The following is a 53,866-nucleotide window of genomic DNA, read 5'->3' on the forward strand; positions in this document are numbered from 1 at the left end:
TCGGGGCACCGGCCGGAGTGTTCCTGCCGGTGACGACCGCCAACGGCGTCACGCTGGACTTCCTCACCATCGACGCCGACATTCCCATGCAGCACTACGCGTTCCTCGTCTCCGAGGAAGAGTTCGACGAGGCCCTCGCCCGTCTCGTCGCGGCGCGGATCCCCATCCAGGCCGACCCGCACGGCAATCAGCCGCGCCGCATCAACCGCCACGACGGCGGCCGAGGCGTCTACTTCCTCGACCCGGCGGGCCACGGCCTGGAAATCATCACCCGCCCGTACGGCACCGACCCGGCCTCCCCGCTGAACGGCGTCACGGAGGACGTGCCCGGGGCGGTCTGAGCCGGCCCGGAAACCACCCTGTCGGCCCCGGTCAGCCGCCGTCCGCCTTGAGCGGCAGGCGCGGCGCACCGGGGCCGGCGTCCGGTGCGTGGTCTCGGCGGGGAAGCAGGAACGGGGTGGTGAGGAGGAGGGCCCCGGCGAGGGCGAGGGCCGTGCGGGGGCCGGTCAGGCCGGCCAGCAGGCCCCACAGCGCGGTCACGGCCGCGAGGGTGGCCTTACCGGTGGCCGACCAGGCGGACAGGGTGCGGCTGACCCGGCCCGCGGGGGTCCGCTCGAGGCGGTACGTGGCGAACACCGGGTTGAACACGGCGCAGCAGGTGATCAGCCCGAACTCGACCACCATGACCAGCGCCAGCCCGGCCGCGCCGGGGCCGACGAAGGCCAGTCCCAGCGACCAGCCCGCCCGCAGCACCCCGGCCGTGCGAAGAACCCGGTGCCGGCCGAATCGTTCGACGAGCCGTGGCGCCAGCCGGGAGCCGAGCAGGCCGCCGGCGCAGGGCACCGCGAAGGCGAGGGCGTACTGCCAAGGGGCGAAGCGCAGGTGATCGACCATCAGGACCAGGAGCGGTGGCGAGGCCGCCATGACCAGGGCGTTGAACAGGACCGTGTTGAAGAACAACGGGCGCAGGCCCGGATCGGCCAGGATGTATCGCCAGCCGTCGAGCAGGTCGCCCGCCCGGGGCCGGGTCCCGGCGGACAGTGACGGGGCAGGGGGTTTCTCGCCACCGCCCATCGCCCCGATCCCGAACGCCGAGAGCAGGTAGCTCACCGCGTTCGCCACCACGCTCGTCACCGGGCCGAACAGCCCGATCGCGGCCCCGCCCAGCGGCGGCCCGACCATGCTCGCGGTCCAGTTCGTCGCCTCGAACCGGCCGTTCGCGACCAGCAGGTCCCGCCGGGGCACCAAGTCCTTCAGAAACGCCCCGGCCGCCGCGTTGAAGGTGATGTCGGCCGCCGCGACGGCCACCGACACCAGCAGCAACTGACCGAAGCTCAGCCGGCCCAGCGCGAACGCCACGGGGATGCTCAGCAGCACCACGCACCGGACCAGGTCCGTCGCGATCATCACCGGCCGTTTCCGGCGGACCTCCACCCACGGCCCGAGCGGCACCGACACCACCGCGCCTACCGCCGGTCCCGCCGCGGCCAGCAGCGCCACCTGCGTCGGCCCCGCGTGCAGCACGAGGACCGCGATCAGGGCGAACGCGTCGAACGCGAGCCACGTACCGGCCGTGCTGACCGCGTAGGCCCCCCACAACCACCCGAACCGCCGCCCCAGCGACCGCCTGCCCGCCATGCCCGGCGCACACTCCCAGCTCCCGCGGACAACCCGGTGTTGACCGGGAGCCATCCAAGCGAGGACCGGGCCGGGCAAGCAAACAACCGTCCGTCACCCGAGCCACAACCAACCGTTGTGCCTCGACGGTGCGGATGCGTGGCCCGTGTCAGCGCTGGTACAGCCCCACCAGCGTCCCGTCCGCGATCCGGTGCTGCTCGACCTCCCGGTGCACCTGCTCCGCGCCGGGCGCGTCGGGCAGGACGCACGGTTCGGACAGGGCGTAGAGCCGGAAGAAGTAGTGATGGGCGTCGTCACCCGGCGGGGGATGCGGGCCGCCCCAGCCCTGCTGCCCGTAGCTGTTGACGAGCTCCGTGCCGCCCGGCGGGCAGTGCCCGGCCTCGACGCCGTCGCTGTGCGGGTCGATGCCGACCACGACCCAGTGCGCGAAGGTGCCCGACGGGGCGTCGGGATCCTCGCAGAGCAGGAGCAGCTCCGCCGCGTCGTCCGGTACGCCGCTCCAGGCCAGCGGCGGGGAGACGTTCGGTCCCTCGTACGAGTACCGGCGCGCGATGAAGGAGTGGTCGTTGAACGCGTTACTGCTGAGTTCGATGCCGGTCATATGGCCCGGGGTACCCCCGCGGGACCCGGACATGCGGTGGAGGGCGATCGTCCGGCCGGCCGATCGGCCACCGGATCATCAGCCCGCCAGCGCCAGCGAGCCGTCGGGTTCCAGCCTCACGCCCACTCCGCGGCTGATCCGGTCGAGCGTCGTCCGCAGCCAGGCACGGTCCGCCCCGGTCGCCGGCTCCAGCCGCATCCGCCGCGCCCGCAGCGGCACCATACGCAGCCCGGCCAGCCGTCCACTGTCCGCCTCGACCGAGACGAGGAACGCGAGCCGCAGGTCGTCGCGGTACTCCTCGTAGCCGGAGATGCCCTCGTAGTCGTCGACGAAGTCGCCGCAGCCGTAGAGGATCAGCCGGTCCCGGTACACCTCCAGCGGGCGCGGGTGGTGCGAGGAGTGCCCGTGGACGACGTCGACACCGCCGTCCACCAGGGAGCGCGCGAAACGGACCTGCTCCCGGGGCACGTGAAAGCCCCAGTTCGAGCCCCAGTGCACGGACACGACAGTGACATCACCGGCCCGTCCGGCCCGCCGGACGTGCCGCACCACGGCGTCGGCAGCGGCGGGCGAGAGCGCGGGCAGGTGAGCGACCCCCGGCAGCTCCGCCGTCGCCGCCCAGCCGGACGGGATCCCGCTGGACCGCGCCCCGAGGGCGAACACCCGCAGCCGGCGGCCACCCGGGAGGGGGACCACGGCGGGTGCGTACGCCTCGTGCGCGGCACGTCCCGCACCCGCCGTCCGCAGCCCCGCCCGGGCAGCCGCGTCCAGGGTCTCCAGCAGGCCCGGACGGCCGAAGTCCAGGACGTGGTTGTTGGCCAGGACGGTCACGTCGGGGCGGGCCACGGCCAGGGCGGGCAGGTTGGCCGGGTGCATCCGGTAGTGGATCTCCTTGTCCGGCGCGAACGTGTCGCCGCTCGTCACCGACGTCTCCAGGTTCACGATCCGGGCGTCCGGCGCGGACTCGTCCAGCACGCGCAGCGCCTCGCCCCACGGCCAGGACGGCGGGACGGGCGCGGGCACCGGGCCGTGCGCCGACTCCGCCAGCCGGACGTAGGAGCGGGCGTCGTCGACGTACGCCTCCCGCAGTGCCGGATCGCAGGGATGCGCCAGGATCTGGTCCACGCCGCGCCCGAGCATCACGTCACCGCACAGGAACAGCGTCACGACGCCGCCGCCCACACCTCCACGGTAGGACAACCGCTCAGGCGTCGACCCTCACCGCGCACGACCACCCGTACGGATCCGGCCCGATCCGCAGCTCCTCCCACGCCACCGCCGTCGGGACCGACCCGGTGATCTCCACGTCCGCGAGCCCGGTGACCGCCAACCGCACGTCCAGGCCGCCGTCGGCCTCGTCGGCTTCCACGTCCACGGGCACCTGGCCGTACTCCTCCAGCCGGAAGATGACCTCGTCCAGCAGCGTCGCCAGCAGGTCGTCGTCGCTGGCCTCGAACAGCCGCACCCGGTCCACGGCCGTGGGCCGCACCCCGGTGACGTTCGCGAAGCACTCCACCATCGCCAAAACGGCCTCCGCCAGACAGTGCTCCCGGCACGCCGCCCACGCCTCGATCCGGATGTCACCCGGATGCGGCACCGCCCGGTGCCCGCACTCGCCCGGCTGCCGCGCCTGCCCGCCGTCGTCCGTGTCACCGCCCATGAACATCGCTTGCCCGACACCGGGCCACCCATGCAGCGCGGGCCGCCGCATCGCTCAGAGGGGCTCGTCCGCGAGGTACGGCGGAGCCGGGTCGTACTGGATGTAGCGGCGTACGGCCCGCGCGTGGTCACGGCCGTGCAGCCGGCCCACGAGCCACAGCGCGCTGTCGATGCCGGCCGAGACGCCCTGGCTGGTGACCAGGTTGCCGTCCACGACATAGCGGACGTCCCGGACGACCGTCACCTCGCCACGCGCCTCGAGGGTGTCCTCCTGGCTCCAGTGGGTGGCCACCCGGCGTCCGCGGGCGGGACCCGCCTCATGCAGCAGGAAGGTGCCGGTGCACACGCCGTGCACCCAGGCGGCCCGCTTCGCCGTCCTCCCGATCCAGTCGGTGACCACCGGGTTGTGCAACTGGACCTCACGCGCGCCCCGCCCGCCCGGTACGTGCAGCACGTCCAGGGGCGGATGGTCGTCCAGGGTGTGATCGGGCAGCACGCGCAGGCCCTTGTTGCAGCGCACCGGGCCGGGATGCTCGGCGATCAGCACGGCCGTGTCGGCGCCCTCGCGCAGCCGGGCGGAGACGTTGAAGACCTCCCAGGGCCCCACGAAGTCGAGTTCCTCGGCTTCCTCGAAAACAAGCAGTCCGTAAGTCGTCATACGGTTTCCCCTTCCTCTGAGACTTGTCCCTCTGAGACGTGGTGGGCGCCGGCGGTGCCCGTGGTGGAGCGGAACCGGGCGCGGTAGTCCGACGGCGCGACGCCGAGCCGGCGGTGGAACGTGCGGCGCAGGGTCTCCGCCGTGGCGAAGCCGCAGCGGCGGGCGATCGCCTCGACCGGTTCGTCGCCCTCGGTGAGCGCGCGCCGGGCGGCCTCGACACGTACGCGCTCGACATATGTGGCGGGCGGCACGCCCAGCTCGGCGGTGAAGCGGCGCTGGAGGTGACGCGGGCTCAGCCCGGCGTGCGAGGCGAGGGCGGCGATGTCGTGCCGGGCGCCCGGATCGGCGTGGATCGCTCCGACGGCGGCCCGCACCGGGTCCGTCGCCGGCTGCCGCGACCAGAGCGCCACGCTGAACTGCGACTGGCCGCCCGGGCGGCGCAGGAACAGCACCAGCCGGCGGGCCACCGCGTGCGCGACGTCCCGGCCCAGGTCGTCCTCCACCAGGGCGAGCGCCAGATCCATGCCGGACGTCACCCCGGCCGAGGTCCACACCCGCCCGTCCCGCACGAAGATCGGGTCGCAGTCCACGCGCGCCTCGGGATGCTCCCGGGCCAGCTGCTCCTCCCGGGCCCAGTGCGTGGTGACCCGCCGCCCGTCCAGCAGCCCCGCGGCCGCCAGCAGGAACACCCCGCTGCACACCGAGGCGACCCGCCGGGCACCGGCCGCGGCGGCGGCGATCCAGGAGACCAGCGCCGTGTCCTCCCGGGCCCGGTCGACCCCCTGGCCGCCGACCACCACCAGGGTGTCCGTCGCGGCCGGGTCGAGGTCCGCCACACCGTGCGCGGCGTGCACGAGCAGCCCGCTGACCGACCTGACCGGCCCCGGCCGGGACGCCACGATCTCGCAGGCGTAGTCGCCCGCGCTGTGGAACACCTCGTGCGGGCCGGTGAGATCGAGCGGCTGGAAGCCGTCGAAGACGACGAAGACGATACGGCGTGGAGTCGCTCGCGGAGTCACGCTTCTACGCTCCGTCCGCCCGGGTCATGGCGTCAACGACACGCATCCCACAGATCGCGCCATGCCGCTCGCGGGACGCCCGCCGCAGCGTGGGTAGGCGGACGGCAGGACCCACGGGGGGACCGGGGGAGAGGAGGCCTCCGATGATCACCCAGACGGTCACCGTGCCGGCCGGCGGCGCCGCGCTCACCGGTGATCTGAACCTGCCGCCGGACGCCCGCGCGGTCGTGCTGTTCGCGCACGGCAGCGGCAGCTCCCGGCACAGCCCCCGCAACCGCGAGGTCGCCGCCGGCCTGCGCACCGCCGGGCTCGGCACCCTGCTGATCGACCTGCTCACCGAGGAGGAGGAACGGCTGGACCTGCGCACCGCCGAACTCCGCTTCGACATCCCCCTGCTGGGACGCCGGCTGGTGGCCGCCATCGACTGGCTGGAGCAGTGGTACGGCACCCAGGGCCTGCCCGTCGTCCTGTTCGGCGCCAGCACCGGCGCGGGCGCGGCCCTGGTCGCCGCCGCCGAACGGCCCGGCCGGGTGCCGGCGGTCGTCTCGCGCGGTGGCCGGCCCGACCTGGCGGGCGACGCGCTGGCCGCCGTCCGGGCCCCGGTGCTGCTCATCGTGGGCGGCCGGGACCAGCACGTGCTGCGGCTCAACGAGAAAGCGGCCCGGCGGCTGCGGTCCCCGCACACCCTCCTCGTGGTGCCCGGCGCCACCCATCTGTTCGAGGAGCCCGGCACGCTGGATCGCGTCACCGAGGCGGCCCGGCAGTGGTGCGACGAGCGACTGACCACCACGGCGGGCTGACACCGGACGTACCCGGCGCCGGTGCGTTGTCCACCGGGCGGTGGGTACGCGGAGGCCGGGCCGGCCGAGGGCCCTCTCCGTGCGGGAAGCAGAGGTGACCGTCATGCGGTTCCACGATCGCCGGCAGGCAGGCCGGGAACTGGCCGAGAAGCTGCGCGCCCGGCAACACGAGGGGGCCCTGCCCCGTCCGCTCGTTCTCGCCCTGCCCCGCGGCGGGGTCGCCGTGGCGAGCGAGGTCGCGGCGGCGCTGGACGCCCCGCTCGACGTACTGGTCGTACGGAAGATCGGGGCGCCCTACCAGGAGGAGTTCGGCGTCGGCGCGATGGCGGGGGACGAGGTGCCGCTCCTCGACGAGGACGCCCTGCGCCACCTGGGCCTGCGCGAGGAGGCCCTCGCGCCCGTCATCGAGCGGGAGCGCCAGGAACTGCGCCGCCGCGAGCGGCTGTACCGTCAGGGCCGCCCCGCTCCCGACCTGCGCGGACGGACGGTGATCGTCGTCGACGACGGCCTGGCGACCGGCTCCACGGCCCGCGCCGCGCTGCGCTCCGTACGCCGCCAGGAGCCGGCACGGGTGGTGCTGGCGGCGCCGGTGTGCTCGCCGGAGGCGGCCGAACTGATGCGCGCCGAGGCCGACGAGGTGATCTGCCTCCACCGGCCGGCCGCGTTCATGGCCGTGGGCCTCTGGTACGAGAACTTCGACCAGCTGACGGACCAGGACGTCCTGGAAGCGCTCCACGTGCAGCTTTGACCAATTGTTCACCTGGCAGATGTGGCGGAAACCGGCCACCGCGGACAACGATGTCCCATCCCCACACCTGCACCAGGAGCAACAGTGAACGTCTCGCTATCCGTGTGGCTGCTGACCGTGGCGGCCCTGTGCGTGCTCGTCGCCGTCGACTTCTTCGTCGGCCGCAAGCCCCACGATGTGTCGATCAAGGAAGCCGGGACGTGGACGGTGGTGTGGATCGTCCTGGCGGTGCTGTTCGGGCTGGGGCTCTGGTACTTCGGTGGGAGCGGGCCCACCGGTGAGTTCTTCGCCGGGTACATCACCGAGAAGTCGCTCAGCGTGGACAACCTCTTCGTGTTCGTCCTGATCATGGGGAAGTTCGCGGTGCCCTCGCAGTACCAGCAGCGGGTGCTGATGGTCGGTGTACTGATGGCCCTGGTGCTGAGGGCCGTCTTCATCGCGGCCGGCGCGGCGATCATCTCCGCCTTCTCCTGGGTGTTCTACATCTTCGGCGCCTTCCTGATCTGGACTGCCTGGAAGCTGGTCCAGGACGCGCGCAAGGACCAGCACGAGGAGGAGTACCAGGAGAACAAGCTGCTGAAGATGGCGGAGCAGCGTTTCGGGGTGGCCGACCGCTACCACGGCACGAAGCTGTTCATCACCGAGAACGGCAAGCGGATCATGACCCCGATGCTGGTCGTGATGCTCGCGATCGGCTCCACCGACGTGCTGTTCGCCCTCGACTCCATCCCCGCGATCTACGGCCTCACCCAGGACCCGTACATCGTGTTCACCGCGAACGCCTTCGCCCTGATGGGCCTGCGTCAGCTGTACTTCCTCATCGGCGGCCTGCTGAAGAAGCTGGTGCACCTCTCGTACGGGCTGTCGATCATCCTCGGCTTCATCGGCGTGAAGCTGGTGCTGCACGCGCTGCACGAGTCGGGCGTCCATGTGCCCGAGATCAGCATCCCCTTCTCGCTGGGCTTCATCGTGCTGGTCCTGACCGTCACGACGATCACCAGCCTGCGGGCCTCGAAGAAGCAGGAGGCCGAGGGCGAGACACGGGCGGCCGAAACCCGCTGAGGGTTCAGACGACGCCGTCCGCGCGCAGCGCCGCCACCTCCTCGCCGGTGCGGCCGAGTTCGGCGAGGATCGCCTCGGTGTGCTCGCCGACCGCCGGGACGGGGTCCATACGCGCGGGCAGGCCCGCGAGGTCGGCCGGCGGGAGCAGGGCCTCGACGGTGGCACCCGGCACCGCTACCTCGGCCCAGCGGCCGCGGTCGGCCAGCACCGGGTGGTCCAGGAACGCGGCGACGTCGTTGACCCCGGCGCAGGCGATGCCGATGCGCTCCAGGTCCTTGAGGATCTCGCCGGAGCCGGAGCGGGCGAAGCGGCCGGCGACGACGGCGTCGAGTTCCTCGCGGTGGGCGACGCGGTCGGAGGCGGTGGCGAAGCGGGGGTCGTCGACCAGGTCCGGCCGGCCGAGGAACTCCCCGCACAGGGCCACCCACTCCCGCTCGTTCTGGATGGAGAACAGCACCTCCTTGCCGTCGGCGGCCGGGTACGTCCCGTACGGCGCGATGGTGGCGTGCCGGGTGCCCAGGCGCGGGGGCTGGGCGCCGCCGTGCCGGGTGTAGTAGGCGGGCTGGCCCATCCACTCCGCGAGGGCCTCGAACAGGGAGACCTCCACCGGGTGGGCCTCGCCGGTGGTGGCGCGGGTGTACGGGGCGGTGAGGACGCCGCTGTAGGCGTACATCCCGGCGGCGATGTCGGCCACGGAGATCCCGGTCCGGGCGGTCCCCTCAGGGGTTCCCGTCAGGGACACCAGCCCGGTCTGGCACTGCACGAGCAGGTCGTAGGCCTTGCGGTCGGCCCAGGGGCCGGTCGTGCCGTAACCGGAGATCGTGCACGGGATCAGACCGGGCCGGCGGCTCTGGACGGTGGCGGGGTCCAGGCCGAGCCGGCCGGCCGCGCCCGGGGCGAGGTTCTGCACGAACACGTCGGCGCCGTCGAGGAGGTCGTGCAGGATCTCGTGGCCGCGCGGGTCCTTGAGGTCCAGGGTGAGGGACTCCTTGGACCGGTTGAGCCACACGAAATAGCTGGAGTGCCCGTGCACGGTCGTGTCGTAACGGCGGGCGAAGTCGCCGTCGCCCGGCCGCTCCACCTTGATCACACGGGCGCCGAGGTCGGCGAGCTGCCGGGTGGCGTAGGGCGCGGCCACGGCCTGCTCCACACTGACCACGGTGACCCCGGACAGGGGATAGCGCTGCACGCTCATGCCTCATGCTCCTGAACCTCGTACGGACGGCGCCCGGACAGTCTCTCCCGGGCGACGGACCGTGGCACGGGCCATGGGCGCGATCTGGATCACGACGGGGCCTATCACAACGGGGTGTGACCCGCCTGGGTGGTCGGCTACGGGCGGGCCAAATGGCGCATGGCCAGGGCCAGTTGGAGCCGGAGGCGGCCCTGCGGGGTGCGCAGCGGCCAGCCGAGCAGGTGCTCCGCGTGTGTCAGCCGGTCCTGGAGCGTGGAGTGGTGGACGTTGATCTCGGCGGCGGCCGCCCGCAGGCTCGCTGTGGACGCGACCGCGTGCAGGGTGGCCGGCAACCAGGGCGTGATCGCCGCGGCCGTCTCCAGGGCACGAACGTCGGGCGGCGGCTCGGCGCCCGGGACGACGAGGTCGGCGAGCAGGGCGATCCCGCCCAGCTCATCGGCGTGCACGACCCGCGGTCCGGGGTCCTGCGGGGTGCCCTCGGCGGTGAACCGCAGGGCGGTACGGGCCGCCGCCCATGACCGGGGCAGCTCGAGCACGGGCACGGCGGGCCCGACCCCGAGGCGGGCGTCCGGAAGAGCCGGGCGGGACTCCGCGACGCCCGCGCTCCCCGTCCCGGCGGGTACGACCCGAGGCCGGCCGTTCAGCGGGGCGAGAACCCGCGCCGCCGCCGTGGGGTCGAGACCGAGCCGCCGTGCGCTGTAGAGGCGCGCCTGCTCCGGGGCCGAGGCATCGAGAAGAGTCTCGACCAGCGCCGGGTCATCGGCCGGGGCCCGACCCCGAGTACGGTCGAGCACGAGCCGCAGGGCAACGGAGGCGCGCTCGAGTATCACCGCGTCGACGACACTGGTCGCGGGCGCAGCGACATCCGCGACGACCGGGCCGGGTTGCACGTCTGCGTGCTCTGCGACGGCCAGGCCGGGCGGGTTCCCGGCCTGTTCTGCGCCGCCCGTGTCGGGTCGGGGCCGGGTCTGTCCGGCGATGCCCTGGCCGGGTGTCGCCTTGGCGTGCTCTGCGCCGGCCGCGCTGGGCGGGTTCCCGGCCTGTTCTGCGCCGCCCGTGTCGGGTCGGGGCCGGGTCTGTCCGGCGATGCCCTGGCCGGGTGTCGCCCCGGCGTGCTCTGCGCCGGCCGCGCTGGGCGGGTTCCCGGCCTGTTCTGCGCCGGCCGCGTCGGGTCGGGACCGGGCCTGTCCGGCGATGCCCTGGCCGGGTGTCGCCCCAACGTCTTCGGCGACAGCCACGCTGGGTGTGGCCCCGGCCTGTTGCGCGACGACCCGGCCGGGTGTCACCCCGGCGGCTTCCGCGACGAGCTGGCCGGGTGCTGCCCCGACCTGCTCCGCGACGACCCGCCTAGGCGTCGCCCCGGGGCGCTCTGCGCCGGCCGCCCCGGCCAGTTGGGCTTCGGCCCGGCTGGGTTCGCCCACGGCGCCCCCGCCCCCCTCCGCCCCGCCCCGTTCCAGCCACAGGATCGCCGGACCGTTCGGGGTCAGTCGGGCGGAAGGCCAGGTGGGGTTCGGTGGGGTGGTGGTGTCCTGGCGGGTGCCGTCGGGCTGGACCCGGACGTGGACGCGGCGCTCGGGGTCCACCAGGCGGGCCGGGCAGCCCGAGAGCACGGCGGCGCCGCGTACGAGTGCCTCGACACCGGCCCTGGACTCGGCCAGGCGGTCGAAGTAGGCGATGACCCGGACCGCCGCACCGGCGTCCGGGTCGAGCGCGGTCAGGCGTCCGGCCAGCTCTTTCATAGGCCTATGGTGCGCCATGCGGCTGTCTGGTCAGGAGAGAAGCCCGGCGTCACCCGTTCAAAAGCCTCCGCAGCCAGTTCACGTGCGCCGCCCTGGCCGACTGGGACAGCGCCGCCTGCGGTGCGAAACCGTCGAAGCCGTGGAAGCCGCCGGGCCATACGTGCAGTTCGGCCACACCACCGGCCTGCCAGATGCGCGAGGCGTAGGCGACGACCTCGTCGCGGAAGGTCTCCGCCGAGCCGACGTCGAGGAAGGCCGGGGGCAACCCGGTCAGATCCTCGGCACGGGCCGGCGCCGCGTACGCCGGCACGTCGGGCCCACCCCGCCGAGAACCGAGCAGCGCGGTCCAGCCGGTCTCGTTGGCGGTGCGGTCCCACACCCCGAGGCCCGCCATCTGGTACGTCGAGGGCGTGTCGTTGCGGTCGTCGAGCATCGGGCACATCAGGACCTGCCCGATCGGCTGCGGCCCCTTGCGGTCCCGGGTGAGCAGGGCCAGCGCCGCGCACAGCCCGCCGCCCGCGCTCGCACCCGCGATGACGATCCGCTCGGGGTCGGCGCCGAGCTCGGCGGCGTGGTCGGCCGTCCACAGCAGCCCGGCGTACACGTCCTCGACCGGCGCGGGATGCGGATGCTCCGGCGCCAGCCGGTACTCCACGGACACCACGACCGCGTCCAGCGCCTGCGCCCACGCCAGCGGCACGTCGACCCCGACCCGGTTGTTCCCGATGACCATGCCGCCGCCGTGCACGTGGTAGATCACGGGCCGTGGCCCTGAGGACGCCGGGGCGGCCGGGCGGCAGATCAGCAGCGAGATGTCGGGCTCGCCCTGCGGACCGGGCACCTGCCGGTCCTCCACCTCGAACGTCCCGCCCATCGTCAGGTCCAGCTCGGCAAGCAGCTCGATGCCCGGGCCCTGGCGCACCTCGGCGATCTGGTCCAGCGTGAGGCCCGGGCTGATCATGTCCTTGATCAACTCCAGGGCTCCGGCGAGTTCCGGGTCGAACGGCGGCGGAACATGCGTCATGGCGTCTCCTCACGCGAGGTCACGGCGGCTCGGGCTGCCATGGTCGGCCCCGCCGCCCCGGTCGCGGACGCCGCCGGGCGGCGGAACCTGCCCGCCGTACGGCGGGTGGCGCTCCGGCGTCCGGTGGGCCACAGGTGGCGGGCGAGGGCGACCGCGGTGAGCGCGGCGACCAGCACGCACACCCCCGGCCACCCGAAGCGGCCGTACGCACGCATGCCCAGCCACGAGCCGACGGCGCCACCAAGATACGCGCAGGTCATGTACGCGGTGGTGAGCCGGCTGCGCACCTCGGCCCGCAGCGTCTGGATCCGCACCTGGTTGGCCACCATCCCGGACTGCATGCCGACGTCGAGCAGCAGCGTGCCCACGACCAGGGCCGCCGCCCCCACCGCCCCGCCGAGACCGCCCAGCGCCAGCACCGCGGCCGAGCCCCCCACCACCAGGAAGCACACCCGGTTGACCGCGTCCGGCCCGTGCCGGTCGACCTGACGGCCCGCGACTGGCGTGCACACCATGGTCACCGCGTTGACCAGGGCGAGCAGCCCCACCGCCCCCGCACCCCTGTCGTACACCGGACCCGTGAGCAGCGGGGCCACCCCCGTCCACACGGCGGAGAAGCCGGCGAACACCAGGGCCTGGTAGAGGCAGGAGCGGCGCAGCAGGGCTTCCGTGCGCAGCAGACGCAGTGGCTCGGCCAGGAGCGCCGGGTAGCGCTGGGTGGAGGGCGGGACCGTCCGCGGCAGGAGGCGGGCCGACAGGGCGGCCACCGTCAGGGACAGCACGGCGGCCAGGACATACGGCGCCCGCCAGCCCAGCCAGTCGCCGAGGGCACCGCCGACGGTGCGCGACAGCAGCATGCCCGCGAGGGAGCCGCTCAGCAGCGTGCCGCCGGTGACCCCGAGCCGCTCCTTCGGCACCAGACGGGCGGCGAGCGGCCCGGTGAGCGGCGCCACCACCGTCGTCACACCCACCAGGGCACTGGCTCCGACCAGCGGCACCAGCCCCGGCGCGGCGCTCGCGGCGAGCAGCCCCAGCCCGGTGACCGTGAGGAGCGTGACCAGCAGCGGGCGGTGCGGGAGGCGGTCGCCGAGCGGGACGAGCAGCCAGATCCCGGCCGCGTAGCCGAACTGGGTCGCGGTGACGACGGCGGCGGCCGCGCCGGGCGAGACGTGCAGGCCGGACGCCACCAACGGGCTGACGGCCTGCGGGAAGTACACATTGCCCACGGCCGCGCCGCAGACCAGGGCCAGCACCAGGATCAGCCGGGGGCTCGCGCCCTGGTGCGCTGTAATCTGCCTGTGGTCGTGATCCGTCATGGGCCGAAGTCCACGCCACGGCGGGGAAGTTGCCAAAGGATTTAGCGGGGGCCTTGATGATCAGCTTCCGGCTCGGCGTCGAGGACCTCGCCGACACCCGCTTCGCGATCTCGCCGCTGCGCGAGGTGATGGGCAGCCTGCGTGCCCTGCGCGCACCCGCCCTCTATCCGCTGCATGTGCGGTGGCGCGCCGCCGTGCTCCAGGGGCTCGACCCGGCCGACGCCCGGCTGCTGGCCGCCCTGGTGGGGGACACCCTGGCCCTGCCCGACTTCCTGACCCCGAGGCCGACGTCCTTCGCGCCCACTCTCGACGAGCAGCTCACCGTCGTACGCGCCACACCCGCGGAGACGGTACGCCGCGATCTGCTCGCCGCCCATGCGCCCCGGCCCCTGCCGGACGTGCTGCGGGCGGTCTCCGCGCCCGGTGACGCGCCGGTCGCGGAGCTGCTGGAGGAGCTGTGCGCACTCCTGCGCCGCTACTGGGAGTCGGCGCTGCTGCCGTACTGGCCCCGGATGCGGCTCGTCCTGGAGGCCGACATCACCCACCGGGCACGGCAGCTGGCCACCGGCGGCGCCCGGTTGCTCTTCGTCGATCTGCACCGCAACCTGCGCTGGGACGACGGTGTCCTGCGCGTCGACCGGATGCGCGGACGCCACCACGTGGACGGCTCGGGGCGGGGCCTGCGCCTGGTCCCCTCCCTGTTCGCGCATCAGCCGGCGCCCCCGGTCAGTGCCGCGGAACCGCCGATGCTCGCCTACCCGAGCCGGGGCGCAGCGACCCTGTGGGAGCCGGAACCCGAGCCGGACGCCCCGGGCCTCGCGGCCCTGCTCGGCGCGCCCCGCACCACGCTGCTGCGGCTGCTGGCCGAACCGCTGCCGACGGTGGAGCTGGCCCGGCGCCTGGGCGTGACCCCGAGCGCCGTGTCCCAGCACCTGCGTGTCCTGCACGCGACGGGTCTGGTCACCCGGGCCCGCGACGGCCGCCGGGTGCTCTACCGGCGCAGCCCACTGGGGGAGCGGCTGGTGCGGCAAGGCGGGTCCTGAGCGCTCAGCGGCTCGCGCTGCCCGACCGGGCCGGAGCGGATCCGGAGGCCGGCCCGCTGCGGGAGACGACGCGCGTCCCGCAGCCGTCGACGACCCGGACCTGCAGGGAGCCGCACCCGCAGCGCGTCCACTCCGTGCGGCCCGTCGCGGTGGTGTGCCGCGACAGCACCCGGAACGGCTCGCCCCCGTCCGGCCAGCCGCAGTGCGGGCAGGCCGTGGCGTTGGTGCTGGTCATGACTGACTCCTCGTACCTCGTGGCTGGTTGACCGTCGCGACACAGCCAGGGTGCGTCGGGATCTCCTTACACGTCCAGGTTGACTTTGTGCACGGCATTGTGAAGCGTGGACTGCATGATTGACCTGCGCAGGCTGCACGTCCTCAGGGCCGTCTCCCACTACGGCACGGTCACCGCCGCCGCCCGGGCCCTGCACTTCACTCCGTCCGCCGCCTCCCAGCAGATCCGGCAGCTCGCCCGTGACCTGGACGTCGACCTGCTGGAGCCCCAGGGGCGCGGGGTGCGCCTCACCCCGGCCGCCGAGAGCCTGCTGGCGCACGCCGACGCCATCCAGGCCCGCTGGGACCTGGCCGAACTCGATCTACGGGCCGACCACGGAGCGCCCTCCGGGGTGCTGCGCGTGACCGGTTTCCCGGTGGCCATCTCGGTGCTGCTGGCCCCGATGGCGGCCCGGCTGGGCGAGCGGCATCCGCGGCTGTCCGTACGGATCGCCGAGGTGGGTGTCCCGGAGAGCTTCGATCTGCTCTTTGAGGGGGAGACCGACCTGGCGATTGTCGAGGCCACTCCGCTCAACCCGCCGCTGAGTGACACGAGGTTCGACCAGCAGCCGCTGCTGGACGACCCGTTCGACCTGGTCGTCCCCGAGGGACACCGGCTCGCCGGGCGGGCCCGGGTCGACCTCGCCGAGGCGGCGCGCGAGACATGGATCGCGCCGGTGGAGGAGAGCCCCTGCCGCCCGCACGTCCTGTCCGCCTGCGGCGCGGCGGGATTCACCCCCGACGTGGTCCACCACGCCCTGGACTGGAACGTCGCCGCCCATCTCGTCGCCCACCGGCTCGGCGTCGCCCTCGTCCCGCGCCTGGCCCACCTGACCCCGCACCTCCCGATCACGCGGGTCCGCTGCACAGGCAACCCCCACCGCAAGCTCCTGACCTGCACCCGCGGCGGCGGCCACGCCCGCCCGGCGGTCACGGCGGCCCTCCGGGAACTGCGCGACCTGGCCCCCACGGCGGTCGCCTGACCCCGCCGCCGGGAAGCCCGGCCGCCCGGCCGCCCGCCGCCGGACCGCCCGGCCGCCCGTCGCCCGCCGCCGGGCCGCCCGGCCGTCCGCCGCCCGCCGCCGGGCCGCCCGGCCGTCCGCCGCCCGTCGTCCGCCGCCGGGCCGCCCGGCCGTCCGCCGCCCGTCGCCGGGCCGCCCGGCCGTCCGCCGCCCGTCGCCGGGCCGCCCGGCCGTCCGCCGTCCGCCGCCGGGCCGCCCGGCCGTCCGCCGTCCGCCGCCGGGCCACCCGGCCGTCCGCCGCCCGCCGCCCGCCGCGCGGCAACGTCCTATCCCCTAGGCCATCGTCGTTACAACGACCCCATCCGCAGCCCATATCCCGCCCACGGCCCGGAAGCCGGCCCGTGCCCGGGTGCTCCTGCTGCGGCGCGCGTCCTCTTACGACGGCCCCACCCGTAGCGCATGTCCTGCCCGCGGCCCGGAAGCCGGCCCGTGCTCGGGTCCTCCGCTGGGGCGCCTCCACGGCGGTTGCGCGCGGACACCGCCGGCGCGCCCGGCCCGCGGCGCGGGCATCGGCTGCGGCCGGGAGCGTAGGTCGGGGCACAGGCCGGGGTTTCCCGCCGCGGCTCGCCCCTCGGCGGTCGCCTGCCGGTGCCACCCGCGCGCACCGCCCTCAGCTCATCCCCTGGCCGTCGTCCGGGGCCGAAGGCCTGCTCACCGCCCCGGCGCCCCCACCCGCAGCGCGTCCATGACGAGGTCCAGCAGTCGGGTGGCGCGCGGTTGCCAGTCGGTGTGGGGGTCGATCGTCCAGAGGCCGCCGATCGTGAGGAAGAGATCGTCCGCGGTGATCCCCGGGCGGATGGTGCCGGCCTGTTCGGCGGCGCGCAGCAGCAGTTCGGCCGCCTCCGTCACCGGGGTGTGTCCCGGCTTCGCGGGCTGCCCCGGTGCGCTGGTGGCCTGGCGGATGGCGTCGGCCAAGCCCGCCTTGGCCATGGCGAAGCGCGCGAGCCGGTCCATCCACTCGCGCAGCGCCCGGTCGGGCTCCCGGCTCTCGAGCAGCACTTCCGCGGAGTCGGCGACCTGCTGCATCTCGTGGCGGTAGATCTCCAGGACGAGTGCCTCACGGCTGGGGAAGTGGCGATAGAAGGTCCCCTGCCCGACGCACGCCTTCTTGGCAATCGAGCTCAGCGGCGCGTCCGCCGAACGCGTCAGTTCGGCCAGCGCCACTTCCAGGATGCGCTCGCGGTTGCGCTGCGCGTCCGAGCGCAGCGGAGCGTCCTTCTTCTGCCGCACTCGCCCTCCTACCGATCCCTTGGCCGAAACCCGGCCCTTGTTAAGCGGACAGTTGTCCGCTACGTTTCCGGGTAACGGACAACTGTCCGCTTGCTCCATCGTATCGGTGTGCCGTCCGCGCGGACAGCCCGCGTCCCCGCCTCCTGGCCTCGCGACATGAGAGAGAAGGCTTCCATGCCCCCGACATCGACGTCCAGCGACCTCACCCTGTCCGTCAACGGCGAGAAGTACACGCTGACCGTCGACCACCGCACCACGCTGCTCGACGCCCTGCGCGAAAGACTCGACATGACCGGCACCAAGAAAGGCTGCGATCAGGGCCAGTGCGGCGCGTGCACCGTCCTGGTCGACGGCCGCCGGAGCGTGGCCTGTCTGCAACTGGCCGTGGCGGCCGAAGGGCGCGAGATCACCACCATCGAAGGCGTGGCCGAGGGCGACCGACTGCACCCCGTGCAGCAGGCGTTCCTCGAACTCGACGGCTACCAGTGCGGCTACTGCACGCCGGGACAGATCTGTTCGGCCATTGCGATGATCGAGGAGCACGCGGCCGGCTGGCCGAGCGCCGCCACCGACGACGTACGGCCCGAGGCGGGACCACCGCCCCTGACGCCGGAGGAGATACGGGAGCGCATGAGCGGCAACCTCTGCCGCTGCGGCGCCTACGTCTCGATCGTCCAGGCCGTGGCCCGGGCCGCCGAGTCCGAGGGGGCGGCGGCATGAGGGAGTTCGGCTACCAGCGGGCGTACGACGTCTCCGGCGCCGTGGCGCTGCTCGACGGCGACCGGGAAGCCCGCTTCCTGGGCGGCGGCACCAACCTGGTCGACCTGATGAAGACCGGCGTCGAGCGGCCCGCCCTCCTCGTCGACGTACGCGAACTGCCCCTGAACCGCGTCGAGCCCACCGAGGACGGCGGGCTGCGCATCGGGGCGACCGTCACCAACAGCGACCTCGCCGCGCACCCCGAAGTCCGGCGCCGCTACCCGGCGTTGGCACAGGCCGTACTGGCCGGTGCCTCCGGGCAGCTGCGCAACATGGCCACCGTCGGCGGCAATCTGCTCCAGCGCACCCGCTGCGGCTACTTCGCCGACGTCACCGCCCCGTGCAACAAGCGCAGCCCGGGCAGCGGCTGCCCCGCGATCGAGGGCGAGCACCACAACCACGCCGTCCTCGGCGCCTCCGACCACTGCGTGGCCACCCACCCCTCCGACATGGGCGTGGCCCTGGCCGCCTTCGACGCGACCGTGTCGTACGAGACGGCGGACGGGCCGGGGGAGCTGCCGCTCGCCGACTTCTACCTGCCGGTGGGGGAGACCCCGCATCTGGAGACCGCCCTGCCGCCGGGCGCGCTGATCACCGGCGTCACCCTGCCGCCCACCGCCACAGCGGCCAACTCCCGCTACCGCAAGGTCCGCGAGCGCGCCTCGTACGCCTTCGCCATCGGCTCGATCGCCGCCGCGCTGGACGTCCGGGACGGCGTCGTGCACGACGTGCGCCTGGCCTTCGGGGCCGTCGCCTCCCGCCCCTGGCGGGCCCGCGCGGCCGAGGGCGTCCTGCTCGGCGCACCCGCCGACGCCGAGACCTTCGCGGCCGCCGCGGAGCTCGAACTGGCCGCCGCCAGGCCCCTGCCCCACAACGGATACAAGGTGACCCTGATGCGCAACCTCGTCGTGGCCGTGCTGAGCGAACTCGCCGAGGAGGCCACCCGATGACCACCGCCACCAGGGGTGCCGTCGGCTCCGCGCACACCCGCGTGGAAGGCCGCGACAAGGTCACCGGAGCCGCCCGCTACGCCGGCGAGATCCCGTTCGCCGACCTCGCCCACGGCTGGCTGGTGCTGTCCACCGTCGCCCGCGGCCGCATCCGCGCCCTGGACACCGACGCCGTGCTCGGGATGCCCGGCGTCCTCGCCGTGCTCCACCACGAGAACGCCCCGCGCGTCGACACCGACTACGCCGGGCTGATGGGCATGTCCCCGGACCCGAGCATCGCCCTCTTCCAGCACGACCGGGTGGCCCACCGGGGCTGGCCCGTGGCCCTCGTCGTCGCCGAGACGTCCGAGCAGGCCCGGGAAGCCGCCGAGTCCCTCCAGGTCCACTACGACCAGGAGCCGCACGACGTCGCGTTCTCCGCCGAGCGGGAGAGCGAGGCGTACGCGCTCGACGGGCACCTGCCGGGCGTCGTCGAGAAGGGCGACCTGGAGGCCGAGCTCGCGGCGTCCGCCGTCGTGCTGGACGCGGAGTACACCACTCCGGAGGAGCACCACAACCCGATGGAGCCGCACGCGGCGACGGCCCTGTGGGAGGGCGGCCGGCTCGAGGTCGTCGACTCCAACCAGGGCACCATCTGGGTCGCCGGCGAGCTCGCCAACCTGTTCTCCCTCGACCCGTCCTCCGTACGGGTGCGGTCCGAGCATGTCGGCGGCGGCTTCGGCAGCAAGGGTGTCCGTGCGCACCAGGTGGGCGCCGTGATGGCCGCGACCGTTCTGCAACGCCCCGTCAGGGTCGTCATGACCCGCCGGCAGATGTTCTCACTCGCCGGGTACCGCAGCCCCACGGCCCAGCGGGTCAGGCTCGGCGCGGACCCGGACGGGCGGCTGCGCGCGCTGGAGCACCGGTCCCTGAACCTCACCTCCACCGTGCACGAGTTCGTCGAGCCGAGCGCCGCGGCGGGCCGGTCGATGTACGCCGCCGACGCCCACCACACGGCCAGCCGGCTCGTGCGGCTCGACGTACCGACCCCGACGTGGATGCGCGCCCCGGGCGAGGCACCGGGCTCGTTCGCGCTGGAGTCGGCGCTCGACGAACTCGCCGAGCGGTGCGGCCTCGACCCGATCGAGCTGCGCATACGCAACGAGCCCGAGGTGGGCCCGGTGTCCGGGCTGCCGTTCGGCAGCCGCAATCTGATCGCCTGCTTCCGTGAGGGCGCCCGCCGGTTCGGCTGGGCGGAGCGGGACCCGCGGCCGGGAGTGCGCCGCGACGGCCGCTGGCTGCTCGGCACGGGCACCGCCGCCGCCTCCTTCCCCGCCGGAGCCATGCCCTCCACGGCCGCCGTCACCGCGGAGGCGGACGGCACCTTCACGGTGCGGATCAACGCCGCGGACATCGGCACCGGCGCCAGGACCGCGCTCACGCTGGTCGCCGCCGACGCCCTGGACGTGGCGACGGACCGCGTCCGGGTACGCGTCGGGGACAGCGACTTCGGCCCGGCGATGATCGCCGGCGGCTCGATGGGCACCCGCTCCTGGGCCTGGGCCGTCACGGCCGCCGCAGACGAGCTGCGCCGGAGTCTCGCGCCGGGCGCCGACATCCCTCCGGAGGGCATCACCGTACGGTCGGACACGACCGAGGCCATCGGCTCCCTCGCCCAGAAGGAGCGGCACTCCTTCGGGGCGCAATTCGCCGAGGTCGCCGTCGACCCGGCCACCGGCGAGGTCCGCGTCCGCCGCATGCTGGGCATCTTCGCGGCCGGCCGGATCGTCAACCCGCTCACCGCCCGCAACCAGTTCGTCGGCGGCATGACCTGGGGCATCTCCATGGCCCTGCACGAGGAGGCCGTACGGGACCGGGCCAGCGGCGGCCTCTACGGCGCCGACCTGGCGGGCTACCACGTCGCCGCGCACGCCGACGTGCCCCACATCGAGGCCGACTGGGTCGACGACCCCGACCCGGACGACCCGGTCGGCATCAAGGGCATCGGCGAGATCGGCATCGTGGGTGCCGCGGCGGCGGTCGCCAACGCCGTGTGGCACGCGACCGGGGTACGCCACCGGAACCTGCCGATCCGGCCCGACCGTGTCCTGCTGGCGGGCGGCGATGCTTGACCTGGCCAGGCAGCTGCACGAGTGGATCGAGGAGGGCCGGGAGTTCGCCGTCGCCACGGTCGTCGCCGTCGGCGGCAGCGCCCCGCGCCCTCCCGGCGCCGCCATGGCCGTCTGCGCCGACGGCACGGTCATCGGCTCGGTCTCCGGGGGCTGTGTGGAGGGAGCGGTGTACGACCTCTGCGTCCAGGCGCTCCAGGAGGGCGAGACGCTCGTCGAGCGGTTCGGCTACAGCGACGAGGACGCCTTCGCCGTCGGGCTGACCTGCGGCGGAACCATCGACGTCATGATCACCCCGTACGACGCCTCCAGGACACCCCAGGCGGCCGCGCTGTCGGCCGCCGCCCGTGGCGAGCCGGTGGCTCTCGCCCGGGTGGTCCGGGGGCCCGCCGGCCTCCTCGGCCGGGCGGTGCTCGTACGCCCCGACGGCTCGCACGAAGGCGGTCTCGGCGGCACTCCCGACCTGGACCGCACCGCGATAGGCCAGGCCCGTGCCCTGCTGGAGTCCGGCCGCACGGGCACGGTCGAGCTCTCCGAGGACGGCTCGCACTGCCCAGGCGGTCTCACCCTGCTCGTGGAGTCGGCCGTGCCGCCGCCCCGCATGATCGTCTTCGGTGCGATCGACTTCGCGGCGGCCCTGGTCCGGGCGGGCAAGCTCCTCGGCCATCACGTCACCGTGTGCGACGCCCGCCCCGTCTTCGCCACCCGGGCCCGCTTCCCCGAGGCCGACGAGGTCGTCGTGGACTGGCCCCACCGCTATCTGCGGTCGACGGAGACCGACGGGCGCACGGTGCTGTGTGTGCTCACCCACGACGCGAAGTTCGACGTGCCCCTGCTGACGGAGGCCCTGCGACTGCCGGTCGCCTACGTCGGTGCCATGGGGTCCCGCCGCACCCACCAGGACCGGAACCGGCGCCTGCGGGAAGCGGGCGTCGGGGAGCGCGAGCTGGCCCGGCTGAGGTCGCCGATCGGACTGGACCTGGGCGCCCGTACGCCCGAGGAGACCGCCGTGTCCATCGCGGCGGAGATCGTCGCGGCACGGCGCGGCGGGACGGGCCTGCCGCTCACCGGCTCGGGAACCCCGATCCACCGGGCCGAGCGGCTGCCCCGAGCGGTCTGACACGGTCGGGAACCCGCCGGAGGGGCCGCGGCCGCGGCCCCTCCCTGGTACCGGTCGTGTGACGCGTCAGGCGGCGGCGGGCTCCGTGGCCTGGCCGTGCAGCCGGGTGATGACCTCGGTCAGCTGCGCGGCGACCTCGGCGTCGTCGGCCGGGTGCGTCTCGGCGAAGCGGGTCAGCGAGCCGGGGATGGAGACCTTGACGTCCTCCAGCACCTTGGCGCCGGCGATACCGACGGACTTGCGGGTCTCGTCGTGCGCCCAGACACCGCCGAACTGGCCGAAGGCGGTGCCGACCACGGCGACCGGCAGGCCGCTGAGGGCACCGGCGCCGTACGGGCGGGACAACCAGTCGATGGCGTTCTTCAGGACGGCCGGGATGGTGCCGTTGTACTCGGGCGTGAACAGGATCAGGCCGTCGGCCGCCCCGGCGGCCTCGCGCAGCTTCACGGCGGCGGCCGGAACACTGCCCTCGACGTCGATGTCCTCGTTGTAGAAGGGGATCTCGGCGAGGCCCTCGAACAGGTTCACCTCGGCACCCTCGGGGGCGAGCTTGACGGCCGCCTCGGCGAGCTGGCGGTTGTGCGACCCGGCGCGAAGGCTGCCGACGAGCGCGAGGATGCGAACAGACATGCTGACTCCCACGTAGAGAAAGACTGCTGCGAAACACAGCCGTTACGATCCGGACCGAGGTCCGTTTAATGTTCTAGCATCCTAACCGGACCGCGGTCCAGTTTTGTTCCCGATGCTTTACGCTGGCTTCATGTCCACCGCCCCGCCGCCCTTCCCGACGCCCCAGGAGCCCGTCGCCCTTCCCGAGCTGCTCCAGCTCGAGGACGCCCCGGACGTCGACGAGCCGTGCCTGCGGGCCGACGCCGCGCGCAACCGGGCCCGGCTGCTGGAGGCCGCGGGGCGGCTGGTGGCGGAGCGCGGCGCGGACGCCGTCACGATGGAGGCGGTGGCCGCGGCGGCCTGCGTCGGCAAGGGCACGGTCTTCCGCCGGTTCGGCGACCGCACCGGTCTGCTGACGGCGCTGCTCGACCACTCCGAGAAGAAGTTCCAGGCCGCGTTCCTCAGCGGCCCGCCGCCGCTCGGACCCGGCGCGCCGCCCGTGGAGCGGCTACGGGCGTTCGGCCGCGCGATGCTGCGCCGGTCGGTCGACGAACTGGAGCTGCAACTGGCCGCTGAGCCGGGCGCGAACCGCCGCTTCGTCGTCCCGGCCCGCCGGGTGCTGCGCCACCACGTGGCCATGCTCCTGCGCCAGGCGGTCCCCGCAGCGGACTGCGAACTCCTCTCCCACACGCTGATGGGCCAGCTCGACCCGGCCCTGATCCACCACCTGACCAAACAGTGCGGGATACCCCTGGCCCGCCTCGAAGAGGCGTGGACCGACCTGGTCGACCGGCTGACTGGCGCGGAATCCACGCCCTAGAGGCGCCCGCCGCCCTCCGTGAACGCTCACGGCTTCGTCACAACTCCCCCGCCGGAAAAGCGCATTGAGGCTTCTGCCAAGATGCCGTACGTCATGGTGCAGATACCGAAAACGCCCGCGCCCCCGTCCCCCGCACCGATGCGCTCCGTGCCCACGAGCGCCGATGTGGCCCGCCTGGCCGGCGTCTCGCGCGCGACCGTCTCCTACGTCCTCAACAACACCAGCGCCGTACGGATCAGCGAGCCCACCCGCCGCCGGGTCCACCAGGCCGCGAAGGAACTCGGGTACGTGCCGCACGCGGCGGCCCGCTCCTTGCGCGCCGGGCACAGCCGTATGGTCCTCATCCCCGCGCCGACCTTCCCCGTCGGCCCGCTCTACAGCCGGTTCCTCACCGACCTCCAGGTCGCGCTCGGCGGCCTGGACTACACGGTCGTGCAGTACGGCACCGGCGGCCCGCACGGCGACGACGCCGCCCGCGCCTGGGCCGAACTGCGGCCCGTGGCCGTGCTGGTGCCCGGTTCCGGACTCGGGCCGCGCGGAGTGGCCGTGCTCAAACGCTCCGGGGCTCGGGCCGTCGTCACCCTCGGCCCCGAGACCATCGAGGGCGCGCACGCCCTGCTCATGGACCACGACGTCGTCGGCTACAGCGCCGGCGCCCACCTCTACGACCGCGGCCGCCGCCGGATCGGCGTCGTCGTACCACAGGAGCCCGGCCTCGAGGCGTTCTCCGCGCCCCGGCTCGACGGCGTACGCCAGTCCCTGCGGGGCACCGACGCCACGGTGACCGAACTGCCCCTCGCCCACGAGGAACAGGCCGCGGCGCGCCTCGCCGCGCGCTGGCGGAGCCTCGGCCTGGACGCCGTGTTCACCTACAACGACGAGTACGCGATGCTCCTGATGCGGGCCCTCCAGGACGAGGGCATCCGCATCCCGGAGGAGACGGCCGTGGTCGGCGCCGACGATCTGATGCTCGGCCGGCTGCTGCGGCCGCGACTGAGTACCGTCCACCTGGAACTGCCCTCCGGCCGTGAACTCGCCGAACTGGTCGACCGCGCGGTGCGCAAGCCCGGGACCGAGCCCGAGACGCACAAGGTGCTGGGCGCGACGGTGCTGCACCGCGACTCGAGTTGACCCGACGAGGGGGAACTCCTCGGCAGACGCCCGAAACTGTCGGGCCGACAGGCGGCGCCGGTCATCGCCCTGCGGCATGACTAGGATGTTGCATCATCAACAAAATGGGGGCGCGTGCGAACGCGGCCGCAGCCCACACGGCTGCCCCGGATCGCCGCGCCCCGCCCTGTGACCGCCGAACCGGCCACGTTCCAGCGGGAGTTCCCGGAGTTCCCTCCACCCCGTACGCCGGTGACCGATCGATCGGAGAGCCGTCATGCCGCTGCTCGACACCAGGACCTGGCAGCCCTACGCCCTGGCGGGGCCCGGGTACACCGTCACCGAGCCCGCCACCGGCGGTGCCCTCGGCACCCTCGCCCTCGCCACCCCCGAGGACGTCGGCGCCGCCGCCGGGCGCGCGGCCGCCGCCCAGCGCGAGTGGGCCCGCGCCCCGCACTTCGCCCGCGCCGCCGTGCTCCGCAAGGCCGGCGACCTGTTCACCGCGCACGCCACCGAACTGCGCGAATGGATCGTCCGCGAGTCCGGTTCCGTCCCAGGCAAGGCCGACTTCGAGCTGCACGTCGCCGCCCAGGAGTGCTACGAGGCCGCCGCGCTCGCCTCCCGCCCGGCCGGCCAGGTCCTGCCCAGCGAGGCGCCGCGCCTGTCGTACACGCGCCGCGTCCCGGCCGGGGTGGTGGGCGTCATCTCACCGTTCAACGCCCCGCTGATCCTGTCCATCCGCTCCGTCGCGCCCGCCCTGGCCCTGGGCAACGCCGTCCTCCTCAAGCCGGACCCGCGCACCGCCGTCTGCGGAGGGCTCTCCCTCGCGGCGGTCCTCGCCGCCGCGGGCCTGCCGCAGGACCTGCTGCACGTGCTCCCCGGCGGCCCGGACGCCGGACAGGCCCTGGTCTCCGACCCGCGCGTGCCGGTCGTCTCCTTCACCGGCTCCACCGCCGCCGGACGGGCCGTCGGCGAGGCCGCGGGCCGTCACCTCAAGCGGGCCCACCTGGAACTGGGCGGCAACTCGGCCATGATCGTGCTGGCCGACGCCGACCTCGACGCGGTGATCTCCACCGCCGCCTGGGGCTCGTTCTTCCACCAGGGCCAGATCTGCATGACCACCGGACGCCACCTGGTGCACGCGTCCCTGTACGACGAGTACGTCGAGCGGCTGGCCGCCAAGGCGGACTCCCTCGCCGTCGGCGACCCGTACCGCGACCAGGTCCACCTGGGCCCCATCATCGACTCCGGACAGCTCGCCAAGATCAGCGGCCTGGTCGAGTCCAGCAGGGCGGCGGGCGCCAAGATCGCCGCCGGCGGCACGCACGACCGGCTCTTCTACCGGCCGACCGTCCTCGCCCATGTCGACGACCACACCCCGGCGTACACGGAGGAGGTCTTCGGCCCGGTGGCGCCCGTCCGCTCCTTCACCACCGCCGACGAGGCGGCGGCCTTGGCCGCGCAGAGCCCGTACGGCCTCTCCCTGGGCATCGTCACCCGGGACCCGGCCCGCGGCCTGGACCTCGCCGACCGCATACCGACCGGCATCGTCCACATCAACGACCAGACCGTGAACGACGAGGCCGTGGCGCCGTTCGGCGGGGTGGCCGCCTCCGGCACCGGCGCCCGCTTCGGCGGCGAGGCCAATCTGGAGGCCTTCACCGAACTGCGCTGGACGACGGTGCGCGGAGACGTGGCCCCGTACCCCTTCTAGGCCGGACACGCCCTCTGGGCCGGGCGCGGCTTCTGGGCCGGACACGCCCTCTGGGCCGGACACGACCCTGGCCGGACACGCCTCAGGGCCGGGCCCGGCCGGCGGGCCCGGGGCGGCTGCTCGGGGGCTTCCGCTCGCCCCCGGGCGGCTTACTCGGTCCCCTGCGGCTGCTGGGCCTGCTGCTCGGCGACGGCCTTGCGGACCTCGTCCATGTCCAGGCCCCGGGCCTGGCCGATGACATCGGTCAGGGCGGCCTCGGGCAGGGCACCCGGCTGGGCGAACACGGCGACCTGGTCGCGGACGATCATCAGCGTGGGAATGGACTGGATACCGAAGGCCGCGGCCAGCTCCGGCTGCGCCTCGGTGTCCACCTTGCCGAACACCAGGTCCGGGTTCTCGCCCGCCGCCTTCTCGTACACCGGGGCGAACTGCTTGCACGGCCCGCACCACTCGGCCCAGAAGTCGATCAGGACGAACTCGTTGTCCGTGACCGTCTGGTCGAAGTTCTCCTTGGTGAGCTCCACGGTGCTGCTCATGGTGTAAATCCCTCTTCCTGGTGTGGGGGCAAACCGTCGGCACAACACGGCCGACCTGGTAGGTATTCCGCGCCCCTACCCGTGTGGCCAGGGCGCACACCACCCACCAGACTGACCCCATGACGGAAACGGAAACCAACGCGTACGACGTCGTGGTGCTCGGGGCCGGGCCCGTGGGGGAGAACGTCGCAGACCGCGCCCGCGCGGCCGGTCTGACCACCGCGGTCGTGGAGAGCGAACTGGTCGGCGGCGAGTGCTCGTACTGGGCGTGCATGCCCAGCAAGGCCCTGCTGCGGCCGGTCATCGCCCGGGCGGACGCCCGCCGCGTACCCGGTCTGAGCCAGTCGGTGCGGGGGCCGCTCGACGCCTCCGCGGTCCTCGCCCACCGGGACTACTACACCTCCCACTGGAAGGACGACGGCCAGGTCGGGTGGCTCGACTCCATCGGCGCCGACCTGTACCGCGGTTTCGGGCGGCTCGCCGGCCCCCGTACGGTGACGGTCACCGGCCCCGACGGCGCCGAGCACGTCCTGACCGCCCGGCACGCCGTCGCCGTCTGCACCGGCAGCCGCGCGTCCCTCCCGAAACTGCCCGGGCTGGACGAGGTCCGGCCATGGACCAGCCGGGAGGCCACCAGCTCCCCGAGCGTGCCGGGCCGGCTGATCGTGGTCGGCGGCGGCGTGGTCGCCACCGAGATGGCCACGGTCTGGCAGGCCCTCGGCTCCGAGGTCACGATGCTGGTCCGCGGCAAGGGCCTCCTGCCCCGGATGGAACCCTTCGCCGGGGAACTGATCGCCGAGGCGCTCACCGAGGCCGGCACGGACGTCCGTACCGGCACGTCCGTGGAGTCGGTGTCCCGCGAGAACGGCACGGTGGTCGCCGTCACCGACACGGGCGACCGCGTCGAGGCCGACGAGATCCTCTTCGCCACCGGCCGCGCGCCGCGCACCGACGACATCGGCCTGGAGACGATCGGCCTCGACCCCGGCTCCTGGCTGCCGGTCGACGACAGCCTCCGCGTCACCGGCCACGACTGGCTGTACGCGGTCGGCGACGTCAACCACCGCGCCCTGCTCACCCACCAGGGCAAGTACCAGGCGCGCATCGCGGGCGCGGCCATCGCGGCGGCGGCCACGGGGGAGACCCTCCTCGCCCAGCCCTGGAGCGCTCATGCGGCGACCGCCGACAGCGCCGCCGTACCCCAGGTCGTCTTCACCGACCCGGAGGCCGCGGCGGTGGGCCTGTCCCTGGCCGAGGCAGAACAGGCAGGCCACCGCGTGAAGGCCGTCGACGTCGACCTGTCCACCGTCGCCGGGGCCGGCCTCTACGCCGACGGCTACAAGGGCCGCGCCCGCATGGTCGTCGATGTCGAGGCCGAGATCCTCCGCGGAGTGACCCTCGTGGGCCCGGGCGTCGGCGAACTGATCCACTCCGCGACGATCGCCGTGGCCGGCGAGGTCCCGGTCAGCCGTCTGTGGCACGCGGTCCCGTCCTACCCGACGATCAGTGAGGCGTGGCTCCGGCTGCTGGAGGCGTACCGGGACGCCTGACTGGACCGGACCGGACCGGCCCGGACGGGCGGCGGGCCTGCCCGGAGGCCACCGGCCGCCGCCCGACCGGGTCACGCGTGCGCGGGCACCACCAACTCCCGGTAGTCGTCGCTCCACAAGTCCTCCTCCGCCTCGGGCAGCAGCAGCACCCGGTCCGGCCGCAGCGCGTCCACCGCGCCCTCGTCGTGGGTGACCATGACGATCGCACCCGGGTAGGTGCCCACCGCGGCCAGGACCTCGGCGCGGGAGGCGGGGTCCAGGTTGTTGGTGGGCTCGTCCAGGAGCAGGACGTTGGCGCCCGAGTGCACCAGGCCGGCGAGGGCGAGCCGGGTCTTCTCGCCGCCGGAGAGGACGCCGACGCGCTTGCCCGTGTCGTCGCCGGTGAACAGGAACGAGCCCAGGACCTGGCGGACTTCGCCGTCGGCGAGGTGCGGAGCGGCACCGGCCAGGTGCTCGCGCACCGTCAGCTCCGGGTCCAGCGTGTCGTGTTCCTGGGCGAAGTACCCGAGCCGCAGCCCGTGCCCGTGGACGACCCGGCCGCTGTCGGGCGTGTCCTGGCCCGCGAGGATGCGCAACAGGGTCGTCTTTCCCGCGCCGTTGGGACCGAGCACGACCAGACGACTGCCCCGGTCGACGGCCAGATCAACCCCCCGCAGGACGTGCTGCCCGCCGTACGACCTGGTCAGGCTCACGGCGCCGAGCGGGATCCGCCCGCAGGGCGCCGGCTCGGGCAGCCGGATCCTGGCCGTCCGCTCGGCGCGCCGGGCCGGTTCGAGCTCGGCGAGCATACGGTCGGCGCGGCGGGCCATGTTCCGGGCCGCCACCGCGGTCGACACCCGGGCCCGCATCCGGTCGGCCTGCGCGTGCAACGACGCCGCCTTGCGCTCGGCGTTCGCCCGCTCGCGCGCCCGTCGCCGCTCGTCGGCGTCCCGCTGGGCCAGATAGGCGTCCCAGCCGGTGTTGTGGACGTCCAATGCGGCCCGCCCCGGGTCCAGGTGGAACACCCGGTTCACGGTGCCGGCCAGCAGGGACGTGTCGTGGCTGATCATCACAAGCCCGCCCTGATGGCTCGCGAGGAACCCGCGCAGCCAGGCGATCGAGTCCGCGTCGAGGTGGTTCGTCGGCTCGTCCAGCAGCAGGGTGCCGTGTCCGGCGAAGAGGATGCGGGCCAGTTCCACGCGCCGGCGCTGACCTCCCGACAGGGCGCTCAGCGGCCGGTCCATCAGGCCGGCCGACAGCCCGACCCCGGCGGCCACCCGGGCGGCCTCCGCCTCGGCCGCGTAGCCACCGCGCGCCTGGAACTCCGCCTCGGCCCGCACATAGGCGTTCATCGACCGCTCCGAGCCGTCGGCCATCGCGGCCTCGGCGCGGCGCAAGTCCCGCACGGCGCGGTCCAGGCCGCGCGCGGACAGGATCCGGTCGGTGACGATGACCGACTGGTCGGCCGCGCGGGAGTCCTGCGGGAGATGGCCGACGTCGCCGGTGCGGGCGACGGTTCCGGCGGCGGGCCGCAGGACGCCCGCCAAGGTGTGCAACAGGGTGGTCTTTCCCGCGCCGTTACGGCCGACCAGGCCGATGCGGTCGCCGGGGGAGACGTGGAGGGAGACGCCGGCCAGCAGCAGACGCGCGCCCACGCGCACGTCGACATCACGAACGGTGATCATGAGAAAACGCTCCGAACCAGAATTCCGAACCAGAATTCCGAACTAGCAAGAGGACACACGGGTGGCGTGGAAGCGGGTCCTCGGCTAGGAAATTCGGGGCGTAGACATGGGAATCACGGTAGCGGAGGCGCCAGGCGGGTCGCCTCCGGTTTTCCGTGCCCTACGGCAGCTCGAACCCCAGTGCCCGAGCGGCCTCCTCCGGCGTCGGCTGAGCCCAGCGCTCCGCCATCGCCAGGTTGGACGACAGTGAACGCGGCTCGGCCCGGTCCAGATACAGGGCGCCGTCGAGATGATCCGTCTCGTGCTGCACGATCCGCGCGGGCCAGCCGGAGAACACCTCGTCCAGCGCGCGCCCGTGCTCGTCCTGCCCGGTCAGCCGCACCTCGGCGTGGCGTGCCACCACCGCCTGCCAGCCCGGCACGCTCAGACAGCCCTCGAAGAACGCGGCCCGCGCGTCGCCGACGGGTTCGTAGGCGGGGTTGACCAGCACCCGGAAGGGCTGCGGCACCCGCCCGCGCGCCAGACGCACCTCCTCCGGCACCGGAGCGGGGTCCTCGATCACCGCGATCCTGAGCGGCACCCCGACCTGGGGCGCCGCCAGGCCGACCCCCGGCGCGGCGTGCATCGTGACCCGCAAGGCCTCGACGAACCGGGCCAGCAGCGCGGGCGCCAGCTGACCGTCGTACGGCTCGGTGCCGCGCCGCAGCACCGGGTCCCCTGCCGCGACGATGGTCAACGGGACGCCTTCCGCGAGGAGTTCCTCGACCCGCTCGGCCAGCGGTGCGCGATCACTCGGAGTTCCCATCGCGTCAGGATGGCACGGCACCCGCCCAGCTCGCGTGACGCACGTCACATGCACTCGTCGGGAACTGAACGCCCCGCCGCTCCGACTACTGCACCGCAACAACCACCACCGCACCCGCGAACGAGCACCACCGCACCGCAACGGCCAAGAAGACGTCCCCCGGAGAAGCCCGCCGATGACCACCGCTCCCTCGACCACCACGGACGAGGCCCCGCAACCAGCCACCCCGGCACCGTCGAAGAGCAGCTGGGCCCCCTTGCGCCCGCTGGTGCTTCGCCTGCACTTCTACGCCGGGGTGCTGGTGGCGCCGTTCCTCCTCGTCGCCGCCGTCACCGGCCTGCTGTACGCCGCCTCGTTCCAGGCCGAGAAGATCGTGTACGACCACGAACTGACCGTCCCCGTCGGCGAGCGGAAGCTGCCGATCAGCGAGCAGGTGGCCGCCGCCCGCAAGGCCCACCCCGAGGGCACCATCTCGGCCGTACGCCCCTCACCCGAGGCGGACGCGACGACCAGGGTCATGCTGTCCGGCGTCCCGGGCGTCGACGAGGGGCACGCGCTCGCCGTGTTCGTCGACCCCTACACCGCGAAGGTGCGCGGCTCCCTCGAGCAGTACGGCTCGACCGGCGCACTGCCGCTGCGCACCTGGATCGACGAGTTCCACCGGGACCTCCACCTGGGCGAGACAGGGCGGCTGTACAGCGAGCTGGCGGCCAGCTGGCTGGGGGTGATCTCGGCCGGCGGGCTGGTGCTGTGGTTCTCGCGCCGCCGTGCCCTGCGCAAGGTGCGGGGGACGAACGGGCGGCGCCGCACGCTCGGACTGCACGGCGGCGTCGGCGTCTGGGCGGCGGCCGGGTTCTTCTTCCTCTCGGCGACCGGTCTCACCTGGTCGGCCTACGCCGGGGCCAACATCGACGAGCTGCGCACCTCGCTGGGTCACGCCACCCCGTCGGTGTCGGCGGCGGCGGGCGGTGAACACTCCGGCCACGGCTCCGCGGCCGGGCAGGCGGGAGACGCCGCGCACGGCGTGGGCCTGGACAAGGTCCTGGCGGCGGCGCGGGCCGAGGGCCTCGGCGACCCGGTGGAGATCGTCCCGCCGGCCGACGCGACCTCGGCGTACGTCGTCAAGCAGGTACAGCGCAGCTGGCCCGAGAAGCAGGACTCCGTCGCGATCGACCCGGCCAGCGGCGAGGTGATGGACGTACTGCGGTTCGCCGACTACCCCGTGCTCGCGAAGCTCACCCGATGGGGCATCGACCTGCACACCGGCATCCTGTTCGGCCTGGCCAACCAGATCGTCCTGATGCTGCTCACGCTCTCCCTGATCCTGCTGATCGTGTGGGGCTACCGCATGTGGTGGCAGCGCGGCCGCGGCTCCGCCTTCGGCCGTCCGATCCCGCGCGGCGCCTGGCAGCAGGTACCGCCGCAGATCCTGGTCCCGCTGCTCGCCGGGGTCGCCGTGCTCGGCTACTTCCTGCCGCTGTTCGGAATCCCGCTGGCGGCCTTCCTCGCCGTCGACATCGTGCTGGGCGAGATCGCCTACCGGCGGGGACAGCGGTCGTACGGAGCCGGGACGCCGGCGAAGTAGCGGACCCGCGGATACACCGGTACCCGGCTCCCCACGGAGCCGGGCATCAGTGGGTGAATGGCGATCAGCGCTCCTCGAAGTCACCGTCGAGTGCCGAGGCGATCCGCAGGTGCGACTCCGCCTCCTCGTGCCGCCCCTGCCGCTGGAGCGTCCGGCCGAGCATCAGCCTGGCGTAGTGCTCGACGGGGTCGCGCTCGACGATGGTCCGCAACTCGGTCTCCGCACGCCACAGTTGGGCCGAGTGGTAGTAGGAACGCGCCAGCAGCAGCCGCGGCCCGGTCTGCTCGGGCACCTCCTCGACCAGCCCGACGAGGACGCGCGCGGCGGCGGCGTAGTCCTTGGCGTCGAAGAACAGCTGCGCGCGCTCCCAGCGCTCCGCCGGTGTCCCGTGGCCGTAGTACGTGGCGTCGTGGGTCGTGTTCACTCGTGGCCTCCTTCGGGGCCGACAACCAAGCGGGTTGGTTCAATATTCCACTACTTGGTCAGAGGGGTAGGCTCGGCGCCGGCCCGTGGGCGCCGTCTCGCCGGAGGTCCTGTCGAGGAGCTCCCGGCCAGGGTGCTCGGACGCTGCCCGGCGAATGGCCGCCCGGATGACGCAGTGGCGCGGTGACGCGCTGACGCCGGGCCTCCCGCCGGACTAGGTTGTGGCCATGAGCAATCTTGAGCGCGAGGCGGCCCCCGCTCTGTGCGGTGGCCGGGGCTTCGTGGTGGCGGAGCCGGTGCGTGAACTCCTCAGTCCTCGGCGCGTCAAACTGGGCGAGTCCAGCGAGGTCCGCCGGCTGCTGCCCAACCTCGGCCGCCGGATGGTCGGGGCCTGGTGCTTCGTCGACCACTACGGCCCCGACGACATCGCCGACGAACCCGGTATGCAGGTGCCGCCTCATCCCCACATGGGGTTGCAGACGGTGAGCTGGCTGCACGAGGGGGAGGTGCTGCACCGCGACTCCACCGGCAGCCTCCAGACGATCCGCCCGCGCGAACTGGGCCTGATGACCTCCGGCCGGGCGATCAGCCACTCCGAGGAGAGCCCTCGCCCGCACGCCCGTTTCCTGCACGGCGCGCAACTGTGGGTCGCCCTCCCGGACGGCCACCGCCACACCGACCCGCGCTTCGAACACCACGCCGACCTGCCCGTCGTCACGGCACCCGGCATCGAGGCCACGCTGATCCTCGGCGACCTCGACGGCGCGACCTCGCCCGGCACGGCGTACACCCCGATCGTCGGCGCCGACCTGTCCCTGACCCGAGGCGCGGACGTCCGCCTCCCCCTGGAACCGGACTTCGAGTACGCCGTCCTGTCCATGTCCGGCGAAGCCCACGTCGACGGCGTCCCGGTCCTGCCCGGCTCGATGCTCTACCTCGGCTGCGGCCGCAGCGAACTGCCCTTGCGGGCGGAGTCGGACGCGGGCCTGATGCTCCTGGGCGGCGAGCCGTTCGAGGAGGAGCTGATCATGTTCTGGAACTGGATCGGACGGTCGCAGGAGGAGATCGAGCAGGCGCGGCGGGACTGGATGGAAGGGACACGGTTCGGGGAGGTGAAGGGGTACGACGGGGCTCCACTGCGCGCACCGGAACTGCCGCCGGTGCCGTTGAAGCCGCGGGGAAGGGTGCGCTGACCTGCGGAAACGCGTCATCGTTGGTGGCCGCAAGCCGGAAGGTGGTCGGGTAACTCTCATGGTCTTCCGCCTGCTTGCCGGAAGGCGTCCAAACGGCCCGCTGGCTCAAGCTGGCGCGGTTGGCGATTCCACGGTGTGGCTGTCTGTGGGCGGCTGTGGCAGGACTCTTGTTGACCTAATGCTGACTTTGCTGACGCGTCGTCAGGATCGGTGGTGTCCGGATCGATGCTGACCTGGTCGGCGGCCGAGTCAGGCGTTGCGGAAGGGCGGCGTCTCTCGCGCTGTCGCCTTGTCGAGATTCCACAAGATCGCCCGGCCGATTCCTGCGGCTTCACCCCGGCCGCCGCCGCGTCCCGAAGGGCCTCGGAAGTCTTCCCGGCCAGTGCCTCCAGTAGCGCGGCCCGTCCGTTCCGACGTCACCGCTGTCTGTCGGCAGCGCTGCTTGCGTCCGATCCGAAAGGTGCTACGCCGGAGAGTGCTAGCAGGTTCGTCGTCTGCTGGTGGTACAAAGCGTCCAGGCTCCAGGATGGCAGTGACCTCGTCATGCGCGGGCTTGAGGAGCCCTGCGACGCGCTCCGAGCCCAAGATCCCTCTGGGGCAGCGCCAGGAGCAGGGACGGCGCCTTCCACTCTCATCTTGCCCTCCGCGGTGCTCGGCGCGCCGCGGAGGCCGTTGCCGACTGTGCCGTCGCACGGCTGTCTTCATGGCTCCGAAGAGGTCCCGGCGTGCGGCGCCGGCGCGGCGTCCGACGCCGTTCGCAACGTCGAGTACGCCGCTGTCGCAACCTCCGTCGCTCGCGGCGCCATCGGGCCGGATCAGTCCGAGTCAGTGTCGGAGACGAGTTCGGTCAGGCGGCGCAGGAGGCTGACGAGCTGGGTTCGCTCGGCCGGCGTGAACACCTCATAGGCGCGGAGCTGGCGCTCCCGCAGCCGGGAGCGGAGCGTGGCGAGCAGCTCGGCTCCCTCCGGTGTGAGTCCGACCAGGACCCGTCGCTCGTCCTCGGGGGACCGGCGGCGTACGACGATGCCCTTCGTCTCCAACTGCTACGCATGCGGGTGGCGGTGGGGACGCTGACGTCCGGGCTGCTCGCCAGGCGGCCCACCGGGATGTCCGTCTCGGGGCCAGTGGTTCCAGCAGTGCGACTTGGGCCAGGGAGAGCCCGCCATAGCGTTCGGCGCCTGCCTAACGGGCCCGTCGTATCAAAGTGCCACGACATCCAGCGCCTGCGCCACCCGCTCGTCGGCGAACTCGATCTCCGCGTCGAGTCGTTCCACTCGCCGACGATCATGAACAGATGCTGCTGACGTACCACGCCGAACCGGGCTCCCCGTCTGCGGAGGCACTACGACTGCTGGCCGGCTGGGGCACCGACGCCACAAGGGCGGGAGCCGGGATGCCGCCGGCACGCACGGCTTGATGAACTTTCGTTGATCATCGGCAGTTGGCTGCGCGCCACGCCCAGAGTCCTTTCGCACGCCAGCCGCCTCCGGGGGCGGTGTCGGATTCAGGACGGTGCGGGTGGCGCCAGTGTGCTGCGGGTAGGCAGTGGAAGAACGGTGCCGCCGCTGCGCAGGTCGGTGTTCTCCTCCGTAGTCGGCTCAGGTTGGCTTCCGTACGTACGTAGGAATCGCAGGCCGGGGGGTCCGCGGGGGAGGACCGCCGGGCAACTGCACCCGGACAAGACCCGGATCATCTGCTGCAAGGACGACAGGCGCCGCGCGTTGCCCTCGCTGGTCGTACGGATGTGGGCGGGCGCGGACGTGTAGCGGGCCGTCGGCTTGGTCAGTCGCTTCGTGACCGTGGTCGTCCGCTTCCTGGGGGCACGCGGCTGGATGCCGGTGCCTCATCTCTCACAACCCGTCCGGCACGATCCACCTTTACTTTCTCGCCCCATGCCCGGGTCAACATCCGCCTCACCACGCAGGGCACGGCCTTATCCGGGTGCGCCCTGCGCGCGCCAACCGAGCAGGTCGGCAATGAACCCGCTGATCGTGCGGGAGAGCAGGATGCCGATCAGCGAACCGGAGGCGACTGCGCCGACGACGCGTCCGCGCCGTTCGGGCTCGGCCAGTTCACTGGCCAGCGGGGCCAGCAACTGCGCGCCGACGGTGGTCAGTCCGACGCCGCCGAGCGCCGCGAGGAGCACGGCGAACGACGGTGCCAGCGCGGCGCCGATGAGGGTAGCGGCGGACCCGGTGAGGATGAGGGGGATGAGGCGGCGGCGGTCGAGGATGTCGCCCAGCGGCACGATGAGGAAGATGCCGAGCGCGTATCCGACCTGGGTGACGGTGACGAGCGTGGCGGCGCTGGATGCCGAGACGTCGAGGGACGAGGCGATGACCTCGATCAGGGGCTGGGCCCAGTAGAGGTTTCCGACGGCCATGCCGGCGGCGATCGCGAAGATGAGGGTTCGTGCCGGAGTCATTCGGCGGTCGGGCTTGGAGGGCATGGTCGACCCTGTCACGAGGAGCCTTTCTGGGGAGATGATGCGGTGGCTCAGGCGTAGAGCGGGGCGAGGTCGGCGTAGACCTGGGAGACGCTCACCAGGTCGCCGTCGAAGGTCAGGACGTTGCAGACGGGCAGGGTGACCGTCCTGCCGTCCTTGCGGCGGTAGTCGATGTCGAACTGCACGGTGACGGTGTCGCCGCTCTCATGCATCGCGAGGATGTGGTGGCTGACGCCCTCGATCGTGTCCCAGAAGGCCGTCGTCGCCTTCTTCACGTTCTCCCGTCCGACGACGGGCTCGGTGTTCGCGAAGACGGACTTCACGTCGGGCGTGAGGTGCTGGGCGAAGGCGTCGGCGTCGTGGCGGTCCGCGGCGGCGACGAGCGAGGCGATGTCGCGGGTCATGGGGCTACTCCGTACATTCTCAGGCGGCCCGGCAGGGCCGGATGCGTTCGGGGGTGCCTCTTCAGGCTGCCGCCCGGCGCGCGCGACAGGCAGGCCGGGATCTGCCGGGGAGCGGTCAGCGGGGGGTACGACAGGGCCCCCCTCAGCCGGTGTGCCACGGCAGCAACGGCGCAACACTGGACGCATGGCATCCGAGCAGCACAGCAGCGGTGATCAGCTGGGGCGCTTCCTGCGCGCCCGCCGCACCCAGACCAGCCCCGAGAGCGCGGGCCTGACCCCCGGGCCCGGCGTGCGCCGCACCCCCGGGCTGCGCCGCGAGGAGCTGGCCACCCTGGCCGGGGTGAGCATCGACTACTACACGCGTCTGGAGCGTGGCAAGGAAACCCGCCCCAGCCCCGCTGTCATCGACTCCCTGGCCCGGGCCCTGCACCTGGACGACGCCGAGCACCAGCACCTGCGCACCCTGGCGGTCCGCGCCGCCCGCTACGTGCCCGAGCCGGCACCCGCGCCCAGCCGCGCCGTGCGTCCGCACGTGAAGCTGATGCTGGAGGCGCTGCGCCCGAACCCGGGCTATGTGCTCAGCCGCAGCATGGACGTCCTCGCGTACAACCCCGGCGGGATGGCCCTCTACCCCGGTCTGGCCGAGTGGCCCGCCAACCAGCGCAACCTGGCCCGCTACCTGTTCCTGCATCCGTCGGGACGGGAGATCTTCCCCGACTGGGACAACCAGATCCGCGGATGCGTCGCCCGCCTGCGGGCCCTGGCCGGCACCGACCCCGACGCCCCGGACCTGGCCCAGCTCGTGGGCGAACTCCTGCTGAAAAGCGAGGACTTCGCCGGGCTGTGGGAGCGCTACGAGGTCACCGGCCGCAAGAACCCGTCCCAGACGTTCCGGCACCCCCGGGTCGGCACCTTCACCCTCGCCTTCCAGGGCATGGCACTCGAAGGCAGCCCCGGCCACCGCATGGCCGTCTACACCGCCCAGCCCGGCACCTCCGACCACGACGCCGTGCTTCTGCTCGACATGACCGCACCCCCCATGCCCGACTCCTCGCGCGAAGACGCCACGCGTCAGCCGGGCTGACCGGCCTCCTTCCGCCTCTCACCACCGGCTGCACCCGGGTCGTCACCCACGTACGCACCCCCTCGATGGTGCTCGCCTGCCGCGAGCCGTGACGCGGCCCTGCCGCCTCACCGGAATGGCACGCGCGCCCGTCCTCATCAGCGGCCAAACGCAACCCCGGCCTGCGACGGGCGCCCGCGCGGCGGCCCGTGACGAAGACGGCGCGGGCAGGCCACCGAAAGACCTCCCACGCCGGACGCACCGACCGAACCCAACCCCATTCGACAGGAGAAGCACGACAACATGAAGCACATCAAGCTGGGAGACCTCGACGTCGCACGCATCGGCCTGGGGGCGATGGGCATGTCCCACGGCCTGACCGGAGCCGGGACGGACGACGCGGAGTCCATCCGCACCGTGCACCGCGCCATCGACCTCGGCGTCACCATGATCGACACCGCCGAGATCTACGGCCCCTACACCAACGAGGACCTCCTCGGCCGAGCCCTCGACGGCCGCCGCGAACAGGTCGTCCTGGCCACCAAGTTCGGCCTCGTCTCCCACTCCGGAGCCGGTGCGTGGACGGTGGACTCCAGTCCGGCCAACATCCGCACCGCCCTCGAAGGCTCACTGAAGCGGCTGGGCACCGACTACATCGACCTGTACTACCAGCACCGCGTCGACCCGAACACCCCGATCGAGGAAACCGTCGGCACCCTGGCGGAACTCGTCACCGAGGGCAAGATCCGCCACATCGGACTGTCCGAGGCCGGCCCGGCCACCATCCGCCGCGCCCACACCGTTCACCCCCTCACCGCCGTGCAGTCCGAGTACTCGCTGTGGACCCGCGGCATCGAGGACCGCGTCCTGCCGGTCCTGCGAGAGCTGGGAATCGGTCTCGTGCCGTTCTCCCCGCTCGGACACGGCTTCCTCACCGGAACCGTCCGGAACGAGAACGACTTCGAAGAAGGCGACTTCCGCCGCGGCAACCCCCGCTTCACCGGCGAGAACCTCCGGCGCAACCTGGCCCTCGCCGACGAGGTCCAGGCCATCGCAGCCGAAGCAGGAGCCACGCCCGCCCAGGTCGCGATCGCCTGGCTGCTCGCCCAGGGCGACGACATCGCCCCCATCCCCGGCACCAAGCGGGTGACCCGAGTCGATGAGAACACCGCCGCCGACCGCATCCAGCTGCCCGACGAGGTCCTGACCAGGCTCTCCAGCCTTCCCCCTGCCGCGGGCGACACCCACACCGAAGCCGCCATGCGCATGATGGAACGCTGACCACACCAGCCGGCACCGCGCCCACACCTCGTACGCTCAGCGCGGCCCGTGCTGCAGGGATATCGGCAACCTGGCGTCTTCACCTGCGCGAGGTTGGTGGCTGATGAAGGAGGGCTGCAAGAACCGCCTGGTCATCGGTGGCAGGAGTAGCTGCGGCACGGTAAGTCGAGTAGTGACTCGAAGTGTCCCCTTCGGACGCGGTTGGGTTGGCAGCCCTCGGACGGGGGAGGCGCTTGCGGGGTGCACCAGGTAGCTGTCGGTTCCCCTCGGTCAGTTGGTGAACAACGCGGACAAGGTCATCGACGTCCGTCGGACACGGCACCGGACGTGATGTCGGGCTGGCCGGGCAACGGGAACGTCGCGGCCCCTCAAGTCTCGGCCAAATCCGGCTACCTGACGGGTCGAAACCTGGCGCCGGGCCGCCCCGTCCGCGCTGTGACCGGCATGAGGGAGGGGGAGGGCTCAGGTGCTCCTGTGCTCTGGATCGGAGTCGTCGTTGCCTAAGGGGCCTCCCGTAAACCAGGGGCGCGATGGGGCACCCGGCATGGGTTGGTAGGGTTGTCCGCATTTGGGTGGCCTGTGCATTCAGCTGGCCTCAGATCTCATGGAGGCCGGGCGGTGCAGTTCGTCTGCCGGAACTTCGGACTGTCAGACCTGCCCCGGCGCGGTCTCACCCCGCTGGAGGCGCCCCTGGAGGTGCTGCTCCTCGACATCGAGGCAGAGCTGTCCATCTGGGAGCAGGAACGGGAGGTATGGTCCGAGGAGGCGTTCCCGGTGGCTGAGCTGGCGTACCACCTGGCGCTCTGGCTCCGGAGCCCGGCTGCCGGTCATGAGGACTTCGAGCTTGATTCGATGCAGGCCGAGGAGGGGATGATCCGCATCGTCCACTCCGAAGAGGGCTGGCGGGTCGGTTCTGTCTTCACGCCGGACCTCTGGACCGCACCCGTCGCTTGGGACGTTCTCATGGCAGAGATCAAGCGGTTCGACCGTGCCGTGCGCGAGGGCATCGCCGGGATGGGCGTCGACCCCGCTGTCATCCCAGAGCCCTGAGACTGTTCCGGCCCGGCCGACTGGTTGGGATGATCACGGTGTGGCTGGTGTGATCACGGCGTCGCAGCCGTTCGGGATATGCGTGTACATGCCGAAGACCGCCAGGCCGCGGGCCTGGGCCGGCTCGATCAGCCGGCCCACCCCGGGCGCACCGGTCGAGGTCTCACCACGTTCACGGTCAGGGGACGCGCCGTCGGCCGGGAGCAGCGCGGAGTCTGGGTGATGGGTCGTGACCCTCAGGCTGGAGACCGGGCCGATCATGGACTGTCCGGCAGAAGGCTGCCGTGCCCCTGCCGACTGGTGGGTGCTACCCCGCCGTGTGGCTGGAGCTGCCGCTCGACGTGCCACCGGGACCGATCGGGGCTTTAGGGTCGAGTCGGCATGGGCCGGACGGCATGAATGAAGGTGAGGCGGAGCACGTGATCCGGGTAGTGGTGGTCGACGACGAGGCACTGGTCCGCTCGGGCTTCGAACTCATTCTGAACGCGTCCGAGGACATCGAGGTCGTCGCGACCGCGAGCGGCGGCCAAGCCGTCGAGACTATCCGCCGGGAGCGGCCCGACGTGGTGCTGCTGGACATCCGGATGCCGAACGTCGACGGGCTCACCGTCCTGCGCGAACTGCGGAAGACGCCGGACGCCCCGGTCGTGGCGATGCTGACCACCTTCGACGCCGACGAGTACATCCAGACCGCGCTGCACTCCGGCGCGGCCGGCTTCCTCCTCAAGGACACCGAGCCGGAGCAACTCGCCCACCTGGTGCGCACCCTGGCCGCGGGCGGTGTGGTGCTCTCCCCCAAAGCGTCGCGGACACTGCTGCACAGCCACCCCCGCGCCGAGGCGGCCGTCGACGAGGACGCGGCACGGGTCCGGCTGCTCACCGCGCGTGAACGCGACGTCCTCGTCCTGGTGGCGGAGGGCCTGTCGAACGCCGACATCGGCGCGCGCATCCACCTGAGTGCCGGCACGGTCAAGGATCACGTCAGCGCCATCCTCACCAAGCTCCGGGTGTCGAGCCGGGTGCAGGCCGCGCTGCTGGCACAGCGGGCCGGACTGCTCGACGAGCACGCGCAGGAGGCAGGCCGATGAGCCGCGCACGCGCCATGTGGCAGCGGCTTCCCACGCCGGTCACCGACCTCGCCCTGGTGGCGGTGGCGGCCGTGGATGTATGGCTCAACGTCTGGGAGCACACGCCCCTCGAGCTCGCGCTGGCCGCCATCGGCTGCACCGCGCTGGCCTTCAGGCGCCGCTTCCCGCTCGGCGTGTTCCTGCTGACCCTGCCCGTCGCGCTGATGCAGGATGTCGCCTTCGCTGTGCTCGCGGCGCTGTTCACCCTGGCCGAGCGCTCCCGCAACCGCCGTCTCCTCGCCGTGTGCGTCGCCCTGGCCGCCGTCGCGAGCAGTACTCCGTGGCCCCTGGCCGAGGTCGACCGGACCATGACACTGGTCTTCTTCGTGTACGGCCTGGCGACCGCCGCGGCCCCGGTCCTCTTCGGCCAGCTCCTCCAGGCGCAACGGGACCTGGCGCGGCAGCTGGCCGAGATCGAGGAGGCCAGGGAGCACGAGCGGGCCCTGCATGCCCAGGCAGTGCTCGCCCGCGAACGCGCCCAACTGGCCCGCGAGATGCACGACGTCGTCTCCCACCAGGTCAGCCTGATCGCCGTACGGGCCGGGGCGCTTCAGGTCGCCACCAGGGACGCGGACGCCAAGGAAGCCGCCCGCACGATCCGTTCCCTGAGCGTCACCACACTCGACGAACTGCGCACCATGGTCACGCTGCTGCGCGCCTCCGGCGGCAACGCCACCGAGCTGACGCCTCAGCCCACCCTGGCCGACCTGCGCAAACTGGTGGAATCAGGCGGCCCTCACGTGGAGTTGTCGGGTGAGCTGCCGCCCACCGTGGGTACACCCGCGCAACGGGCCTTCTACCGTACGGTCCAGGAAGCGCTGACCAACGTCCGCAAGCACGCCCCCGGCGCCAGAGCGCACGTCGAGCTGTGGCAGGCCGGCGACGGCATCGGAGTGACCATCACCAACACCCCGCCCACCCGGCCTTCGCTGTCCCTGCCCGGTTCGCAGCAGGGCTTGGTCGGTCTGCGGGAACGGGCCGATATTCTTCACGGCACCCTGGAGGCCGGCCCGACCGCGGAGGGCGGCTACCGCGTGCGGCTGCGCATTCCCCTCAGCGCGGACTGACCGACCAGGCGGCCGGGCGGCGCAGGCCGGGTCGGCCCAGCGCGTCGCGGTGGGCGATCTGGTGGGCGTAGCCATGGGCCAGGGCCGAGGCGAGGGCGGTGAACAGGACCCATAGGGCGTCGTCCATGCGTGCCGCTCGAGTCGTCTCGCCGAACTGCCTGAGCGAGGCGACGGCCGAACTCGACACCAGGAGCCCGTACACGCCGCCGAACAGCGCGGCCGGCCGGGCCGGCCAGTCCCACACCGCACCTCTGCAGCGGATGGCGGACTCGGTGCGCACAGGGGCCTTTCACGGTCTTGGTTTGCGTGGGTGTCGGTGCTTGGGGTTGTTCGGCCGGGAACGCGGCAGTGGACGACCGGACAACCCTGCGTGTGGTGCGTCATCGCGCGGGGGCCAGGAACTGGGTGGCCGCCAGTTGCGCGTACAGCCGGTCCTGGGCCACCAGTTCCTCATGGGTGCCCACGGCCCGGACATGTCCGCCGTCCATGACGACGATCCGGTCGGCACCCGTCACCGTCGACAGACGGTGGGCCACCACCAGCACGGTGGTCTCGCGAGCCACCTCCGCGACGACGTCCCGCAGCGCCATCTCGTTCACATGGCGAGGGGGCGCACCAACGCTTCGGTCACGTCCGGGTGGACGACGCACAGGACGAAGGCGCCCGCCGCCAGCGCCATACCGAGGAGTTCCAGAAAGTCGCCCCTGCCAGGGACGGCGTCACGGCCCGGTATGTCGGCCGATGTTCCGCGGAAGCCCTCGCGCTCGTCGTGTCGCACACGCTGTGTCATGCCTCCAGCCTGGAAGCCCGCCCACCCCGCTCCCATCCGGCAACTGTCGGGGCCACCCCCGCCGAGTGACTGAAGAAGGACCGCCGTCCGGTCGCACCGGACCGGCCGGGCACCGAGGTTCCACCGGTCGGCAGGGCGCTCCCCCCCCGATCGGCGGGGGCGTTACCGAAGACTGCCGGATGGTCCGCCCCCTGGCGTCCGCGCGAGGTTCTCCGTATGACACAGACACAACCGCCACAGGAGACGTCAGCTCCCCAGGAGACGTCAGCTCCGCAGGAGAACTCGCCTCCGCCGCCCCGAACCTCCCCCGAGTCCGCCGTGCCGGCCTCGCCCGGCCCCTCGATGGGACGCCTCGTCGGGGTGGATCTGGCCCGCGCGCTGGCGGTGTTCGGCATGTACATCGTGCACATCGGACCCCCGCTGTCCGCCACGACCGGTGTCGGCAGCTGGATCCGGTACGTGGCGGACGGTCACTCGTCGGTCCTGTTCGCCACCCTCGCCGGGTTCTCACTGATGCTGCTCGCCGGCCGCCGGGAGCCGAAGACCGGCCTGGCGGGCCGGCAGGCGAAGGCGCGGATCGCGATCCGAGCCATGGTCCTGCTGGCGCTGGGCACTGTGATGGCGATGGAGTACGGGGGAGTGATCATCCTCGGCTTCTACGGTGTCTACTTCCTGCTGGCCCTGCCCCTGGTGCGACTGAGCGCCAAGACGCTCGCGATCATCGCGGCCGCGTTCGCCCTCGTCACACCGCAGCTGGCGTTCGTCCTGACCTCGCTGCTGACTCCGTCGGTCCAGGAGAGCATCAACGCCTACGACCCGCTCCGCCGTCTCAGCGAGGTGGGAGTGCTCGATCTGCTGCTCACCGGCTTCTACCCGGCGCTCACCTGGATGTCGTTCGTGATCGCAGGTATGGCGCTGGGCCGCCTCGACCTGTCCTCCAGCACGGCCCGGCGGGGCCTGGCCGCGCTCGGTGTCTCCCTCACCGTGGCCGCGTACGGCATGTCCTTGCTGCTGGCCGGGAAGGACGCGTTGCGGAGCATGGCGGAAGACGGGTCGATGTCCGGCGGCTCCGGGTCGATGTCCTCCGGCAGCGGGTCGATGCCCCCCGACGGTGGGTCGTTCCCCGATATGCCGGCGTCGTCGCTCCTGTCGGCCGGGCCGCACAGCGGCACCACGTTCGACATCATCGGCAGCGTCGGAGTCGCGATCCTCGTGATCGTGGGCGCGACGGTGCTGATGGACCGCCTGCCGCGACTGCGCTGTCTGGCGAAGCCGGTCATCGCCGTGGGCACCATGTCCCTGACCGCCTACGTCGGCCACTTCGTCGCACAGTCCGTGCTGTCCACGCCCGCCGGGACCAGCACCCAGCAGTCATGGTTGCCGCTGATCATGTACATCCTCGGGGCGATCGTGTTCGCCACGATCTGGTCCCGCTTCTTCCGCCGCGGCCCCCTGGAGTACCTGCTCAACGCCGCCACCAAGCCGGCGAAGCACATCCGATAACACCCGGCCGGGGTGGGATGCCTCCACGTCCCACCCCGGCCTGGACCTCTCATGGATCCAGCAAAACGCATAGTCCTTGCAGGCTTCCACCCGTAAGCCCCCGAAGAGATCGAAGCCGCCCGCACGCCCGCCGGCGGTTGGAAGCGCGACCAGCTCGCCGCCTGGGGCGTCCCGTGGCCCCGCCCAGAGGGTGGAAGGACGAGCTGACCGAGCGCTGGCAGGCCGCACGCCAGGACGGGTCATTACTGCCCCCGCCCCGCCCGACCCCGGCTGACTTCGCACAGGAGTCGCTCGACTCCGGCTGACCGACGACAGCGGGCCGGGCAGGATCGACCTGCCCGGCCGCGCTGTCCGTTCCCGGCTGCTCACCGGCTGAGGCGGATACGCGGCCCCACACGAACTCGAGGTCCTCCAGCAAGACGTCTTCCAGCGCCCCGTCCCACCGGCCGCGCAGGAGGAACGGGGCGGTATCCATCCGTTCGCAGATGGCGCCGCGCGCTTTCCTGAGCGGACCGTGGTCACCTATGACCCGCGCGGCCTCGGTCGCAGCACTCGTAAGGACGGGCGGGTCGACCACACGCCGCCGCAGACTCAGGCCGACGACGTGCACGCTGTCATCGAGGCGCTCGGGGTCGGCCCGGTTGAGATGTTCGCCGGCAGTGGGGGCGCGGTCACCGCGCTCGCGGTCGTGGCGAAGTATCCGGCAGACGTGACGACCCTGGTCGCGCACGAGCCGCCGCTCATCACTCTCATGCTGGACGGCCCGACGGCCGTGCGGGCGCGGGCAGGAGTCCGGGAGGCCTACGAGAAGCGGGGGAGGGGGTGCCGGGATGGCTGCGTTCGTGGCCATGACCTCGTGGAGGGGAGGGTTCACCGACGCGTACTTCGCACAGCCAGAGGCCGATCCCGCCGCGTTCGGGATGCCCACGAAGGATGACGGCTCACTTGATGATCCGCTGCTGTCCGACCGGTCATGGGCGGTCAGCAGCTATCGGCCGGATGCCGATGCGATCGCGGCTGCGCCGACCGGCGTTGTGATCGCTGTGGGCGAGGAGTCCGAAGCCGTGCTGACCGGACGCACCGCCGTCGCGACCGCTGAACTGCTCGGACAGCAGGTGACCGTGTTCCCGAGCCATCACGGCGGGTTCATGGACGGGGAGTTCGGATATGCGGGGAAGCCGGACGAGTTCGCGCATCGGCTGAGCCACTTGACGGCGCCTTCTAAGCCAACCTCTGACCGACTGCCTTTCCCACCCCCGGGTGCTCTGGCCTCGAGCACGATGCGAGAACAGAACACCGCGTCGGGCCGCGCTACCCGCTCTCCGGTCCGCCCGGCGCCCTCGGACACACGCGAGCCCAGGCGCCAGGGCTACTCAGAACCGGATATACGGAACATGCACTTACGGGCCTGACCCTTGCCCTGTCCGACCAGGCCAGTACAGCTAGTGTGCGGCGGCCCATCCGCCAAGGTCGTTCTCTTCAGTGCGTGCTCCTTCGGGCTCCAACAGGATGGAACGGAACAGGTAGTCCGACCCGAGGTTCAAGTCCCAGCGGTGGGTCTGCACAGCCAGGGCGGCCAGGGTGGCGGCGCCGATGGGCAGCATCCCCGTGTGCCGGGAGTACTGCAAGAGCACGCCCCGCCAGACTGCGCTCAAGAGACCTCGCGATGCCGCTACCGGCAGGCGCTGCCTCTCGTAGCGGAAAGCGGCCACCCCGATACCGGGGGGGGGCGGCCGTTGGCCCGCCGCCACACCTCCCACCGCTGGCGGCGGGCCGCCCGCGCTCGTTCCGCGCCTGATGACCGCTGTGAACCTGCCCCGGCGCGGTATACGGGGCACCTCGGTCGTGCACGTCAGGGGGCGTATGCGCGTGGCGTAGCGGTGAGGACGGTTTGTCTGTACAGCAACTGCCAGCCGGTCGGAGTCGAGCGGCTGGTCGCACCGGGCAGGCCGACCACGGGGTGAGTGAGAGCCACTCGCAGGTCTTCGGGGTGCGGGGTGGAGTCCCAGTGAAGTTCGCACCGGCCCCTGTCAGCGGACAATCTGCGCTGGTGGGCACCTCCGCGCTCCGGCCGGTCGGACGAGTCGCAGAACCACTGGCCGATGTCCCAACCGCCGAGGTCCGGGTCCCGGAGACAGAGGCGGACGGCCAGCGCGGCCAGCACCGTCTCGGTGTCTTCATCAAGGTGCGGCAAGGCCCTCAGAATGGCGCATTCCTCCTCGCTCAACGGCACGTCCGTCCCCCACAGCCTCGCGTAGTTGGACCTCGGAGTCGGGGGCCCCAAGAGACGTCCGTGCGGGTCGCTGGTGACGGTCATCCTGGCGCCTGTGGACAGGTGCCGCAGCCGCCACCCGTCCTCGCACGAGGTTTCTACTCGAAGGCCGGGCAGGCCGACCTCCGGGAGCCCGTCGCGGCCGACCAGCCAACACGTGACGTTGTAGGGAGCCCGGGTCGTGATGACCAGCTCATCACGGCGGGGTGAGAGCACCATGGTGTAGCGGGTGATATCGGCCAGGCTCACGGGGCGGTGCCACAGACTGCTGGAGCCGTAGTTGAACAGACCGAGAGCCAGCAGGGCACGGAGCCGTCGCTGTGGGGCGGTGCAGTCGTCGAGACCTGCGGTGGCCAGGCGACCGATGCCGGGCGCGGCCAGGGAGGCGGTCTCGCCGGTGAAGGAGGCACGGATGTGGGCGGCGCGGCGTCGGTGTGAAGCGGGCATGGTGAATCCCTTTGTTCGCCGTCCGGTCGGCTGGATCACCACGCATTGCGTGTTGTGCTCGTGTGGGGCGCGAAGTGGGTGCCCCACACCCTCTGTTGGCCCATGAGCGCCCGGGACAGCTCAGGAACACGGTCCGGCCCTCCGCGAGCCGAGAAGGTCACGCTACCGCCGTCGGCCGGGGACCAGTGTCATCGACGGGCAACGGCGCGCCGACATCACCCGGTTGGAGACCAGCTTGGCGCCGAGGAACTGCGCCCCCCTGCGGAGGGACACGACCGGACGCCCCTTCGGCTGTCGTGCATCGACACGAGGACGGCATGCGACACCGTATCTACTCATCGAAGTGCCGGGATCCTTGTGCCGGACCGGCGTCCGCTTGCTCCGCCCACCGCCGGCTCCACGCGAACAGCGGTTGGAGGGCGTCGACAAGGTCCCCACCGAGCTGGGTGAGGTGATATCCGTCCTCGCGCAGAGTGATCAGGCGGACATCGGTCAGCTCGCCGAGCCGGGTACTGAGCACACTGGAGGACATGCGCTCGCACCGGCGCTGCAACTCACGGAAACCGCCCGGGGCTTGACTCAGCTCCCACAGGATGAGCAGCGTCCAGCGCCGTCCCAGCAGATCGAACGCGGCCATGACCGGGCGTCCCGATGAGGACCCCCGCACGGGTACGCCGGGCCGCGGTGTTCCGCCTTCCATGTTCCCCTCTCCTCCTTGCGCTTCGCTTCTCGAAGCAGCATAGTGATTCGATAATAGAAGCACTAGCGACGGGAGTGCCGATGTCGCGATTAGCCCTGCTGGAACCGCCGTACGCCGACCAGGCCGGCGCGCTGCTCGCGCGCATGATGCCCGGGGACGTGACGCCGCTCGGGCTGTTCCGGATGTTCGCCAGGAAACCTCCCGATGGCCGGCGCCATGCACGGATGGCGGCGCTATGAGCTGGGCCGACAGCTCACCCTGACGATGAGGGAGCGCGAGATCGCCATCGGCCGGACATGCGTGCTGTGCGGCTGCGAGTACGAGCGGGGCGTGCACATGATGATGTTCGCCGCTGTCGCAGCCATCCGCGCACACAACGCCGCCGGCATCGCCGTCGAGGTCGAAGTCGAGTCGGTGGCCCAGGCAGCTGAGGCTCTGCGCACCGGGGTTGAGTGGATCATGCTGGACAACCTGTCCATCGAAGACATGCGGCACATCGTGACACTGCGAGGGTCGGAAGGACCCCGACTCGAGGCGTCTGGATCCATCACGCTGGACACGGTCAGGGCCGTCGCGGAGACCGGAGTGGACGCGATATCCGTCGGTGCCATCACCCACAGCGCGCCGGCGTTCGACCTCACTCTGCTGCTGACGCCGACGGCACCAGCGGATGGCGGACGCCCGGCCAGGTTCGGATGAGGCCGTGTCTCCTCCTGCGTGGACGGGCTGGAATGCCCGCCATGGCCGACCCCGTCGACCGGGAGGCCTTCGTTTCCGTCTCCGGCAAGCATGTTCCCGCCCCGTCGCCGAAGGCGCCGGGCGCCAATCTAAGCGTCAATTCGCAGCCGGACCTGTCCGGCCGAACACGGGAGGTTTCCATGGCCAAGGGCTACTGGGTCAGTGTCTACCGCGCCATTTCCGACCCCGAGAGGCTGACTGCCTACGACAAGCTGGCCGGTCCGGCCGTCCAAGCCGGGGGCGGGCGGGTCCTGTCCAGTGGCGGCCGAGTCGTCGCCCGCGAAGCCGGAAACACGCACCGCGTCGTTCTGATCGAGTTCGACAGCTTCGACCAGGCCGTCGCGGCATACGAGAGCGAGGCGTACCGGAAGGCGCTGGTGGTCCTCGCCGACTGCGTCGAGCGCGACTTCCGCATCATCGAAGGCATCGACTGACCGACGGGCTCAGCCATCGCTGAGCATCCGTCAGCTGATACGCCGGACAGAAGCAGGCCAACCAGATCGTCGCCACCGCCCCGGCGCCCCGTCGAGCACGGCCTCGCCGAGTGAAGAACTGGCGCATCCTCACCCGACTCCGGCTCAACCCGGCACGGGCTACGAACCTGCTGCGCGCACTGCTGGTCCTCACCAACCTCGCAGTCGGCCGGTAGTAGACGATCATGAACGCAGACCGACGCACCCGACCGGCACGAGCACCCGCGAACCCTGCCCCGCCACCAGGCTGACCAGCTACTTCACGCTGGCACGGTCCCATTGGCGGGGCGGTCGGGGGGCTGATCCGTCATCGTCGCCGTAGCGGCCACCCCGGTCGGCAAGTTGACCTCGTGCCGGCCTCGACGCGACCGACGCCGAACCGATACGGTTCGCCGCCGTCCTCACTCATCCACCAGCGCGTCCTCGAATTGGACTCTCTCCCGCTCGACCCCTCCCATCGCTCCCCAACAGCGAGCAGGAACTCGGCTGCTGTCTGGGGCAGTTCGCATCCTGAGTCGCCACGCGCCGTACGCGGGCAAGCCCATGACACGGATGCCGTAGCACGCTGGCGAGGGCGTGTAGCGGAATTGCTGCGGCCGCACAAAGGCCCGCCTCCACCAGGCCGGTTCACTAGGCGGGCCTCAGGCGAAAAGCCGGGCCGGGGATGCTCTCGATGTCTTCCGGCTGTACGGCGTGCCCCTCTTCGCAGCGGATCTGGGCGTCGACGTGTGCGCCGCATCCACGGTGCCGGGACAGCATGGCCGGGCCCTCCGGGTCGGCGCGGTAGCGGTCGCCCCACTGCAGGAGCCCCATCACGGCCGGGACCAGATCCACACCCTTGGGCGTGATCACGTATTTCGGCCGGCTCCGCGAGCCCGGCTCCTTGTAGGTCTCGGTGGCCAGGATCCCTTCCTTCACGAGCATCCGAAGTCGCGCCGCGAGGAGGTTGCGAGGACAGCCGAGGACGCGTTCGAACTCGCCGAAACGGGACGAGCCGTACCAGACCTCGCGCAGGATCAGGATCGTCCACTTCTCGCCCACGATCTCGAGGGTCCGGGCGATCGAGCAGTTCGACGTGTCCCGGTCGAGGCGGGGGTCCACGCCGGCGTCCCGCGGAGCTTCGGTCGTTGCGTCCATGGGGGTGATTCTAACCTCACCTGAGTTTACTTTTCGATACTCAGAGAGTAGCGTCATGGCCAGCACACAGAAAGGCGGCCGGCATGAAGGCATTCGTCGTCGAGAAGTACGGCAAGGACGGCGCCCGCGCCGCAGACGTACCCGAGCCCACCGTCGGAGACCGGGACGTCCTGGTCAGAGTGAGCGCCGCCAGCATCAACCCGCTGGACAAGATGGTCCGCAACGGGGAGTTCAAGCAGCTCCTGAAGTACAAGCGCCCGTTCGTGCTCGGCCACGACGTGGCCGGCGTCGTGACGCGGGTCGGCTCCGCCGTACACGGTTTCGAGGTCGGCGACGAGGTCTACGCCCGTCCGCGCGACCTGCGGGTAGGAGGCTTCGCGGAGTTCATCGCGATCGATGCGGACGATGTCGCGCCCAAACCGGCCTCCCTCACCCTCCAGGAGGCAGCCGCAGTGCCGCTGGTGGCGCTGGCCGCCTGGCAGATCCTCGTCGAGCGCGCGCACGTGAAGCCAGGGCAGAAGGTGCTCATCCACGCCGGAGCCGGCGGCCTCGGGTCAACAGTCATCCAGCTCGCCAAGCACCTCGGCGCCACGGTGGCGACGACCGCGAACACCAGGTCCGAGGAGCTGGTCAGGAGCCTCGGCGCCGACGTCGTCGTCGACTACACCAAGGAAGACTTCTCAAAGGTGCTCTCCGGCTACGACCTGGTGCTGGACTCCCTGGGCGGGGCGAGCCTCGAGAAGTCGCTGACTGTGCTGAAGCCCGGCGGCCTGGCCATCAGCGTCGTCGGCCCGCCGGACGCCGGTTTCGCCAAGCAGCTCGGCGCCCCCTCCGTCCTGGGCCTGGTCATGAACACCCTCAGCCGCAAGATCCGTAAGCGGGCCAAGGCGCTGGGCGTGCGCTACGAGTTCTTCTTCATGCAGGCCAACGGCTCCCAGCTGCGCAGCCTCGGCGCCCTCTACGACAGCGGGAAGCTCCGCCCGGTCATCGACAGCGTTTTCCCCTTCGGCCAGACGCTCGAGGCGATGGCGCACGTCGAGCAGGGCCGCACCAAGGCCGGCAAGGTCGTGGTCTCGATGGTGCCCGACAACGGCTGAGGCCAAGCCGGCCACAGGCCCTCCGTCCGCACGGTCGCCGGAGGGGTAACGCCACCGTCGCGGTCCATGGGCGACTGCGGTCGCGAGAGCCGCTGCTGCAGGTGTCCCGATGCCATTTCGCAGGCCATACGCTCCCAGCGCACGCTATGCGGCTCTACGCTGGCTTGGCCCCAGTCTTGGCCAAAGCGGGGGCTGGTAGCCCTCGAGTTCTCGGCCCAGTGAACTCCACGTCCAAGCCGCGCTCAGGCGCGGGATGTGCTGGCTGGCCACCGAAACGAAGTCGCCGGGCCGTGCGTTCATCGGCAGGGTGGCGGTGAAGCGTCAAGCGCGGGCGCCGGTTCAGGTGGTTCCCGTGTGTTCAGGTGGTTCCCGTGTGGTGATGTCGATACGTTCGTGCCCGGAGCGAGTGCCTGCCGTTCTTGATCGCCGACGGGCTGGCGCTTCACCGCCGTTGAACCCCCGCGTGGCGCGATGACGATGACTCATGGCCGAGGCCGGGCGCCGGTTCCCAGTCGGGCGGTGACGTCGCCGGGGGTGAGCGTGGAATGGTCCGCGGAGCACTCCACGACGACCCGGACCGGAGCGTCGCAGTCGGTGTGGCGCACGTCCAGCACGGGGCCCTCGGGGCCGAGGGCGTATGTCTCGCCCCACTGGCTCAAGGCCATGAGGGCGGGCCACAAGTCCCAGCCCTTGCGGGTCAGGCGGTATTCGTTGCGGACGCGGCTCCCGGGCTCCCGATAGGGGACAGTGCGCAGGACCCCCGCCGAGGTCAGCTTGCGGAGGCGGTCGCTGAGGACGGCCTCCGACAGGCCGATGTGGCGGTGGAAGTCGTCGAAACGGCGGACTCCATTGACGGCGTCACGCAGGATCAGCAGCGTCCATTTCTCCCCGACCACGTCGAGCGTGCGCTGGATGGGGCAATTCTCCGTGCTCGCCTCAAGCCACTCCATCCTGACATCGTAAAGGCCTGGCTTCGCCATTGACAGTCAGGTGAGCGCACGGCTAGCTTCACTTGGCAAAGCCAACTGGGAGGGTGCCGGGCGTGGGGCGAACACGTACGTATCAGTGGGACGATCCCGCGGTGCTGGCGGAAGCCGCCGGCCGCATGGCCGGCATCGACTTCCTGCGTGAGCTGCAGGCGGGGCGGCTGCCGAGGCCGCCCATCAACTACACCGTCGACTTCGCCCTGGACGAGGTGGAGCCCGGCAGGGCGGTCTTCTCGCTGACGCCGGGCGAGGAGCACTACAACCCGATCGGCAGCGTGCACGGCGGAGTATTCGCCACCCTGCTCGACTCGGCGGCGGGTTGCGCTGTCCAGTCCACCCTTCCGCAGGGCATGGCGTACACCTCGCTCGATCTGACCGTGAAGTTCCTGCGGCGGATCACCGTGGACACGGGCACGGTGCGTGCCGTCGGCACGGTTGTCAGCAGCGGCCGTCAAACCGCCCTTGCGCAGGCCCAGTTGTTCGACGCGACGGACCGCTTGCTCGCCCACGCCACCAGTAGTTGCATGCTCTTCCCGGTACCTTCCTCTCAAGGCTGACCCCGGGCGCCAGTGCGCTGGGTGCCCTCGGTGATGATCAGTGCGTGCGAGGCCCGCTGGGCGTAGTACTCGGCATTCAACTCGGCCGGCACACCGTCCCGGTGGTGCACCGATGCCCCGTCGGCCGTCTCAGCGAGATCCTGCCCCGACGCCGAAGTCATAGGTGCCCGAGCCCACTTGGAACACGGCAGCCCCGTTCTCCATACGGAGGAAGCGGACTCCCTTGGCCTGGTCGGCCGGTCGGCCGCCTTCGGTCACCGTCTGACGGGTTCCGGCCGGCACATGGACTTCCGCGACCGTGTTCACCGGCACCGTCACCTTCAGGCCGAAGACGCCGTCGCGGTTGGTCCAGCGCGACGACAGCAGGCCGTGGACGGTCTGGAGACTGCCGGAACCCTCGGTCAGGTTGCCATCCGGCACCGGCGCGATCCGGGAGCGCTTGTAGCCGGGCTCGATGGGGGAGAGGCCGCCGATGTTCCGGAACATCCAGTCGCCCACGGCGCCGTAGGCGTAGTGGTTGAAGGAGTTCATGTCGACGGGGCCGAATTCGCCGTCGGGCATGATCGAGTTCCAGCGCTCCCACATGGTGGTGCCGCCCTTGACGATCTCGTAGCCCCAGGACGGGTAGTCCTTGTGCAGCAGCATCTTGTAGGCGAGGTCGTCCCGGCCGATCCTGCTCAGCGCGGGCAGCAGCAGCGGCGTGCCGATGAACCCGGTGCGCAGGTGGTGGTCGGTCAGGGCCAGCTTGGCCACGA

The 53,866-nt window shown here is 72.1% G+C and carries 57 protein-coding genes and 2 pseudogenes (2 of these 59 only partly in view); 30 read left to right on the forward strand and 29 right to left on the reverse strand.

Annotation, left to right across the window (positions count from 1 at the left end; all coding sequences use genetic code 11):
* Positions 1 to 341, forward strand: partial view of a VOC family protein gene (locus AC07DF_RS07705; RefSeq protein ID WP_478967970.1) — the 3' portion only. It extends 88 nt beyond the left edge of the window; 341 of the gene's 429 nt are visible here — the last part of the coding sequence; the start codon falls outside the window, past its left edge; its stop codon occupies positions 339 to 341.
* Between the two features lie 31 nt (positions 342 to 372).
* Here AC07DF_RS07705 and AC07DF_RS07710 read toward each other — a convergent pair whose 3' ends face one another.
* The 6 genes from AC07DF_RS07710 to AC07DF_RS07735 form a co-directional block, all read right to left on the reverse strand.
* A complete protein-coding gene (locus AC07DF_RS07710) occupies positions 373 to 1,638 on the reverse strand; it encodes an MFS transporter (protein ID WP_478967971.1) in 1,266 nt (421 codons plus the stop codon).
* A 148-nt stretch (positions 1,639 to 1,786) separates the two neighbouring features.
* The gene (locus AC07DF_RS07715; protein WP_478967973.1) at positions 1,787 to 2,239 is read right to left on the reverse strand and encodes a YbhB/YbcL family Raf kinase inhibitor-like protein; all 453 of its coding nucleotides are present in this window, start codon (positions 2,237 to 2,239) and stop codon (positions 1,787 to 1,789) included.
* A gap of 78 nt (positions 2,240 to 2,317) precedes the next feature.
* Positions 2,318 to 3,421 carry a CapA family protein gene (locus AC07DF_RS07720; protein ID WP_478967975.1) on the reverse strand — a complete coding sequence of 368 codons (1,104 nt, stop codon included), beginning with the start codon at positions 3,419 to 3,421 and terminating at the stop codon, positions 2,318 to 2,320.
* Between the two features lie 22 nt (positions 3,422 to 3,443).
* Positions 3,444 to 3,899, reverse strand: coding sequence for an archease (locus AC07DF_RS07725; protein ID WP_478967977.1), 456 nt, complete (start codon positions 3,897 to 3,899; stop codon positions 3,444 to 3,446).
* Positions 3,900 to 3,953: 54 nt separating this feature from the next.
* On the reverse strand, positions 3,954 to 4,556 hold the full coding sequence (locus AC07DF_RS07730) for a DJ-1/PfpI family protein (protein WP_478967980.1): 603 nt from the start codon (positions 4,554 to 4,556) through the stop codon (positions 3,954 to 3,956).
* Entirely contained in the window at positions 4,553 to 5,575 is a 1,023-nt protein-coding gene (locus AC07DF_RS07735; protein ID WP_478967982.1) for a GlxA family transcriptional regulator, read from the reverse strand. Before AC07DF_RS07735 ends, AC07DF_RS07730 begins: the two co-directional genes overlap by 4 nt.
* A 143-nt stretch (positions 5,576 to 5,718) precedes the next feature.
* Between AC07DF_RS07735 and AC07DF_RS07740 the strand changes: the two genes are divergently transcribed.
* From AC07DF_RS07740 to AC07DF_RS07750, 3 genes are all read left to right on the forward strand, one after another.
* Positions 5,719 to 6,375 (forward strand): dienelactone hydrolase family protein, encoded by a 657-nt coding sequence (locus AC07DF_RS07740; RefSeq protein WP_478967984.1) that lies wholly within the window; start codon positions 5,719 to 5,721, stop codon positions 6,373 to 6,375.
* A gap of 103 nt (positions 6,376 to 6,478) precedes the next feature.
* Positions 6,479 to 7,123 carry a phosphoribosyltransferase gene (locus AC07DF_RS07745; RefSeq protein WP_478967986.1) on the forward strand — a complete coding sequence of 215 codons (645 nt, stop codon included), beginning with the start codon at positions 6,479 to 6,481 and terminating at the stop codon, positions 7,121 to 7,123.
* Positions 7,124 to 7,207: 84 nt separating this feature from the next.
* Entirely contained in the window at positions 7,208 to 8,185 is a 978-nt protein-coding gene (locus AC07DF_RS07750; protein ID WP_478967988.1) for a TerC family protein, read from the forward strand.
* Positions 8,186 to 8,189: 4 nt separating this feature from the next.
* Here the strand turns inward: AC07DF_RS07750 and AC07DF_RS07755 are convergent, their stop codons facing one another.
* The 4 genes from AC07DF_RS07755 to AC07DF_RS07770 all read right to left on the reverse strand — a co-directional run bounded on the left by AC07DF_RS07755 (position 8,190) and on the right by AC07DF_RS07770 (position 13,459).
* Positions 8,190 to 9,380 (reverse strand): CaiB/BaiF CoA transferase family protein, encoded by a 1,191-nt coding sequence (locus AC07DF_RS07755; RefSeq protein WP_478967990.1) that lies wholly within the window; start codon positions 9,378 to 9,380, stop codon positions 8,190 to 8,192.
* A 137-nt stretch (positions 9,381 to 9,517) separates the two neighbouring features.
* The gene (locus tag AC07DF_RS07760) at positions 9,518 to 10,468 is read right to left on the reverse strand and encodes a helix-turn-helix domain-containing protein (RefSeq protein ID WP_478969444.1); all 951 of its coding nucleotides are present in this window, start codon (positions 10,466 to 10,468) and stop codon (positions 9,518 to 9,520) included.
* Between the two features lie 700 nt (positions 10,469 to 11,168).
* On the reverse strand, positions 11,169 to 12,143 hold the full coding sequence (locus tag AC07DF_RS07765) for an alpha/beta hydrolase (protein ID WP_478967992.1): 975 nt from the start codon (positions 12,141 to 12,143) through the stop codon (positions 11,169 to 11,171).
* The gene (locus tag AC07DF_RS07770) at positions 12,140 to 13,459 is read right to left on the reverse strand and encodes an MFS transporter (RefSeq protein ID WP_478967994.1); all 1,320 of its coding nucleotides are present in this window, start codon (positions 13,457 to 13,459) and stop codon (positions 12,140 to 12,142) included. Before AC07DF_RS07770 ends, AC07DF_RS07765 begins: the two co-directional genes overlap by 4 nt.
* Positions 13,460 to 13,515: 56 nt before the next feature.
* On the opposite strand from AC07DF_RS07770, the gene AC07DF_RS07775 reads away from it, so the two are divergent.
* Complete coding sequence (locus tag AC07DF_RS07775) at positions 13,516 to 14,502, forward strand: ArsR/SmtB family transcription factor (protein WP_478969446.1); 987 nt, start codon at positions 13,516 to 13,518, stop codon at positions 14,500 to 14,502.
* Positions 14,503 to 14,506: 4 nt separating this feature from the next.
* Here AC07DF_RS07775 and AC07DF_RS07780 read toward each other — a convergent pair whose 3' ends face one another.
* The gene (locus tag AC07DF_RS07780; protein WP_454361368.1) at positions 14,507 to 14,737 is read right to left on the reverse strand and encodes a hypothetical protein; all 231 of its coding nucleotides are present in this window, start codon (positions 14,735 to 14,737) and stop codon (positions 14,507 to 14,509) included.
* A gap of 115 nt (positions 14,738 to 14,852) precedes the next feature.
* Here AC07DF_RS07780 and AC07DF_RS07785 point away from each other — a divergent pair, with 115 nt between their 5' ends.
* Entirely contained in the window at positions 14,853 to 15,758 is a 906-nt protein-coding gene (locus AC07DF_RS07785; RefSeq protein WP_478967997.1) for a LysR family transcriptional regulator, read from the forward strand.
* A gap of 690 nt (positions 15,759 to 16,448) precedes the next feature.
* Here AC07DF_RS07785 and AC07DF_RS07790 read toward each other — a convergent pair.
* The gene (locus AC07DF_RS07790; RefSeq protein ID WP_478967999.1) at positions 16,449 to 17,027 is read right to left on the reverse strand and encodes a TetR/AcrR family transcriptional regulator; all 579 of its coding nucleotides are present in this window, start codon (positions 17,025 to 17,027) and stop codon (positions 16,449 to 16,451) included.
* 174 nt (positions 17,028 to 17,201) lie between these two features.
* Between AC07DF_RS07790 and AC07DF_RS07795 the strand changes: the two genes are divergently transcribed.
* The 4 genes from AC07DF_RS07795 to AC07DF_RS07810 are packed head-to-tail and all read left to right on the forward strand — an operon-like array spanning position 17,202 to position 21,964.
* A complete protein-coding gene (locus tag AC07DF_RS07795) occupies positions 17,202 to 17,747 on the forward strand; it encodes a (2Fe-2S)-binding protein (RefSeq protein ID WP_478968001.1) in 546 nt (181 codons plus the stop codon).
* Positions 17,744 to 18,736, forward strand: coding sequence for an FAD binding domain-containing protein (locus tag AC07DF_RS07800; RefSeq protein ID WP_478968003.1), 993 nt, complete (start codon positions 17,744 to 17,746; stop codon positions 18,734 to 18,736). Before AC07DF_RS07795 ends, AC07DF_RS07800 begins: the two co-directional genes overlap by 4 nt.
* Complete coding sequence (locus tag AC07DF_RS07805; protein ID WP_478968005.1) at positions 18,733 to 20,847, forward strand: xanthine dehydrogenase family protein molybdopterin-binding subunit; 2,115 nt, start codon at positions 18,733 to 18,735, stop codon at positions 20,845 to 20,847. The genes AC07DF_RS07800 and AC07DF_RS07805 overlap by 4 nt, the downstream gene beginning before the upstream one ends.
* A complete protein-coding gene (locus tag AC07DF_RS07810) occupies positions 20,840 to 21,964 on the forward strand; it encodes an XdhC family protein (RefSeq protein ID WP_478968007.1) in 1,125 nt (374 codons plus the stop codon). Before AC07DF_RS07805 ends, AC07DF_RS07810 begins: the two co-directional genes overlap by 8 nt.
* A gap of 66 nt (positions 21,965 to 22,030) precedes the next feature.
* Here the strand turns inward: AC07DF_RS07810 and AC07DF_RS07815 are convergent, their stop codons facing one another.
* Positions 22,031 to 22,594, reverse strand: a complete 564-nt coding sequence (locus AC07DF_RS07815) for an NADPH-dependent FMN reductase (RefSeq protein WP_478968009.1) — start codon at positions 22,592 to 22,594, stop codon at positions 22,031 to 22,033.
* 130 nt (positions 22,595 to 22,724) lie between these two features.
* Between AC07DF_RS07815 and AC07DF_RS07820 the strand changes: the two genes are divergently transcribed.
* From AC07DF_RS07820 to AC07DF_RS07830, 3 genes are all read left to right on the forward strand, one after another.
* Positions 22,725 to 23,393 (forward strand): TetR/AcrR family transcriptional regulator, encoded by a 669-nt coding sequence (locus AC07DF_RS07820; protein WP_478968011.1) that lies wholly within the window; start codon positions 22,725 to 22,727, stop codon positions 23,391 to 23,393.
* An 81-nt stretch (positions 23,394 to 23,474) separates the two neighbouring features.
* Positions 23,475 to 24,524 (forward strand): LacI family DNA-binding transcriptional regulator, encoded by a 1,050-nt coding sequence (locus AC07DF_RS07825; protein WP_478968013.1) that lies wholly within the window; start codon positions 23,475 to 23,477, stop codon positions 24,522 to 24,524.
* Between the two features lie 256 nt (positions 24,525 to 24,780).
* Positions 24,781 to 26,217 (forward strand): aldehyde dehydrogenase family protein, encoded by a 1,437-nt coding sequence (locus tag AC07DF_RS07830; protein WP_478968015.1) that lies wholly within the window; start codon positions 24,781 to 24,783, stop codon positions 26,215 to 26,217.
* A gap of 149 nt (positions 26,218 to 26,366) precedes the next feature.
* Here the strand turns inward: AC07DF_RS07830 and trxA are convergent, their stop codons facing one another.
* Complete coding sequence (gene trxA, locus AC07DF_RS07835) at positions 26,367 to 26,753, reverse strand: thioredoxin (protein ID WP_478968017.1); 387 nt, start codon at positions 26,751 to 26,753, stop codon at positions 26,367 to 26,369.
* Between the two features lie 119 nt (positions 26,754 to 26,872).
* Here trxA and AC07DF_RS07840 point away from each other — a divergent pair, with 119 nt between their 5' ends.
* Complete coding sequence (locus AC07DF_RS07840) at positions 26,873 to 28,303, forward strand: dihydrolipoyl dehydrogenase family protein (protein WP_478968019.1); 1,431 nt, start codon at positions 26,873 to 26,875, stop codon at positions 28,301 to 28,303.
* A 71-nt stretch (positions 28,304 to 28,374) separates the two neighbouring features.
* Here AC07DF_RS07840 and AC07DF_RS07845 read toward each other — a convergent pair whose 3' ends face one another.
* Positions 28,375 to 29,967: an ABC-F family ATP-binding cassette domain-containing protein gene (locus AC07DF_RS07845; protein WP_478968021.1), complete on the reverse strand. Its 1,593-nt coding sequence runs from the start codon at positions 29,965 to 29,967 to the stop codon at positions 28,375 to 28,377.
* Positions 29,968 to 30,127: 160 nt separating this feature from the next.
* Positions 30,128 to 30,772, reverse strand: coding sequence for a peptide deformylase (locus AC07DF_RS07850; RefSeq protein WP_478968023.1), 645 nt, complete (start codon positions 30,770 to 30,772; stop codon positions 30,128 to 30,130).
* 175 nt (positions 30,773 to 30,947) lie between these two features.
* Here AC07DF_RS07850 and AC07DF_RS07855 point away from each other — a divergent pair, with 175 nt between their 5' ends.
* Positions 30,948 to 32,357, forward strand: a complete 1,410-nt coding sequence (locus AC07DF_RS07855; protein ID WP_478968025.1) for a PepSY-associated TM helix domain-containing protein — start codon at positions 30,948 to 30,950, stop codon at positions 32,355 to 32,357.
* A gap of 64 nt (positions 32,358 to 32,421) precedes the next feature.
* Here AC07DF_RS07855 and AC07DF_RS07860 read toward each other — a convergent pair whose 3' ends face one another.
* Positions 32,422 to 32,781, reverse strand: a complete 360-nt coding sequence (locus AC07DF_RS07860; RefSeq protein ID WP_478968027.1) for a tetratricopeptide repeat protein — start codon at positions 32,779 to 32,781, stop codon at positions 32,422 to 32,424.
* A gap of 226 nt (positions 32,782 to 33,007) precedes the next feature.
* On the opposite strand from AC07DF_RS07860, the gene AC07DF_RS07865 reads away from it, so the two are divergent.
* Positions 33,008 to 33,973 (forward strand): pirin family protein, encoded by a 966-nt coding sequence (locus tag AC07DF_RS07865; RefSeq protein ID WP_478968029.1) that lies wholly within the window; start codon positions 33,008 to 33,010, stop codon positions 33,971 to 33,973.
* 815 nt (positions 33,974 to 34,788) lie between these two features.
* Here AC07DF_RS07865 and AC07DF_RS07870 read toward each other — a convergent pair.
* Positions 34,789 to 35,013, reverse strand: coding sequence for a MarR family winged helix-turn-helix transcriptional regulator (locus tag AC07DF_RS07870; RefSeq protein ID WP_478968031.1), 225 nt, complete (start codon positions 35,011 to 35,013; stop codon positions 34,789 to 34,791).
* A 171-nt stretch (positions 35,014 to 35,184) separates the two neighbouring features.
* Between AC07DF_RS07870 and AC07DF_RS07875 the strand changes: the two are divergent.
* Positions 35,185 to 35,390 (forward strand): annotated as a pseudogene (locus tag AC07DF_RS07875) (MmyB family transcriptional regulator); the annotation flags it as partial.
* Between the two features lie 516 nt (positions 35,391 to 35,906).
* Here the strand turns inward: AC07DF_RS07875 and AC07DF_RS07880 are convergent.
* Both AC07DF_RS07880 and AC07DF_RS07885 read right to left on the reverse strand, forming a co-directional pair.
* The gene (locus tag AC07DF_RS07880; RefSeq protein WP_478968033.1) at positions 35,907 to 36,398 is read right to left on the reverse strand and encodes an MFS transporter; all 492 of its coding nucleotides are present in this window, start codon (positions 36,396 to 36,398) and stop codon (positions 35,907 to 35,909) included.
* Between the two features lie 71 nt (positions 36,399 to 36,469).
* The gene (locus tag AC07DF_RS07885; RefSeq protein WP_478968035.1) at positions 36,470 to 36,823 is read right to left on the reverse strand and encodes a nuclear transport factor 2 family protein; all 354 of its coding nucleotides are present in this window, start codon (positions 36,821 to 36,823) and stop codon (positions 36,470 to 36,472) included.
* A 184-nt stretch (positions 36,824 to 37,007) separates the two neighbouring features.
* Here AC07DF_RS07885 and AC07DF_RS07890 point away from each other — a divergent pair, with 184 nt between their 5' ends.
* The 3 genes from AC07DF_RS07890 to AC07DF_RS07900 all read left to right on the forward strand — a co-directional run bounded on the left by AC07DF_RS07890 (position 37,008) and on the right by AC07DF_RS07900 (position 40,217).
* Positions 37,008 to 37,907 (forward strand): helix-turn-helix transcriptional regulator, encoded by a 900-nt coding sequence (locus tag AC07DF_RS07890; RefSeq protein WP_478968036.1) that lies wholly within the window; start codon positions 37,008 to 37,010, stop codon positions 37,905 to 37,907.
* 282 nt (positions 37,908 to 38,189) lie between these two features.
* Positions 38,190 to 39,167 (forward strand): aldo/keto reductase, encoded by a 978-nt coding sequence (locus AC07DF_RS07895; protein WP_478968038.1) that lies wholly within the window; start codon positions 38,190 to 38,192, stop codon positions 39,165 to 39,167.
* Between the two features lie 618 nt (positions 39,168 to 39,785).
* The gene (locus tag AC07DF_RS07900) at positions 39,786 to 40,217 is read left to right on the forward strand and encodes a DUF7878 domain-containing protein (protein ID WP_478968041.1); all 432 of its coding nucleotides are present in this window, start codon (positions 39,786 to 39,788) and stop codon (positions 40,215 to 40,217) included.
* 33 nt (positions 40,218 to 40,250) lie between these two features.
* Here AC07DF_RS07900 and AC07DF_RS07905 read toward each other — a convergent pair whose 3' ends face one another.
* Positions 40,251 to 40,478: a hypothetical protein gene (locus AC07DF_RS07905; RefSeq protein ID WP_478968043.1), complete on the reverse strand. Its 228-nt coding sequence runs from the start codon at positions 40,476 to 40,478 to the stop codon at positions 40,251 to 40,253.
* Positions 40,479 to 40,612: 134 nt separating this feature from the next.
* Between AC07DF_RS07905 and AC07DF_RS07910 the strand changes: the two genes are divergently transcribed.
* Both AC07DF_RS07910 and AC07DF_RS07915 read left to right on the forward strand, forming a co-directional pair.
* The gene (locus AC07DF_RS07910) at positions 40,613 to 41,305 is read left to right on the forward strand and encodes a response regulator (protein ID WP_478968045.1); all 693 of its coding nucleotides are present in this window, start codon (positions 40,613 to 40,615) and stop codon (positions 41,303 to 41,305) included.
* A complete protein-coding gene (locus AC07DF_RS07915; protein ID WP_478968047.1) occupies positions 41,302 to 42,411 on the forward strand; it encodes a sensor histidine kinase in 1,110 nt (369 codons plus the stop codon). Before AC07DF_RS07910 ends, AC07DF_RS07915 begins: the two co-directional genes overlap by 4 nt.
* Here the strand turns inward: AC07DF_RS07915 and AC07DF_RS07920 are convergent.
* The 3 genes from AC07DF_RS07920 to AC07DF_RS07930 all read right to left on the reverse strand — a co-directional run bounded on the left by AC07DF_RS07920 (position 42,398) and on the right by AC07DF_RS07930 (position 43,201).
* A complete protein-coding gene (locus tag AC07DF_RS07920) occupies positions 42,398 to 42,691 on the reverse strand; it encodes a hypothetical protein (protein ID WP_478968049.1) in 294 nt (97 codons plus the stop codon). The two genes, AC07DF_RS07915 and AC07DF_RS07920, sit on opposite strands and share 14 nt — an antisense overlap.
* Before the next feature lie 100 nt (positions 42,692 to 42,791).
* A complete protein-coding gene (locus AC07DF_RS07925; RefSeq protein ID WP_478969448.1) occupies positions 42,792 to 43,001 on the reverse strand; it encodes an ABC transporter ATP-binding protein in 210 nt (69 codons plus the stop codon).
* 5 nt (positions 43,002 to 43,006) lie between these two features.
* Positions 43,007 to 43,201, reverse strand: coding sequence for a hypothetical protein (locus tag AC07DF_RS07930; RefSeq protein WP_478968051.1), 195 nt, complete (start codon positions 43,199 to 43,201; stop codon positions 43,007 to 43,009).
* 342 nt (positions 43,202 to 43,543) lie between these two features.
* Between AC07DF_RS07930 and AC07DF_RS07935 the strand changes: the two genes are divergently transcribed.
* From AC07DF_RS07935 to AC07DF_RS07945, 3 genes and pseudogenes are all read left to right on the forward strand, one after another.
* Complete coding sequence (locus AC07DF_RS07935; RefSeq protein WP_478969450.1) at positions 43,544 to 44,704, forward strand: DUF418 domain-containing protein; 1,161 nt, start codon at positions 43,544 to 43,546, stop codon at positions 44,702 to 44,704.
* 173 nt (positions 44,705 to 44,877) lie between these two features.
* The gene (locus AC07DF_RS07940) at positions 44,878 to 45,009 is read left to right on the forward strand and encodes a hypothetical protein (RefSeq protein WP_478968053.1); all 132 of its coding nucleotides are present in this window, start codon (positions 44,878 to 44,880) and stop codon (positions 45,007 to 45,009) included.
* Between the two features lie 185 nt (positions 45,010 to 45,194).
* Positions 45,195 to 45,906 (forward strand): annotated as a pseudogene (locus AC07DF_RS07945) (alpha/beta fold hydrolase); the annotation flags it as partial.
* A gap of 650 nt (positions 45,907 to 46,556) precedes the next feature.
* Here AC07DF_RS07945 and AC07DF_RS07950 read toward each other — a convergent pair.
* Together AC07DF_RS07950 and AC07DF_RS07955 are read right to left on the reverse strand one after the other, a co-directional pair.
* The gene (locus AC07DF_RS07950; protein ID WP_478968055.1) at positions 46,557 to 47,423 is read right to left on the reverse strand and encodes a hypothetical protein; all 867 of its coding nucleotides are present in this window, start codon (positions 47,421 to 47,423) and stop codon (positions 46,557 to 46,559) included.
* A 331-nt stretch (positions 47,424 to 47,754) separates the two neighbouring features.
* Complete coding sequence (locus AC07DF_RS07955) at positions 47,755 to 48,060, reverse strand: winged helix-turn-helix transcriptional regulator (protein WP_478968057.1); 306 nt, start codon at positions 48,058 to 48,060, stop codon at positions 47,755 to 47,757.
* A gap of 143 nt (positions 48,061 to 48,203) precedes the next feature.
* Here AC07DF_RS07955 and AC07DF_RS07960 point away from each other — a divergent pair, with 143 nt between their 5' ends.
* The 3 genes from AC07DF_RS07960 to AC07DF_RS07970 all read left to right on the forward strand — a co-directional run bounded on the left by AC07DF_RS07960 (position 48,204) and on the right by AC07DF_RS07970 (position 49,295).
* On the forward strand, positions 48,204 to 48,362 hold the full coding sequence (locus AC07DF_RS07960) for a hypothetical protein (RefSeq protein WP_478968059.1): 159 nt from the start codon (positions 48,204 to 48,206) through the stop codon (positions 48,360 to 48,362).
* Entirely contained in the window at positions 48,328 to 48,822 is a 495-nt protein-coding gene (locus AC07DF_RS07965; protein WP_478968061.1) for a nicotinate-nucleotide diphosphorylase, read from the forward strand. The genes AC07DF_RS07960 and AC07DF_RS07965 overlap by 35 nt, the downstream gene beginning before the upstream one ends.
* A gap of 179 nt (positions 48,823 to 49,001) precedes the next feature.
* A complete protein-coding gene (locus AC07DF_RS07970) occupies positions 49,002 to 49,295 on the forward strand; it encodes a DUF1330 domain-containing protein (RefSeq protein ID WP_478969452.1) in 294 nt (97 codons plus the stop codon).
* Positions 49,296 to 49,964: 669 nt separating this feature from the next.
* Here the strand turns inward: AC07DF_RS07970 and AC07DF_RS07975 are convergent.
* Complete coding sequence (locus tag AC07DF_RS07975) at positions 49,965 to 50,471, reverse strand: winged helix-turn-helix transcriptional regulator (protein ID WP_478968063.1); 507 nt, start codon at positions 50,469 to 50,471, stop codon at positions 49,965 to 49,967.
* 83 nt (positions 50,472 to 50,554) lie between these two features.
* Here AC07DF_RS07975 and AC07DF_RS07980 point away from each other — a divergent pair, with 83 nt between their 5' ends.
* The gene (locus tag AC07DF_RS07980) at positions 50,555 to 51,568 is read left to right on the forward strand and encodes an NADP-dependent oxidoreductase (protein WP_478968065.1); all 1,014 of its coding nucleotides are present in this window, start codon (positions 50,555 to 50,557) and stop codon (positions 51,566 to 51,568) included.
* Between the two features lie 482 nt (positions 51,569 to 52,050).
* Here the strand turns inward: AC07DF_RS07980 and AC07DF_RS07985 are convergent, their stop codons facing one another.
* Positions 52,051 to 52,518 (reverse strand): winged helix-turn-helix transcriptional regulator, encoded by a 468-nt coding sequence (locus AC07DF_RS07985; RefSeq protein ID WP_478968067.1) that lies wholly within the window; start codon positions 52,516 to 52,518, stop codon positions 52,051 to 52,053.
* 92 nt (positions 52,519 to 52,610) lie between these two features.
* Here AC07DF_RS07985 and AC07DF_RS07990 point away from each other — a divergent pair, with 92 nt between their 5' ends.
* On the forward strand, positions 52,611 to 53,111 hold the full coding sequence (locus AC07DF_RS07990; protein WP_478968069.1) for a PaaI family thioesterase: 501 nt from the start codon (positions 52,611 to 52,613) through the stop codon (positions 53,109 to 53,111).
* 129 nt (positions 53,112 to 53,240) lie between these two features.
* Here AC07DF_RS07990 and AC07DF_RS07995 read toward each other — a convergent pair whose 3' ends face one another.
* On the reverse strand, positions 53,241 to 53,866 hold the end of the coding sequence (locus AC07DF_RS07995) for a family 78 glycoside hydrolase catalytic domain (RefSeq protein WP_478968071.1). 2,659 nt of this gene lie beyond the right edge of the window; the window shows 626 of its 3,285 coding nt (coding positions 2,660-3,285); its start codon lies beyond the right edge, outside the window — the gene reads right to left on this strand; its stop codon occupies positions 53,241 to 53,243.

Source organism: Streptomyces sp. NPDC044719 (genome assembly GCF_056433405.1).

Coding starts and splice junctions, on each gene's coding strand:
- AC07DF_RS07710 (WP_478967971.1), bottom strand. CDS start 1,638: ATGGCGGGCAGGCGGTCGCTGGGGCGGCGGTTCGGGTGGTTGTGGGGG.
- AC07DF_RS07715 (WP_478967973.1), bottom strand. CDS start 2,239: ATGACCGGCATCGAACTCAGCAGTAACGCGTTCAACGACCACTCCTTC.
- AC07DF_RS07725 (WP_478967977.1), bottom strand. CDS start 3,899: ATGGGCGGTGACACGGACGACGGCGGGCAGGCGCGGCAGCCGGGCGAG.
- AC07DF_RS07730 (WP_478967980.1), bottom strand. CDS start 4,556: ATGACGACTTACGGACTGCTTGTTTTCGAGGAAGCCGAGGAACTCGAC.
- AC07DF_RS07740 (WP_478967984.1), top strand. CDS start 5,719: ATGATCACCCAGACGGTCACCGTGCCGGCCGGCGGCGCCGCGCTCACC.
- AC07DF_RS07745 (WP_478967986.1), top strand. CDS start 6,479: ATGCGGTTCCACGATCGCCGGCAGGCAGGCCGGGAACTGGCCGAGAAG.
- AC07DF_RS07755 (WP_478967990.1), bottom strand. CDS start 9,380: ATGAGCGTGCAGCGCTATCCCCTGTCCGGGGTCACCGTGGTCAGTGTG.
- AC07DF_RS07765 (WP_478967992.1), bottom strand. CDS start 12,143: ATGACGCATGTTCCGCCGCCGTTCGACCCGGAACTCGCCGGAGCCCTG.
- AC07DF_RS07770 (WP_478967994.1), bottom strand. CDS start 13,459: ATGACGGATCACGACCACAGGCAGATTACAGCGCACCAGGGCGCGAGC.
- AC07DF_RS07775 (WP_478969446.1), top strand. CDS start 13,516: ATGATCAGCTTCCGGCTCGGCGTCGAGGACCTCGCCGACACCCGCTTC.
- AC07DF_RS07780 (WP_454361368.1), bottom strand. CDS start 14,737: ATGACCAGCACCAACGCCACGGCCTGCCCGCACTGCGGCTGGCCGGAC.
- AC07DF_RS07785 (WP_478967997.1), top strand. CDS start 14,853: ATGATTGACCTGCGCAGGCTGCACGTCCTCAGGGCCGTCTCCCACTAC.
- AC07DF_RS07795 (WP_478968001.1), top strand. CDS start 17,202: ATGCCCCCGACATCGACGTCCAGCGACCTCACCCTGTCCGTCAACGGC.
- AC07DF_RS07800 (WP_478968003.1), top strand. CDS start 17,744: ATGAGGGAGTTCGGCTACCAGCGGGCGTACGACGTCTCCGGCGCCGTG.
- AC07DF_RS07805 (WP_478968005.1), top strand. CDS start 18,733: ATGACCACCGCCACCAGGGGTGCCGTCGGCTCCGCGCACACCCGCGTG.
- AC07DF_RS07810 (WP_478968007.1), top strand. CDS start 20,840: ATGCTTGACCTGGCCAGGCAGCTGCACGAGTGGATCGAGGAGGGCCGG.
- AC07DF_RS07815 (WP_478968009.1), bottom strand. CDS start 22,594: ATGTCTGTTCGCATCCTCGCGCTCGTCGGCAGCCTTCGCGCCGGGTCG.
- AC07DF_RS07820 (WP_478968011.1), top strand. CDS start 22,725: ATGTCCACCGCCCCGCCGCCCTTCCCGACGCCCCAGGAGCCCGTCGCC.
- AC07DF_RS07825 (WP_478968013.1), top strand. CDS start 23,475: ATGCCGTACGTCATGGTGCAGATACCGAAAACGCCCGCGCCCCCGTCC.
- AC07DF_RS07830 (WP_478968015.1), top strand. CDS start 24,781: ATGCCGCTGCTCGACACCAGGACCTGGCAGCCCTACGCCCTGGCGGGG.
- trxA (WP_478968017.1), bottom strand. CDS start 26,753: ATGAGCAGCACCGTGGAGCTCACCAAGGAGAACTTCGACCAGACGGTC.
- AC07DF_RS07840 (WP_478968019.1), top strand. CDS start 26,873: ATGACGGAAACGGAAACCAACGCGTACGACGTCGTGGTGCTCGGGGCC.
- AC07DF_RS07845 (WP_478968021.1), bottom strand. CDS start 29,967: ATGATCACCGTTCGTGATGTCGACGTGCGCGTGGGCGCGCGTCTGCTG.
- AC07DF_RS07850 (WP_478968023.1), bottom strand. CDS start 30,772: ATGGGAACTCCGAGTGATCGCGCACCGCTGGCCGAGCGGGTCGAGGAA.
- AC07DF_RS07855 (WP_478968025.1), top strand. CDS start 30,948: ATGACCACCGCTCCCTCGACCACCACGGACGAGGCCCCGCAACCAGCC.
- AC07DF_RS07865 (WP_478968029.1), top strand. CDS start 33,008: ATGAGCAATCTTGAGCGCGAGGCGGCCCCCGCTCTGTGCGGTGGCCGG.
- AC07DF_RS07880 (WP_478968033.1), bottom strand. CDS start 36,398: ATGACTCCGGCACGAACCCTCATCTTCGCGATCGCCGCCGGCATGGCC.
- AC07DF_RS07885 (WP_478968035.1), bottom strand. CDS start 36,823: ATGACCCGCGACATCGCCTCGCTCGTCGCCGCCGCGGACCGCCACGAC.
- AC07DF_RS07890 (WP_478968036.1), top strand. CDS start 37,008: ATGGCATCCGAGCAGCACAGCAGCGGTGATCAGCTGGGGCGCTTCCTG.
- AC07DF_RS07895 (WP_478968038.1), top strand. CDS start 38,190: ATGAAGCACATCAAGCTGGGAGACCTCGACGTCGCACGCATCGGCCTG.
- AC07DF_RS07905 (WP_478968043.1), bottom strand. CDS start 40,478: ATGATCGGCCCGGTCTCCAGCCTGAGGGTCACGACCCATCACCCAGAC.
- AC07DF_RS07910 (WP_478968045.1), top strand. CDS start 40,613: ATGAATGAAGGTGAGGCGGAGCACGTGATCCGGGTAGTGGTGGTCGAC.
- AC07DF_RS07915 (WP_478968047.1), top strand. CDS start 41,302: ATGAGCCGCGCACGCGCCATGTGGCAGCGGCTTCCCACGCCGGTCACC.
- AC07DF_RS07925 (WP_478969448.1), bottom strand. CDS start 43,001: ATGGCGCTGCGGGACGTCGTCGCGGAGGTGGCTCGCGAGACCACCGTG.
- AC07DF_RS07930 (WP_478968051.1), bottom strand. CDS start 43,201: ATGACACAGCGTGTGCGACACGACGAGCGCGAGGGCTTCCGCGGAACA.
- AC07DF_RS07935 (WP_478969450.1), top strand. CDS start 43,544: ATGGGACGCCTCGTCGGGGTGGATCTGGCCCGCGCGCTGGCGGTGTTC.
- AC07DF_RS07950 (WP_478968055.1), bottom strand. CDS start 47,423: ATGCCCGCTTCACACCGACGCCGCGCCGCCCACATCCGTGCCTCCTTC.
- AC07DF_RS07955 (WP_478968057.1), bottom strand. CDS start 48,060: ATGGCCGCGTTCGATCTGCTGGGACGGCGCTGGACGCTGCTCATCCTG.
- AC07DF_RS07960 (WP_478968059.1), top strand. CDS start 48,204: ATGTCGCGATTAGCCCTGCTGGAACCGCCGTACGCCGACCAGGCCGGC.
- AC07DF_RS07965 (WP_478968061.1), top strand. CDS start 48,328: ATGGCCGGCGCCATGCACGGATGGCGGCGCTATGAGCTGGGCCGACAG.
- AC07DF_RS07970 (WP_478969452.1), top strand. CDS start 49,002: ATGGCCAAGGGCTACTGGGTCAGTGTCTACCGCGCCATTTCCGACCCC.
- AC07DF_RS07975 (WP_478968063.1), bottom strand. CDS start 50,471: ATGGACGCAACGACCGAAGCTCCGCGGGACGCCGGCGTGGACCCCCGC.
- AC07DF_RS07980 (WP_478968065.1), top strand. CDS start 50,555: ATGAAGGCATTCGTCGTCGAGAAGTACGGCAAGGACGGCGCCCGCGCC.
- AC07DF_RS07985 (WP_478968067.1), bottom strand. CDS start 52,518: ATGGAGTGGCTTGAGGCGAGCACGGAGAATTGCCCCATCCAGCGCACG.